We start from the raw sequence: 45,042 nt of genomic DNA, 5'->3' as shown, positions 1-45,042 counted from the left end.
CTGGCAGTAGGTCATGCGAGATCTGTCCGTGCCCGTCGCGAATGGCAGAGGCCAACGCAGCATCGAAGCCAAAGTTCAAGTCACCGATGAATTGTCCGACTTCCAGCAAACTTCGCAGCGCCGCAAGATTGCTACCCAGATGCGGCGTGCCCTGAAAGTACACCCGGTGAGCGTCGCCGCCATCGACTTCAACGTAGTGGCGAAGCACGAGTCCTCCGGCACTATGGCAAACGAAATCAACATGTGCCGAGGCCGCTCCGACACGGCGCATTTCTCGTGCAAGATACTTGGCGCTGCGGGCAAGGCTCTCGTCCGCCGGGTACTGGAAGCCAAGAATACGGAGTTTCGCATCCGCATCCACTTCGGCCACTTGTTCCATCAGTGGTTCATAAACGCCGAGATTCGATTCCATTCCATGGATGCACACGAGGACCCGTTCGTCCGCCTGAATGCTATTCTCTTCGGCGGACTGTAACTCCCTGCTTTCCCGATCAAACTCGAACAGCCCATATTCATCGCCGTAGATCAATCCATCGAGTTCCAGTCGGACGCGTCGCAGACGATGGGTTATCGTCGGCTGCGAAGCCAGTGTGAACGACTCGCCAGATGTCGCTTCTTGGAACTCCGGTTCAACCGGCGGGTCTCCCTCGCGTTCCGGAGGATCGAGCAACAGAGACTTGTTCTGAGCGACGGCGGCGCGGCGGAGCACGTCGAGTCCGTTTTCGACATCAAAGCCTGCATTGCGGCACAAGTGAATGGCAAACAAATCGTCCAGAAAATCGTCTTCGCGTGAGTACGAGGCCTCGAGGATGGCGCCGACGCCACGGATGGATCGAACGATGTCTTCTGCTTTGGCGTTTCGTTCAGGGGCGGCGTCAAGGTCTCGTTTCAGGTGCTCGCGCAACCACTCCCTTTGAAACGATCGTTTTGCATGGCCCAAGCAAAGGTGGCCCAACTCGTGCGCCAGTACAAAGGCGATGCGATCACGACCCGCTGGATCATCGGCCGGGGACGTTTGTAGAAAAGACTGTGAAACGTAGATGCGGCCGGCACCTGCGGAAAACGAATCCATCTTGCCCTGATCGACGATCGTGATCGTAACCTCATAATCCGGAGAACACATTCGAGGCGGCAGCGCGTCGACCAAGGCGGCCAAGATGTCGGCGACCTGGGCTGGTCCATCGGCGGTTTGGTTTTTCGCAAGTACTTCAGCGTGAATCTTCGCTGCACGCTCGATTTCCTCGGCGACCGGCAACGGCGTTCGCGCGACCAACCATTGAACCGCACTCCCGGATGATTCGACCGAAGGAATGTTCTGCTTTTCCGGCGGTCCCCACAATGCATTGTCGTCGATGCATTGTCGCTGTGATGCGGTAAACGTGAGTGGATCCGTGGTCTCCGCCGCCGAAACAAACGGGCCGCCGAGCAATAAAATCCCGATCAGCCGTAGCCATTCGCCGCAATCGCGAGCAGCGGTTCGCACATAACCATGATTCATCGTCAGGCCTCTTTGGTGCAACGCCCGCGAAAAAACGTCAACGTGGACATCCGAAAGAACATCCTACCGGATTCGCTCGCGTGCCGTGACCACTGGAACAGTTCCATGGCCGGCACCTAATTGAAACTGTCCCCCAGGTTGGACGAACCGACCTCACGAAGCCGACTATCTTGGGAGCATCCGTGGCGACACTGATGCAGGTTGGCCGCTCCAACGCACACTTCTCAAAAAAGTGATTCGAAATAGTGGAAGAGTGCTTCGCCGCGAATTGGATGCCGAGCGGGTGAGGGAGTTAAGGGACGGTCTCACGCCCCTGAAACCAAACGCCGCGCCCCAGTATCCGATCGTTAGCTGAGAATCCCAGGCTTCGATTCATCACGGATCGGAATCAGGATTACCGGTAAGCACACGATCCGCTTGCTCACTCAGCATCGCGCGTTCTCGCCTCTGACGATCGAACACCATCCAAAACCAGGTCGCGCATGTGCACAACATCAAAAGAATCAATCCCCAAAGAGGAAGATCGTCATGAAGAGTGAAGGATGCAATTATGAAACCCAGTAATGCTCCCTCAGGAAGGGTGCTTCGCTTTGGTATTTCAGCTTTCTCCAGCTGCGCACTGGCCTCATCAATCATGCGTTCGTTTTTCTTTCACACGCCGAGTTTGTCAGGGGCTAGATCAAAGAGACCATTGTTGCAGATTGGTGCGCGCAAAAAAGCCCCGAAGTTCTGCTTCACCGCTTATGGTGAAAAGACCTCAGCAGTTGGCGGCTTGGCTGCACATATCCCAAGAATCGAGACTAGTTTTTCGGCATCTGTGCGTTGAACGAATTCGCTCAACTCGCGCCGGTCGATGCAACCTCGGCACGCAAGGAGACGAATTGCCAAGAGTACTAATGGCCTTTTCCGCTCCCTTGGCATCTGCGGACGCCGCCCAGCGATGTGACGCCAACCCTGTCCCAGGTTTACTGATTACGAGAACCTAGTCGACGCTGACTCGCAAGAGATCTCGGCTCAGATGCGTACCGGGGCCGTGCTTGGAATCCCGTTTTTCACGTTGTTTGAGTGTCGGCTGAGTATTTTGACCAAACGGGTTGAAGACAGCTAGAATCGAACGGCGCAGGATGAGTGCCGAATTAGAGATCGATCTTGGCTCTCAACCCAAACATCAGCAGTGTATCGGCACGCTCGCGCGACGGTTCGACGACTTGCAGGTCAGCCGTGACGTGGCACCAGGGGGTCACGCCGACGTTATAAAACATCTCGACACCTTGCTCGTCTTGAAGTGGCAGCAGAATCGGAGCGATCTGTTTCAGTGGTTCGCTGACGCCAGTATAGAAGTAGCCGATTCCGAAGGTGTCCTGCGGACGATTACCGATTGGATTGGAACCACCCACGCCAATGTTCGCAGCCCAATTGAATGGGTTGGGATTATCGTCTGCGATCCCGACGTTTCCGAAGACACCCCAGGAACGTGTTGGATCATCGGGCGAAACATAGAGAGCTTGGTCGAATGCGTAGGCCAGCAACCACGAACCCGTCTTGTCAGGGTTTGCTAAAACCACTCCCTGGCCTGGGTCAAAATAGGGATTGGGGTCGAGGCTATTGTAGGTCCCGCTACTGTACAAACCATAAACCATCTGATGCCCAGGCTTGTTCATGAGCTTAGTCGGCAGGGTCGCCGAAGCGAACAGCGACACTCCATTATCGAAGAACGTATCAAAGCCACTCACGGTCGGCGTATTGTTCGCGTCGTAGACGAACGCCGAAAACACAGCTTCCTGGTTTTCATCGAGTACGACCATTCCGGCACCGAACGATGAGTAGGGAAACGCCGTGACGAGAACTGGATTGAAACACAGGGCAAGATTTTGAAACCCGTCTAGGCCGTTTGCTCCTCCGGTGAACGGCTGAACAAAACCATCGAGTGTGTTGATTTTTCCGGCTTGCACCAAAACGGATTCACTCAGTGCCTGCGTCAAAGTGACGTTCGTGAGCGCCGTGACGTCGCGATTTCCGTCGGGTAGTATTTGCGCCGTGCTGACTGGCAGAAGCGTTCCAGAAAACTGGTTGATCGAGCTGCCAAACACTGACTCACCGTGCAGGTTGATCGTCAGACCATCCCATAAGCCAACCTTCTTTCCGTTGATGTTCAGAAACATGTCGACCCGGCCGCGATAGCCGGAAGTCTCGTCGAGCCCGCCGGATGTGATGTCTGAGTAAAAGTTGGTGTTGGAGATATTCCAGGTGTAGCCTTTTTCCTCAAAGCACGACCCCAGGCGACACCAGTCGTCGGACAAAGTGGAGCGTTCCCAACACGAGCTACCACAGTCGGGCGAGTCGAACATTGAATCGCAGGAGTCGTCGCATTGCGCCGCAGCTTGCTGGGGAAAGCATGCGGACAGACAGACTTGCGCGCCGATGAAAAGCCCGAGCGTCAACAGAAGTGGCTTTTTTTGATGGAGAGCTACCACGGTTTCGCTTCCTTGCGATCAAAGTCGAATTCGACGTGACTGGTAGTGGCTGTGGCTTCCAGCCGCAGATTACTTTGGCAAGATGTACTGGCACGCTCTTCCAAACACAAATACCAGGTTGCGCGCACTTGCTCGCAACCCGCCTTTCAGTCGGTATCGTCACAATGGATCCGACGATGCAAACTGATGGACGATCAGCAATCTGTAAGCGATCTGCGGACGCGGTTATTCCGACTAGGCAACCTTGTCGGGCGGGAAACGCGAAACCTCTTCATCGAAGGTGCCTTGAACCAGCGGGAAATAACTGTCGTAGTGCAAGCTGCCAGTCTGTGCTACGACTTCACGCATTGCTATTTGTTTTGCTTTGCCGGCACGTATGGGTCAAGCGTTCCCGGCTTGATCGGTGGTTCTGCGGCCAGCGACGCCTGATGCTCTGTCAGAATCGGCCCACACCCCCAACGTTGCCACAAAGAACCTCCCGTTGCTTTGGTTACGGGATATTCCTCTTTAGGATCACTATAGAGGTCGTAAAAGTGAGGCAGAGGGAACACGTTCAGCTTCCCGCTACCGAGCCCTCCTTCAAACTCCATGAACATCATCTTAAAGTTATGCCACTTCACGCCGTGAATATCGTTGCCGACATAGACGACAAAGCCGTCTCGACCGGATTCCTCTTGTTTCCCCAAGAAGAAATCCGTCATGTCCTTACTGTCGATGATACGATCTGTCGGCACCTTACCACCGGCAATGTTTGCCACTGTAGCGAACAGATCAAACTGGTGAACGATCTCGTTGGAGACCTTGCCTGCCGGAACTTTGCCGGGCCAGCGGACAATAAATGGCACCCGTAAGGACCCTTCCTTACCCGTGAAATAGGAACCACTCCATGGGCCGCTCCATCCCTGGTAACCGGGGATACACTCGCCGCCGTTATCCGAGGTAAAAATGAAAATAGTATTGTCGGCAATACCCAACCCATCCACCTTATCCAGTAATTCACCGGTATAGGCATCGATCTGCATTAGCACATCGCCCCACTGGCCATTGCCACTCTTGCCTTCAAATTCTTTACTCGGCAAAATCGGCATATGCGTCTGGGTGTAGGGCAGATACAGGAAGAACGGTTTGTCGGCTTTGGCCTGGCGTGTCATGAAGTCCTTGGCATGGTCGGTGATTTCCCGGTCAATCTCTCGCCTTGCCGGCAGGTCGTAGACCTTCACCACCTTTGCCGGTGAGCCTTTTCTGGCCGAATAAATGTGCTCTTCCTTGATCATCGGATTTTTGCCGGTCTCCTCCGCCAGTTTCCGATACTTCTGGAACATCTCTTGCGCCGGCCAAAGGCTCTCGTCGGTCGAATTGGGGATGCCATACCACTCATCGAAACCCTGATTGGTGGGATAGCGTCCTTCCGCCTGGCCGAGATGCCACTTGCCGAACATAGCGGTGGTATAACCCACATCGCCCAGCATCTCCGGCATGGTGTATTCCCACTGGGTCAAACCATAATCGGCGGTTTCGAGCGGCACAGAACCGTTCCCCGTGCGTACGGCATAGCGGCCTGTCATTAGCGCTGCGCGACTGGGCGTGCACTGCGCCTCGACATTGTAATTCAACAGCCGCGTGCCTTCAGTGGCCAGCTTGTCGATGCGCGGCGTGGCGCCACCCCGGAGAATACCCCCGCCGTAGCAACCCAGTTCGCCGTAGCCGAAGTTGTCCATGTTGATCAGAACAATGTTGGGCTTGGCATTGCCTTCCTGGGCCACCGCATTCTGCGTTACAGTCAGACCTGCTGCCAGCAGGCAGGAGCAGGCGAGTATCATTGTCTTTATTTTGGTTTTCATTTTGGTTTTTCCTTTTTGCCAGAATTCAGGTGTCGGTGGTTGTTGAACACCCACACCTGATAGGGTATTTGACTACTTCGGCGATTGCGAACAAGTCCAGCGAAATTATGAACGCGACTTCGATGGAACTTGCATTCCGCACTCCATCACGGTGGCTGGATTCCACCCGCATCGTTTTTTGGTTATTTACGAACGCGGCTGAAAACACAGTCACATCAAAATACTACTTACTACTCCGAACTCGATTGATCGGCATCTTGCTTGATGCGATACAGGGTCGCTTGAACGGAACGATCGTTGGCGTAATGAACCATCATTGACGCTTCGTCTTTGGTCAGATTCACCAAGCCGGCTTCATAGACCGGAGCTTTGGCATCGCCCGCCATCCATGCAGCGCGTTGCGTCTTCTTGTCGAGCTTGATGACAAACGAACACGCCTCATCGAACGTTACTTCTTGAACAGTATTTGTGGTCACGATGATTTCACAACTTCCTTGCAACTTTCCAGAACGCGCTGGATCGCATCGAAATCACAGGTTTCACTTCTGGCGATGAAGACCAGTCGTGTCTGGGGTGGACTGTCGCCCCAGGGCCTGTCGACCGACAGGACGGCGCGGCGGCCGACGAGTTGCAGAAGCAGGCGACTGTTCGGTTTGTCCGCGGCGTAGACGAAACCCTTGGCGCGAAACAGTGTGCTCGGCAGGTGATTCAGCAGCTGCTGTAACAGTCCCAGATTCATTGGCTCGCTAGACTCGTAAGACCACGTCTCGAACTGTAGATCATGATGATGATGCGCGGACGAAGTATGGTCGCCGGGAGAAGACTCGTGTGAGTGCTCGACTCCGAGCAACACCTCCATCGGAATCCGGCCGAAAGTCGCGTCGAAGATTTGCACCGTTGGTTTGACTTCGCGAATCCAGTCTTTGACGTTCGATAAAGTATCCGAGTCGACCAGATCCGTCTTGTTTAGCACGATCAGATCACCGCCGGAGACTTGCGTTCGGGCCAGTTTCGCTTCCGCGTCCGGTAGTCCGAGGACATGTACGGCATCGACGACGGTGATCACTCCGTCAACGAGCACGGAGTTGCGAATCTCCGTTTGCAGGAACGCTTCGTAAACTCCCGCCGGGTCGGCCACTCCGCTCGATTCAATCAGGATATGTTCGGGAGGATCATCTCGCTCGGCCAATTGCAAGACGGCCTGAATCAGGTCGGTGCGAATGCTGCAGCAGACGCAGCCATTGGCCAGCGTCATCATCCCTTCCTCGACTTGATTGATCAGTTCCGCGTCCACGTTGATCGAGCCAAAGTCGTTAACCAGCACACCGATCCGACGGCCATGTTCAGCGGACAGAATGTGGTTGAGCAGCGTAGTCTTGCCCGCGCCAAGAAAGCCGGCCACGATCGTGACCGGGATTGGGGAAAGCTCCGTGTCAATCAATGTCATATTCGTTTTCTTCAGAAGCCGAACGTGTAAAAGTTGCTCATCGTATCTTCCATGTGATTGGTTCCGGCAACCGGAGCCACATCTCGCAAATACCACTTATCGTCAATCTCCAGGCATATCCGCTGCGAGCAGGCGGGTCAGACGGAGGACCGGCGATTGCGATTCGTCCCCGATCCCGATGCAAGCATCGAAGGCGGAATGCAGTTTGTCTGGGTCGATGCCGGCCCGGCCCCCGATGAGGACGATTTCGGATCGGGGCATCGCCGTTCCCCAGAAGCCGGATTCCTCCAGGTGATAGCGCCTGCCCACCATCTGCAGCACGTAGCGATACCGGGGCAATTCCTCGATCTGGACGACGCCCTTGCAGCGGTAAACCGTTTCGGGCAATTGCTCCAATGTCGAACGCAGCTTGGGCAGCGACAGGGCGCGGTCACTCGTCCAGTTCCATGTGCCGAACACATGGTCATGGGAATGCGCCTCGTCGTGCGCAGTCGCCTCACGCTTGCGGGCGTCTTCACGACGCTCCGGAGGAGGCGCATCACTGCCGCCGACAAAGACCAGCTCCAGCGGCAGCTGCCCCTGCACGACTTCGATGATCCGTGATCCCGGCGTCACCATCTGCACCAGGTTCTTTACGTGATTGAGCTCGTCCGGGCTGACGAGATCCACCTTGTTCAGCACGACAATGTCGGCTGCCCCCAGCTGCGACCGGGCCAGGTGTGCCATGTCGCCCTTCAGTCTCGGCAGTTGCTCCGCATCGACCACCAACAGGATGCTGTTCACGGCGAAAACCAGCGCAAGCTGCGTTTCCAGAAAGGTGTTCAGAACGGGCACGGGGTCCGACACGCCGCTCATCTCGACGAACAGGTGCTCGGGCCGCTCGGGCCGCTGCAGCAGCCCCAGGCAGGCCCCGATCAGGTCATCGCGGATGGTGCAGCAGACGCAGCCGTTGGCGAGGTTGACCGTATCGCCCTCGACCCCAACGATGAGCTTGGCGTCGATGTTGATCGCGCCGAAATCATTCACCAGCACCGCAGCCCGAATACCGTGCTCCCCGCTCAGGATGTGATTCAGCAACGTCGTCTTGCCGGCGCCGAGGAAGCCACCGATCAGGGTGACCGGGATCTTCGATCGGTGCGGGCCATCCGCTGCCACGGTGCCTTGCTGATTCATGGTCTCTCCCATCATGCGATCTTGCCGGTGCCGTGAATCGGCTTGCCGGGGAAGACGTCGTCCACCGTCTCGGAATTTCGCACCATCACGGTGCCGTTGACGAGCACGTACGGGATACCGCTCGACGGAAGCCCGCCATCCTGCATCGTGGCGTTGTCCTGGACCGTCTCGGGATCGAAGATCGTGATGTCCGCGTCCTTGCCTTCCTGGATGCGGCCCTTGTCCGCCATCTGCGGGACACCGTTGTCCTCGAGATACTTCGCGATCATGTAGGTCATCTTCGAGACGGCGAGCGAAAGCGGGATGTCGAGCTTCCTCTCCCGTGTCCAGGAGAGAATTCGCGCATGCGTGCCGGCGCCCCGCGGGTGGCCATTGACCGAATCGAATGGCGTGTCCCAGTCGAGGGCAATCTCGCCCGTCTTGCGATCGGTATAGGCGAAGGCATCGCTGCCGACGACAGAGGAGGGATGTGCCAGCCCTTTGACGACGTCTTCTTCCTGGGCGTTGTAGAACATGGCCGGCGTCAAGGGCGCCGTCTTCATGATTTCGTCGTAGCGCTCCTTGGTGAGTGGCTCGAGGTCGGAGATCACGATGATGTCCTTGTAGTCACGGCCCATGTTGGGACCGTAGTTATCCGGGACCAGATAGTCCGCGCCGACGATGCTCGCGCCATAGTCATAGGGGTAGATCTCGCCGATCACCTGGATCCCCTTTTCGCGGGCAGCGTCGAAAAGCTCCAGCGCGGGGATCGTGTCTCGCAATGCCTGCGCCGACGCGTGCTGGAAAACGATGCCTCCACCGTAGACCTCCTGCGGCGCCATCATCTCGAAGAAGGCGAGCAGGCCGCTCGTGGGCGGCATCTGGCTGGAGAAGCGGGCGTGGACAAAGGACGACTGGCCGTACTTGCCCGCCATCTTCTGGACGATCATGGCTTCCTGCTGGGAGCAGCCGTCCACCATGTAGCCGGCGGCGTGGCCGACACCGACCGATCCCTGCTGCAGCCCTTCCTCCATCATGCGCTCGAACTGCACGATCTGTTCGCTGGTCGCGTGCTCCTTGGACCACTTCATCGTCGTCTTCGTTTTGTCGGGATGGAGCACATCCAGAATGAAATAGCCGTGGTACTGCTCATCGAGGTCCGGGTTGAAGATGGTCTCGCGAATCGGGATCGAACCGACGGAGGCCCCGTAGTTGGTCCGCGACTTGCCTGCCATGGCCTCGTACCAGGGTTTGACCGGATAGATGCCGAACTCGAGCTCCATGGGTGTCGTCACCCCGTCGCGCAGCGCCAGCTTCTGGCCGAACGCATAGCCGGTGTTGTGAAAGTGCATGTCGATGAACCCGGGGCAGACCACGTGCCCTTTGGCGTCGATGGTCTCCTTGCCCTGGATCGGATCCTGGGTGACCGCGGCGATCTTCTCGCCGTTGATGCCGACGTTGCGCACCGCATCGAGTCCGGTCTCCGGATCGATGACTCGGCCGTTGGTGATTATGATGTCGTATTGTTCGCTATGTTGTTTCATAGTCGCCATTCTTTCGTTTTTAGTTTGTTTCCGTTTAGCGACGTGAATTTCCGTGGTCTGTGTTCGTCCCTACCCGTGACCTGAGGTGGACCCAATGTTTTGGACAGATCTGGGAATCAACTAAGCTCTGAAGTAATCAATCAACAACCGTCTAAGCTAAGATCCAGAACTAATAACATGACCATGCTTCAGAAGCCAAAGGTGTAAAAGTCGCTCATCTTATCTTCCATGTGATTGGTTCCGGGAACGGGCGCCACATCTCGCAAATACCACCTAACGTGAATCTCCGGTTTCGAGAGATCGGCCTTGATATTGGTCAGGGTCCTTTCGCCCGCCTGAGCACAAGCCTTGACGCTATCAACGAAAGAACAGTGAACTGTGTTAATCAGGTTCTCGGCATCATCCAGTGTGAACGGCGGGGTCATCTTGCTATATGCTTCCCGGAGCATGATCTGGCGAACGAAGGTGTTGTGCTCTTCGGTCATGTCCACGTCGGGGAAGGTGTCCGGGGTCGGATAGGTGTGGACCGGATGATTGGTGCTGAAAAGCGGTTCGCCAGCCACGCGATCAGCAAAGACATAGGCCCCGGTTTTCTGGTCGATCTCAAAGACTGTGGCAGCACCTGTGGCATCCACAATTGGAATGTGCAGGTTCATCAAGGTCTGCATGACTCTGTTTTTGAGAATCGCTTCTTTGGCTTCTTCCACCGTGGCGCAGGTGGTGAGCAGCAGTTGATGGAGTTGCGTCACAACAAGGCCCGACACATCTCCGCCGCCCGGAGGACTCCCGTCGGCGCCGACTCCTGCGGGATCGTGCATGCAGCTCAACCAGAGCCCCTTTTCGTTGATTCCGTCCACGTACCCCATCAACAATTCATTGGTTGACGCGATGATCGAGCGGTAGCCCTCTTCCGGCTGAAACTCGACCACGACCGGTCGCTCGCACGCGCCAAACGCGCCTTCTGGCACTTTTTTTCCCAGAGTCGTAGTCCACTCGACCGCCGGATGGAAATCAAGGTTGCGGCCCACAAGAACAGCTCCGCCCTCCGACTTCTCTGGGGGTAAGACCAATCCCGAGCACGTGTTCCCTCCCAAGTCGAGGCCGGAACGCATGCAGTCGTACCAGTCGAAACTCAGGTTGGTACCGTCAAACTCGACGGAATCTTCCGGGTGACCAAAGGCCTTTAAGACGCCCTTTTGCAATTCGGCCACGTGCGGCCAGTTCTGGGCCCAGTACTCCTGTCGCGCTTTGCCGTAGAGAGGACTGTAGTAAGGAAGCAACTTCACGCCGTATTCGTTCTTGCCGATTGTGGCGAGATCGAATCCGATCTCTTTCCAACTTCCCTTCACCACGATGTGGTGGGGCTTGCAGTAATCTCCATCTTTGAAGTTGTAGACAGGTTCATTTTTTAGAATAGCCATTGTTTTCTCACTTGGTTTGAATAGAAGAATCGTTGTGGTTGATTAAATGGAAGCCAAAGTCACGGCATGCCCAATCGCTTATTCCCGGATCGGGGCACGCACCGCGCGGCCTGGCATCGCCTTCGCATCCAGCACTTCGTCACGAATGAGGAAGGTGCCGTTGACGATCACATGCTGCATGCCTTTGGAGAGCTGAAGCGGGTCCTTGAACGTGGCCGTATCGGTCACGGTCTCCGGATCGAAGACAATGATGTCCGCATCCATGCCTTCCTGCAGACGCCCCTTTTTCTTCATGCCGGGTACGCAATCGTCAAGGATCAGGGCGCTGTTGAGCGACGCCTGGCGGATGGCATCCATCCAACTCATGACACCCCGTTCACGCACCCACTTGCGAAGGAAACGGCAGTAGTTTCCAGCAGCGCGCGGATGGCTGTTCAAGCCTTCAGGTAGTGGCCATTGGCTGCCTTCGTAGAAGGAGCCCGAGGCGTCGGTCCAGGGAATCGAGTCGGTGCAGATGCCGGCACCCGGAAACATAACCGACATGTCCAGCATCGCTTCATCCTGTGGGTTGTCGTCTTCACGCAGGAAGTGAACAATCACTGCGTCCCCGGGATTCGTCTCACGTGCATCGACGAACTCTTCTTTGCTGGAGAAGTCGTGCATGTTCTTCACCAGAGTGAGGTCTGACCAGGAGATCCCCATCCTTTCCTCGACATCCTTCGGATCGAACTCTGCTGCGGCAATCGCGGAACAGCCAGCGCCATAGACATAGGCCTCGGTGGTCACCTTGAGTCCGGCCGCCTGTGCGCGCTTCAGGATCGCAACGTTCTGTTTAGCGTCATGCAGACTCACACTATTGAGGTGGCAGACATGAGTATGGGCGCCGGTCGCGGCGGCCAGCCCCATCAGCTCGACGAGTGACGCCGTGCCGCTTTTGGGCTCGACCATCGAGACGTTCTGGAGGTGGGTATATGTCGGTCGTCCGTACCTGGCGGCCAATCTCCACAAACCAAGCAACTCCTTGGTCGCCGCGCCCGGGCAGTAGGCGTGAAGCACGCCGATGCCGATGCCACCTTCCTTCAGGCCCTGTTCGGTGAGTTCCAGAATCTGCTCGAGCTCTTTTTCGCTGGGAATGTTTTCGGTCCATTCCTTCAAGCCAAAAGATCCAAACGTCCAGGCAATGTTGGGTACCATCTTTCCCTTTTCAGGGTTCATGCTGGCCAGGCGCGCCCACGCCCATCCTGCCGATGCCCCGTAATTTATAGGACGTCCTTCCTTGGCACAGTTGTCATAGAATTCCCCGATCGGAAGAATGCCAGCTTCCAATTCAAGCGCCGTGGTCACCCCATCGGAGCCCTGAACCCGATTGCTGGCGATGTTCTGGGCGTGGGCATGCAGGTCGATAAACCCAGGCGAGACAATCAGCCCGGAGACATCGACAACCTCTTTACCCTGCAGCGGTTGGTCGGAAATGGCCGCGATCGTGTCGCCGACGATGCCGACGTTAAAGATCCCATCGCGATAGGTTTCCGGGTCGATCACCCGTCCGCCGGTGAGGACGACATCGAACTGTTTGGTTTCGGTTGTCATGGTTTCCTACATTTGTCGTTTTGACGTGAAAGACGATCGGAAGATACGTGGCTGTGGCTTCCAGCCGCAGCGTACGTTTTCTAATGAGGCTGGAAGCACCATCCACGATTACTTCACGAGTTCCAGTTCGCCTGGTCGCCAGGTTTTGTTGATCCAGGGCTGCAGCGGGCCGTACATTCTCAGTCCGATCCACCAGCTCTTTCCGGGTATGGTTTGCAGCCAGTTGCCTTCCTGTCCCTGCGGCGCTTTCGGCGCGAAGTAAATGTCGTACGAACCGTCGGCGTTTTTCTTGATGCCTTTGTCTTGGCTGCCAAGCGTTGGGAACTGCTGGTCGGTCTGAAGTTGCGAACGCGTTTGCGTGTCGTACATGGTGACCGCCCAAAAATCTTTGGCGGGCGGATTCGGCGGCAGATGCAACTTGTAGGTCTTTGAACCGTCGAGCACCTGCTTATTTGAATCGAGCATGTTCAGTCCATAATCCGACCCTTTGCCGGCAACCGTCACGGCCATCGCCGGAGACACACAGATGTAGCCGAAGTGGAAGAGCACCCGCGGATCAAGTCGATAGGCACCGTTGCGAGTGAAGGTCGTATCCTTGTCGGCATAGGCCATGACCCACGTGCTGTCTTTGCCATACAGCAGATTGCCTGGATCGCGTGGGAAGTAACTGATGGCACGAGCGCCGGCGTTGCCGATAGCGGCTGCGTCGGTGAGAATCTTCTTCATCCGCGCATCGGGATTAAACGGCTTTCCCTTTTCAATACCGATAGCGGCCATCATGCCTTTCGCTTCCGGCCCGAGGTAACTTTCGGGTTCGGTTTGGATCAAGGCATGCAGCTTTTCAAAGAAGCTATAGTCGTTCGGCAGGATCGTGTTCATGTTCCTGCCGGAGACGTTGATGAACTCCATCGCCGGAGGATTGCTTTTCTTAGCGAACGGATACACCTTCAAATTTTGGCGAATGTTGGCTGATGCGGCGGGAATCGCCTTCCCCAGCGGCTGGTTTTTGTCCAGATAGCCACGCATGAAAACCCACACGCCGCTGGTCTTTGACGGCACGACGAAGTAGCCATCGGGCACGTCGCCCTTGTAGCCCGGGGGCAGCACGAGAAACTTGCCACCTTTACCTTTGTCGGGACCGGCCACGCCCAGGTCGGTCATGTAGTGAAATTCCATGTCGTCGAGGATGCCCAGCATGTTCGGCGGAAGATCAATGACGGATGGGCCATCCTTCTGCAGATCGAGAAAACCGACTGCATACATGGTGGAAGTATTCCCGGTCAGCAGTAATGACTCGGAATCCATCAGCGAATCCCAGATGCAGATTTTGTTACACGTGTCTGCACCAACGCTCGCCTGACCTTCACGAAGTGTCGTTACGGACATGGCCGGAATAGAGTTGAGAAATACCTGGACGGCTCGCGACCGATCGAGATAGTCGTAGACCGTCTCCACCGTTTTCGGCCTTGGCACTCCGTCGAAATACTCAAGCGTGCCGAGCGACGTTTCGACCTTGTCCGGAGCCGTGATCGACTTCGGAATATCGGTCGTCATTTTCAGCTTCGGCGACTGCGCCCAGCAATTGATTCCTGCCAGCGTTACGGACACCGCGACAATCGCGCGTACAACTATTCGTTTGTTTTTCATTGATGGTTCTCTGCCGTTAGTTTGTAGAAAGGTAGGCCAGGACCTGTCCCGGCGATGCGTGTGCCAGGACAGGTCCCGGAGCTACGATGAATTAGTCAACCAACTCCGGATCACCCGGTCGCCAGGTCTTGTCGAACCACGGTTGCTCCGGGCCGTAGAGGCGGATTAGCATGTTCCAACCTTTACCGGGAACGGATTGAATCCAATTGTTCTCTTGTCCCTCCGGTGCTTCGGGACCGAAGTAGATGTCGAAGGAACCATCGGTGTTTTGCTTCAGGCCTTTCTTGTTGCTGTCGAGGCCCGGAAACCGCTGGTCGGTCTGGAGCTCGGAGCGAGTCTGATTGTCGTAGAGCGTGAACGACCAGAAATCCTTGGCTGGCACGTTGGGCGGCAGATGCACTTTGTAGGTCTTGCTGCCGTCGAGAGCATTGCCATCCGCGTCCATGTAGGCCACGCCATATTGCGAGCCTTTGCCCACCATCTTCATGGTCATCGCCGGGGTGATGCCCGTCGCGTAGAAGTGGAAATAGCTGCGGGCGTCCAGCACGCGAGCACCGTTGTCCAGGAATTCATAACTCCCGCCCGGAAATGGAGTGCTCCAGACACCTTCGCCCGGGTAGAAGTAAAACATTTCATCTCGGGGACGCGCCGTCAGCGTACGAACCGTCACGGCACCCACATCAGCGGCCTCTTTGAGAATTTTTTGCATCCTGGCATCAGGTTTGAAAGGCTGTCCCTTCTTGATTCCGATCGAAGCCAGTTGACCCAGTATCTCTGGATCTTGCCCTTCGCTCGGCTCGGCCTGAACGACGTCGTTGATCTCTTCGAAGATCTGATAGTCAGTCCGATGGATCGTATTGAACTTCTTGCCCGAGACATTGATGAAGTTCATCTTCGGTGGACTGTCTTTCTGTGAGAGTGGATACATGCGGAAGATCCTTTTGGTTGTCTCCACAGCCGGCTTGGGATCGCCGTCCACCTGAAAACCTCGCCAGATGACCCAGTTGCCGTAGGTGTCAGACTGGGCGACGTGATAGCCGTCGGGCACATCGCCCTTGAAGCCGGGCGGCAGGATCAGAAACTTGCCACCCTTGCCTTTGTCCGGTCCAGCGTTGCCAAAATCAGCGACATAGTGAAACCAATGGCTATCAATGATGCCAAGGACATTCGGAGGAGTTTCGATCACGTATGGCTCGTCCTTCATTTCGAGCCAAGCGACCATGTAGACAGACGTCGTGTTTGGCGTCAGAAAGAGTGTCGTGGAATCCATGAGCTCTTCGAACAGCAGCGCGGTCGTATTGGGCGGACCAAATTCAAGGATGCCCTTTCGCATGCCGCCCATCGAGGCAATTTGAATACTGTTCAAATAGGCCTGCACACCGCGCTGAAAATCAAGGTTGTCATAGACTCTTTGAGCCGTCTCTTTGTCGGGCACTCCATCGAACAGTCGCAAAGTGCCCAGGCGCGTTTCCAATTTGTCCGAAGTCGCAATCCCCGGCGGCGTTTCTGTGGTCATTTTCATTTTGGGTACCTGTGCAATTCCGGCAGAAGTCATCGTTAATCCAAAGACGAATCCAAGTGTTAATACGAAGGTTGTTCTGAGTTTCATGAGATGGCCTTTCCATATGTCCAGGAGATTTATTTATTCTTCGATTTTGGCACTCGCCGCTTCGATCGATTTTCGGAGTCGGATGCTGCCAGCGCCTCGTCACCATAGAGCGTGGATATCCAGATTCGGAGGATCGCTTTCTGAACCAATTCCTGGTTCCCGCGCGGACGGCGTCCAAAATGGTGAATCAGCAGATAAGCGTCCATTCGGTTGAGCGCAATGGCTATCGGGCGAGCCTCAAATTGCTTGATCAAGCCGGCGGCTTGATGTTGTTCGATCCGATCCGTGACAGCGACGTCGAAATCATGCAGAAAACCCGTCCAGGCTTTTTCCAACCGGCCATCCATGGGAGCAGCGTCAGAAACGGCACGCAAAATCGGCCCTTGCCGATAACAAACTCCTACCAGCCCAGCCATCGTTTCCTCGAGCAGCGGAATAGGGTCGCCCTCTCCCTCGAGCCAGGCCGTGGCAGCCGCAAAGATGTCGTCTTCAATTCCCCGCAGCAGTGCCTCCATCAATTCATTAAGGTCAGCAAAATACTGATAGAACGCCGACCGACTGGTGCCGGCGAGGGACATTAACTCACCAACCGTCAACTCACGGAAGGGATGCGTCCACAGGAAATCCAATGCACTATCAAGAATCGCTTGCCGAGTTCTTTCGGACTTGCGCAACGCCGAACTCTGGCTGGGATCGTTCCTGCGACGAATCTGAGATTGTTTCGAAGCTGACATAACGTCAGATTGTACTGACGTAACGTCACAATCGTAAGGAGGCGTCGAATCCTCGAGACTCGATGGATTCGGCGGTCGAGCACGTAGAGAGCTCACGGCATCGAGGGCCCACGAGCAAACTCGTAGCGTGCGAGGTGAGGCACAACAATTTTGGTTGCCGGTCGATGCAAAACGAAGTTCATCGTCGCCAGTGGCTTGCAGCGAGCCTGGCGACGGGATTTGAACTCGCTAACCTTCTACTCCACAACGAGTTGCAGTAAGCCGTCTCGCCGCCGGGCGGAAGTCACCGGGCTGTTTGAGCTGAACCACGAGCGTGACTCGCGCGCGTGGGCAGCGCGCGTGCTGCTGGTACGGTGCCCTCTAACCGCATTGGGCGGACAGGTATGCGGTTTCAATTGGCGGATACTAACGGCGAATACGTTGCCCTAAAGCAACTCGACTCCGTCACTTTTAACTGCGTTCGGTTGGACCAACTTCGTGCTCGGAGCTGATCCGCTCCGGCGCGTCGGTGCCCAGACCGATGCAGATTAGCAGCTTTGGCGCAGTTTTCCCCGATTTTGGTCATGGATTTTACGAAGACTGCAGCGAAGAGATTTTGCGAAGTGCGAGCGGGCGATGCAACCGAACGCAGTTGGGCGACCGAATGCAGAGACTGCTAAAGGCCCGTTCCGCACCCTTGGCTTCTTTTTCCTCACACGCGGTGACGCTGCGTTCGTCCCGTTGTGTAAGTCCTCATAGCTTGTCCGATTCAGAGTCATAAACGATCTTTCCGCCGATGATCGTTTACACTGGCTTGACGTCGCGAATCTCATCGACAGCAACGGTCATGTAGTCGCGATCGAGAACGACCAAGTCGGCCCACTTGCCGACCTCGAGACTTCCCAGGTCATTTTCTTTGAACATCAGAAAAGCGTTGCTTCGAGTGTGGGCGGCGAGTGCAGCCTGACGAGAGACCGGTGTGCGGATCGATATCTTGCTTGGAAAGACTTTACCACTCGTTACCCACTACAGGCTGTGAAACGGGTTGATCGTGGAAACAACAGTCGAATCAGAGCCGAGCCCCCACACGATGCCACTTTCCTCCATCCACGAAACAGGCGGCGAGTCACGATCGTCCACCGAAGGTTTCGCGGTCTTGTTGTGGATGGCCAGCGTCATTCCGAGTTTCTTCGCCCGTTCGATACTTTGGCGCGAGATCAGGTCGCAGTGGGCGATCGTCCAACGCAGATCTTTCATCGGATGAACTTTGTTAATTCGTTCGGCGATGTCCAGCATTCGCGCAGCAGTCGAATCTCGCTGCGCATGTTCGTGAATGTGCCATCCTCTCTCAGCCGCGGTGATTGCGAGCTTATCGAACTGGGCCCATACATCGTCGCCGTCGAAACTTTGTCGCATGCTGCTGTCATGCAAGGGGTTGTAGGTGTGTTCGTCTGGTGTGGCGTTTTCGATGACTTGCACATCGTAGACTGGGAGCGGCATTCTGGTAGCGTTCACGTGGCACGCAAGGCGAACAATTGATGTGGGTTGGTCATTGGTGATTTGTGTACGGTAGGCATGATGGCGCGGCGGCGGTTCGTCGCCACCATTCTCGCCCCAAGGCTCCCCAGACGTCGAGTTCCGAAAGCACGGAGGCTCTCGTTCCGAACGCTGCGCGATCGGTTCCCCCCTTTCGGCGAATGTTTACGTTCAAACGGGGGCGGGCTGGTGCTTTCACAGATCGAATTTGCTAGACTCAGACACAACCCGGAGGGTGACGACAATGACAAGTCTTGCTGAGAAAGCCGATTGCGCACTTGAACGACTCAAATCCTCTCGACGTGACACAGGACAACCAAGGGAATCCCCTCTCGCCCGATGAGGCTGCACCTGCCGAACACCCCCAGCGCATCGGTCGCTACCGCATCGAGAAAGTGCTGGGCAAAGGGGGCTTTGGTCTTGTCTATCTGGCCCACGATGAGCAACTGGATCGACTGGTCGCCATCAAGGTGCCGCACTCCAAGCTGATCTCGAAGCCCGAAGATGGCGAGGCGTATCTGACTGAGGCTCGCACGGTCGCCAATCTCGATCATCCCGGCATTGTGCCAGTGCATGATGTTGGCAGCACGGAAGACTGCCCCTGCTATGTCGTCTCCAAGTACATCGAGGGCACCGACCTCTCGGCAAAGCTCAAGAAGATTCGGCTGAAATACCGGGATGCCGCCGAACTCGTCGCTACCGTTGCAGAGGCTTTGCATTACGCTCACAAGCAGGGACTTGTCCATCGGGATGTGAAGCCGGGCAACATTTTGATCGGCAAAGACGGTCAGCCTTACGTCGTCGATTTTGGCTTGGCACTGCGAGAAGAGAACATCGGCAAGGGGCCGAGGTATGCAGGCACTCCATCCTACATGAGTCCCGAACAGGCCCGTGGCGAAGGGCACCGGGTCGATGGTCGGTCGGACATTTTCAGTTTGGGCGTCGTGTTCTACGAGTTGCTCGCCGGTCGTCAGCCGTTTCGTGGCGATACACAGGCCGAGTTGTTGGAACAAGTCACCAGCTACGAAGCCAAACCGCTGCGGCAGTACGACGAGAAGCTGCCGAAGGAACTGGAACGTATCTGTCATAAGGCGATGGCGAAGCGGGCCAGCGAGCGGTATTCGTCGGCGCACGACTTGGCCGAAGACCTGCGATTGTTCTTATCGGAACAGACCGTGATCCAGAGTGGCACGTCGCCGGGTGTTGTGACATCGGTTGCTTCCTCGACTCAAGGTTCAACGCAAGCTTCCACATCGCTTGGTTCAATTGCCGTATCGTCCACCTCGATGAGTCTGGGTTCCTCCGATAGCCAACCGATCAAGATCGTCCCGAAGGGCTTGCGGTCCTTTGAAGCCCACGATGCCGACTTCTTTCTGGAACTGCTGCCGGGGCCGAGAGATCGTGACGGACTGCCCGACAGCCTGCGGTTCTGGAAGACTCGCATTGAAGAAACCGATCCCGATAACACGTTTTCAGTCGGCTTGATCTACGGACCCTCGGGTTGCGGTAAGTCGTCGCTGGTCAAAGCGGGACTCTTGCCTCGGCTTTCCGAGGAAGTGATCCCGGTTTACATCGAGGCCACACCGGAAGAAACGGAAAGCCGTTTGCTGCATGGTCTGCGGAAACGCTGTCCCGCACTCGAAGACAAATTGAGCCTCAAAGACACACTGGCAGCACTCAGGCGAGGCCAAGGCATTCCAGTCGGCAAGAAAGTGTTGATCGTTCTTGACCAGTTCGAGCAATGGTTGCACGCCAAGAAGGAAGAGGAGAACACCGATATGGTGCAAGCTCTGCGGCAATGCGATGGGGGCCGAGTGCAGTGCATCGTGATGGTGCGGGATGACTTCTGGCTGGCGGTGAGTCGGTTCTTGAGAGAACTGGAAATCCGACTCATTGAGGGACAGAACAGTGCGATGACCGATCTTTTCGATTTGGACCATGCACGAAAGGTCTTGGCAGCATTTGGGAGGGCATTCGGCAAACTCCCCGAAGTCATCAAAGAGACATCGAAAGACCAAAAGGACTTCCTTAAACAGTCAGTGGCGGGTCTTGCCGAGGAAGGCAAAGTCATCTGCGTGCGCTTGGCGCTGTTTGCCGAGATGATGAAAGGCAAGGCGTGGACCGCCGCCGCATTGAAAGAAGTCGGCGGGACAAAGGGTGTCGGTGTCACCTTCTTGGAAGAGACCTTCAGTGCTTCCACGTCACCGCCCGAACACCGCTACCACCAGAAAGCGGCCCGTTCTGTTCTGAGAGACCTGCTGCCTGATTCCGGCACGGACATCAAGGGATATATGCGGTCCCATGCGGGACTATTGGAAGCCTCTGGCTATGGCAATCGTCCCAAGGACTTCGATGATCTGATCCGCATTCTGGATAGTGAAATCCGACTCATCACGCCGACCGACCCCGAAGGCAAGGATGTGGACGATGACTCCGTGACACAGACCCAAGCAGGGCAGAAGTATTTCCAACTGACGCACGACTATCTGGTGCATTCTCTGCGAGATTGGCTGACTCGCAAGCAGAAAGAAACTCGCAAGGGTCGGGCGGAACTGAAGCTGTTCGATACCTCGGTGACTTGGAACGCCATGCCGGAAAACCGCTTTCTGCCGTCGTGGTGGGAACACCTCACGATCCGGCTGCTGACCGACAAGAAGAAGTGGACCGAACCGCAGCGGAAGATGATGGGCAAGGCGGGGCGAGTGCATGGCGTGCGTTCCGCTCTGGTTCTTGTTGCGTTGGCGGCTGTTTCTCTCGGCGGGATCACGATTCGCAGCAGCATCGAGAAGAACCGGCAGGAACTTGTTGCCCAGAAGCAGGAAGAACAAAACGACGCAGAAGCAACACGCCTTGTCGAAGGTCTGCTGCAAGCCGACACTTCGCAGGTGAAAACGATCATCGGGAATCTGAGCGACTACCGAGAGTATGCCAACGACGATCTGAGCAAGGCGTTTACCGAGTCGCCCGACTATTCCAACGCCAAGATCCATGCGGCCTTGGCGATGCTGCCCGATAACAAGTCGGTGCTGCCATTTCTCAAAGAGAGGCTGTTGATTGTTTCGCCTGCTCAGTTTGCGGCTGTCCGTGATCTGCTGGCAGATCAAAGGGCTGACTTGATTGCCGATTACTGGCAGATCGCCAAGGACAGCGGCCAAGCCCCCGCCCGGCGTTTTCAGGTGGCTTGTGCCTTGGCGAGTTACGATCCCGACAACGAGCATTGGCAGGACAAGCAGTTCTCCCAGTTTGTGGCCGGTTATCTGGTGAGTGTACTGCCTTCGGAATTGCTGCCGTGGCGAAACGCCCTGCGTCCCGTCAAGGATGATCTCACCGCACCATTGGCGGCGATCTACCGTGATGCCAACAAGGGCGAACAGGTTCGTGGCTTTGCCACCGATACGCTGGCCGATTACCTGAGCGACGATGCCGAAGTGCTGTTTGATCTCTTGGCCGATGCCAACGAAAGCCAATTTGGACCCATGTTTGGCAAGCTCACGACGCACCGGGAAAGGGCGATCACACTCGGCAACGCCGAAGTCAGCAAAACTCTGCTGCCACCGACAATGGATTGGACCGTCCGCTTTTATGAACGGGATATAACAGAGCCGCCGCAGCCTCCCGCCGACTGGGAGGTGGTGCTGGAATCTCCAGTGCTGGATGAATTGCGGACGGCCCAACTCGACTTGCGAGAGCGTAAGGAATCGCCCACGCCACCAACCGACAAGGTTCCGAGCGAATTTTTTGCCACCGTCGCTACCACGGAGATGACGCTGGATGATGCCGAGTATTCGCTCAGCATCACTTTTGACGATGGGGTGCGAGTCTGGTTGGATGACAAACAGGTATTCGAGAACTGGGCAGTCAACGGTGCGACAACCAAGACGGTCACGATCCAAGGCCAGTCGGGGCAACACACGCTCAAAGTCGAGCATTTCCAGATGGGCGGGGGATATGCGTTGGCAGTGGGCATCCAGCTTCCCGAAGATGCCAAGGAAACTTTGGCGATGCGGCAAGCCAACGCCGCTGTGATGCTGCTACGGATGGATGCCGCCGAAAATGTGTGGCCGCTGCTCAAGCACAGTCCCGATCCACGGGTTCGCAGTTACATCATTCACTGGCTGAGTCCACGGGGCGGCGATCCCCCGACGATCATTGCTCGCTACGACAACGAAACCGATGTCACGATCAAGCGGGCGTTGCTGCTCTGTCTCGGCGAGTTCGAGTTGCCGGATTCCGAACAGCAGCCATTGATCGAAACGCTGCTGACCGTTTACCGAAGCGACCCCGATGCCGGTCTACACGCCGCCGCCGAATGGCTGCTGCGGAAGTGGAGGCAAGCTGACGAGATTGCCGCCATCGACAAGGAGTTGCAGCAGAACGAGGAACAACTCACAGCCGCCAAGGACAATAAGCGGAAGTGGTATCTCAACACGCAGGGCCAGACCTTCGTGATCCTCGATGCGGATGAGTTCCAGATGGGATCACCGGAATCGGAGGCGGGACACTTTCCGAGTGAGATCTTGCATCGACGCAAGATCGGCAGGCGGATTGCGATTTCTGCCAAGGAAGTGACGAGAGAGCAGTGGCGAGTGTTCGCCAAGTCACAGGTGGAAAACGTCTGGCCTGCGGATCTGGAGGGACTGAAATCCGCCATCCGCACGGACGATTCCCCGATGATGGCGATGACGTGGTATGAAGCGGCTTGGTACTGCAACTGGCTCAGTGAGCAAGAGGGGATTCCCATGGAGCAGTGGTGTTACGAGCCGAACGACAAAGGAGAATACGGCCCCGGCATGAAAGCCAAGGAAAAGTTCTGGGAATTGACCGGGTATCGATTGCCGACCGAAGCGGAGTGGGAGTTTGCCTGTCGAGCAGGGGCCAGCACCAGTTGTTATTACGGCGTCACAGAGACGCTGCTTACCAACTACGCTTGGTATCTGGCCAATGGAGACAGCCACAGTTGGCCGGTAGCGAGCTTGAAACCGAACGACTTCGGTTTGTTCGACATGCAGGGCAACGCTTTCGAGTGGGTGTACGATGCTAACGGCAGTTATCCGCAGCCTTCTGAAGAGGTGGCCATCGATGCACCGAGCGTAGAAGGCGTCGAGGATGCTATTAGCCGTTTGTTGCGTGGCGGCTCGTTCACCATTCGCTCGTCGGTCGTCCGTTCCGCCAATCGTGCCTTCAACCAGCCGACGTACCGGAACGACTATGGTTTCCGTCCGTCGAGAACTTACCACTTATTTCCTTAACTCCTTTACCCTTCAAGTTCGGGCTCCGCCGTGGCAACCGAACGGGTTGTTGTGTCCTCGCCTGTGAAGCTGACAGTGCAGGAAGAATGCCACCACGAAGGGGCTACACCTTTTCATGACATTCATTGATGGTTCCACGAAAGCTGGTCAATGACGCTAATGAGTTTCGTCCGGATCATGCGACGACACAGGAGGAAACGTCGCCCGGGCATCGTACACAAACAACGCTCGTATTTTGTCGCAGAACTGTCCGCCCAGCAAACAGAGTCCAGCGATCAAGGCTACGTCGCCTACAATCGCCACCGTCAATCGATAGCGAAGCAAACTCGGTGCGGACTCGTACAGATACGGTAAAAGCCAACCGATCAGAATCGGAATCAGAAACACGACCAAGCCAGCATAGTATCGTCCCCGAGACACCTCGCGGGGCAGAACCGTGCGGCGGAACAGCTTCCAGATCCGCGCTTTCAGCTCATTGAAACCCGCCTTGCCGAGGACAACGACGGTCAAAACGATCGCTAGTTCCGGCACGCCCAGCAGCAACACGCCCGACAAAACTGACTTCCACGTCGCTGGCAGAGAAGAGTTTGTAACAAGAGAAATCGCCAAGGGTGCCAATTGTCCGGTCACAAAGATCGCGGCTCCTGCGCGCAACCGATTGCCCGGCACCACTTCGTCTGCCTTGACTGGGTCTTCAACCATCTTCGTCACCTCCCGATGAAATTGGGTCGTTGCGGCCGTGCATTCCCCATCTGCGTCAGTCCCCGCGTTTCTTAACTGGTAGTTGCCCTTCGATCCGTCGAGTGTTTCGTCATCTGCATCGGTTTAAACGGCGGGATAGTACGCCTCGGCTGGTGTGTTCACATACATCGACTGCCATCCGGCGGCAGCGCGATATAAGTAGTCCGTACTGGTCAGTGCTTTTTGCGTCTGGGCTTCAGCTACCGATGTCAGCTTTCGGCGGGTTTCCTCCGCGACAATCAACGGAAGCTTGCGGCTACTTGCCACCAGACGACCGAGTGGCCTCCATGTTTTTGATGATCTTGTCGACGCTGAAACTCCCTGGTTCATTCTCGATGGCAGATTTTGGGAAACGCCATGCCCGGTGGAATCCCGGGCGCGGCGCAAGGATTCGGAAACGCAACCTAGTTGTTGGACGGCTTGGCCTGAATCCGGTCCATGATCTCGCTGAGATTCCACGACTCTGGCTTCTGGCGGGGCGGAAACTCCTTAAAGGTCTCGAAGAACGCCGCAGCGACCACACCGGCCGGCTTCATATTGCCCATCTTCACCGCCCACCAGTGATTGTACTGGTTTGAATCCGTATTAGCGCGCTCGAATGGATCTCGCCGGAGGTTGAACAATAGGGGGGCGCGAAGGGTGATCAAAGGCTCTCTCCAGACCGTCGTTGTTCTTGCTCGCTGCTCCATGTAGACGAGTTTCCAATCGTCATAGCGAATGGCGGCGACCTCGCCGCCGTCTGTCGGGTAGATGAACAAACGGCGCGGACTGCCCTTCTCTTTGCCGGTGATATGCGGGAGGACGTTGTAGCCGTCGATGCGCACTTTGTAGGTCGTGTCGCCGATCTTGTGGCCTTTGAGGAGTTTCTCGTTAATGTCAGGGGCGCCTGCTGCGGCCAGCAAGGTCGGCAACCAGTCCTGGTGAGCGACAATGCCGTTGGAAACGGAACCCGCCGGGATCTTGCCGGGCCAACGCACTTCGCAGGGAACTCGATAGGCACCCTCCCAGTTGGTGTTTTTCTCGCTGCGGAACGGAGTATTCCCACCGTCGGGCCACTCGCTGTAGTGAGGGCCATTGTCCGTCGAGTTGATGACGATGGTGTTGTCAGCGATCCCCAATTTGTCGAGCTGGTCCAAAAGGGAGCCGACCATGTTGTCTAGCTCGACCATGCCATCGGAATAGAAGTTCCCGTTGGGACCAGAGATGCCTTTGTGCTCGGGGCGGATGTGCGTGTAGAAGTGCATCCGCGACGGGTTGAACCAGACAAAGAATGGCTTTTCGTCTTCATGGGCCTTGTTGATGAACTTCTGTGTCGCGGCGAGAAACTCGTCGTCCACCGTTTCCATGCGCTTCGATGTCAGCGGCCCGGTGTCTTCGATCGTTTGCTTGCCCACGCGTCCCCAACGGGGCTGCTCGGTCGGATCGTCCTTGTCGGTGGCGTAGCTGTGAAGCACGCCACGCGGGCCGAACTTCTCCTTGAAGCCTGGATATTTCGGGTAATCCGGATCCTCGGGCTCCTCTTCCGAGTTCAAGTGGTAGAGGTTGCCGAAAAACTCATCGAAGCCGTGAGCGGTCGGCAGAAACTCGTTGCGGTCGCCCAGGTGGTTCTTGCCGAACTGTCCTGAAACGTAGCCGAGCGGCTTGAGCAAATCGGCGATCGTCGGATCTTCCTTCTGAAGTCCCACGCGTGCGCCCGGCAAACCCACCTTGGTCAAACCGGTGCGCATCGGGTTCTGTCCCGTGATGAACGCCGCCCGACCTGCGGTGCAGCTTTGCTGTGCGTAGTAGTCAGTGAAGGAAACTCCCTCCTTGGCGATACGGTCGATATTGGGCGTCTTATAGCCCATCATTCCGCGGTTGATATAGCTGAGGTTCCAGGTCCCGATATCATCCCCCATGATCACCAGAATGTTCGGATTTTTCTGCTGGGCTGATGCTTCATCAGGTGTACCAACCATCAGGCTGACGGTCATGGTGACCGCCACGATGGCGAGCAAGCCGCGATGTTTTTTAGTCGTCATAAGTTTTGCCTCTTTCATTTTGAGCAACGAAGTAAATACAGTTGTGATGTCGAGGTCCCTCTCTTCGTTCTGTTCGGCGGTCTTGCGGTCGCTTTGGTTGTCATCGTGATTTCTTGGTGCGGCGAGCATGGGAGCAAGATGCAGCTTGACGTCCCAACCAGATCTTCGCTTCATCAAGTTGAGCGTGGTCGATGGATTGAACTTTGAACTTATTTGTATTGTCTTGCCACAGCGCGATTGCTTCGCAGCCATCGTACTGATGGATTTCGAACAGCACGCAGACCCTGCCGTGCTGCCGGACCTGACGGTCAACCGCGACGCCAATGACGCTGCCAGTCATCGATTCGATATTTCCGGCCACCTTGACGTGTAATACTTGACCGGAGGAGACGATTTCGACAACCGCCTTGCAGCCGACATTGCTTACTTCGGAAAGTGCGTTGTGCTCGTTCGGTATGAAACCGACCATGTCTTATCTCGCTCGTTGGGCTTCGCGAATTGTTTCCAGCAGTTGCGACGGCGGAGCTCCCTTATAGGCAAAGCCTGCAACGCCAGAGTCGAACGCAGCAGCACGGGCCTCTTCGTGAACGCTCAGCGCGATGATCAGGGGAGGCGCATCAAATAACTCCAGTAGTGCTTGCAGGGTATCGATCCGTTTTCCCAGTACGTCCCAATCGAGTACCACCAAGTCAGGCCGCTCGGTCTTGACGGTCAACAGCAAATCCGTGATGTCAGCGACTTCGCCGGCGAGCTCAAAATCAGGCTGCGCGGCGATCAACATGCCGATCGCGGCCCGTGTCGTGCTTTCTTCCGAGGCGATCACAATTCGCATCACTGTCCGTTTCCCACCTGCCGAATCGCGTCAACGTGAACCAACCATCTCGGCGGATCTTGTTTTAGGGCGCGTCAGTGCGTAATCAATCCGACATTTGACCTATTCTGACATGGTACAGATGTACTACGAGTCGGCTTCGGGACGAAGTAACAAAGGCGGCTAAAGCCTGAACACCAGCGTTTTGTTGGTGCACAGCCTTTGGGCGTCTCAAGTACTGATGTCACCGGACCAAGCCACGCGCCACTGCGATCGCGGCAACTTCGGCGCGGTTGGCAGCGTCCAACTTATTGATCAGCTGACTGACGTGATGACGCACCGTGAACGGACTGCGGTGCAGTTGCTTGGCGATCGCTTTGTTGCTCATGCCTTTGACCAATAGCGCGAGCACTTCGCGTTCCCGATCCGTTAGCTCGACCGCCAAGTCAACCGGATCGACCAACAGATCGTTTGCGGCCTCCTCGCAAATCGTCGTTTGGCCGGCGCAGGCCGAACGAATCGCGGCTGCCAACTCTTCCTTGCTCGCATCCTTCAATACATAGCCGATCGCGCCGGCTCGCATCGCGCGACGGACAAGATCGGGATCATGAAAACTGGTCAGAATCAACACGTTGACTTCGGGACATGCCCGCTTGATTGCTGCGGTGGTTTCGATTCCGTCCAAGCCGGGCATCTTCATGTCCACCAGTAGCACATCGGGATTGACTTCCTGGCACAAGCGGATGGCATCTTCGCCGCCAGGTGCTTCGCCAACCCAATCGAGATCGTCGAACGCCAGCATCAAAAAACGGATCCCGCCACGCAGGATCTCGTTGTCGTCGACGGAGGCAACGCGAATCGTATCGGAATCAGTTGTCATCATCGCCACCGATTCTTGAATGACGGTTCCAACGCAATGTGATGGTCGTTCCCCGCTTTGATTCCGAATGCACGTTCAACTCACCTGCAATGGCTGCGACCCGTTCACGCATGATTGCCAAGCCCATCCCGGCTGCATCTGTGGCGACCTCGAATCCACTTCCATCGTCGCGTATCGTCAGCGTTGCATTCGGGGCGTCACAGACCAAGCTTAGCCAAACCTTCGTCGCGTGAGCATGCCGGGAGATGTTATTGAGCGACTCTTGGGCAACCCGATAGAAGGCGATCTGAACTTCCTCGGGAAAGTGCATCTTGCCATCGATTTCCAGTTGAATCGGAATTCGCGTTCTTTCGGTCATGGAATCGGCCAACTGCCGAAGTAGGGTTTCCAGGTCCTTTTCCAGCAACGTTGCAGGATGGAGCTCCAGCAGCAGCGTCCGCATCTCCGCCAGCGCGCCTCTGGTCAAATGCTTTAGTTCTTCCAGCCCGCGCATCGCCTCATCGGGTTTGCGTCGCCACACTTCTGGTAGGGCGTCGGCGATGGCTGCGGTTGAGAACAATGTCTGAGTGACGCTATCGTGTAGCTCTCCCGCGATGCGGTTGCGCTCGTCGGCCACAGCAGTGCGCAGGTCAGATTCCCTCTGCGCAAGTTTGGACGAAAGCTCTGACGTCCGCATGACTTCGCCCGCCAGGTCATAGCTGGTAAAACCGACGAGAGCTAAGAATCCATAGGTCGAAAGATAGGGAGAATCAAGACGACCTGTGTCGACAAAGAATGCGTGTGTTCCGAAGCAAAGCATGAAGACCATAACCGCTGCCGCAAAAATGATTGCGCGTCGGCGCTCCTCGCGCTGCCAAAGGTGGTAGCAACCGTCCGCGACCAAACCGATGATCACTACAAACGCCAGTTCGGAGGCTAGCCGCCATGGGTTGTCTTCGCCAATTGCAAGCCAAAGACGTTCTCCCCAGGGCAGCGTGATTTCACGCAAACCGGTGAGCTCAGTGTACAGAAAGCTTGCCGGCGAGAAGACGTTAAGCACCATCGCGATCAAACAGGCAGCCACAATCGTCGCTGCGACGTACCTTCCTATTCGTCCGATCGACGTGTAGGAAACGATGAAACAAACGGTGGCGACAGCCCAGCATCCCGATGTTGCCACGTACCATCGCAAAGCGGAAGACATCGCGTCGATTGAATCGGCGCGATACATGACGGCTTCGGCGATCGCATTCGCGCCCGCAGCGGCGGATGTAACCGCAAAGAGCAAGTGGACGATCTCGCGATGCGCTCGTAACCAAACGAGCCAGTGAATCACAGCAATCGTCAGAAACACGGCACATGCCATGTACTGGGCAATTTCCAAAAAGTTCATTGTCGTGACCTCGCACTGCGGCGCAATATTCCAATTTCACACCCCATGAAGCCATAACCCTCAGGAACAGAATCAATCCATCGAGGTGATGCAGCTTAGTCGGTTTGCTGTCATCACGCGAACCTATTCCGATTGGGCAAGCACTAGCGAACCAGCCGGTATTTTCGCAGGAACCGATTGCACTTCCCCGATAAACGTCCCTGGATGCCTAGTGAATTTCAACCAGATTTGTTGACTAGATCAGGGTAATTGAGATGTGGCAGATCCACAAGCGGAAACTGAATGACCCAAGATTGGGCTGGAATGCATGTTGATCGAACAAAATTGAAAGGTCATCTTGCTCTACCGTTCTTGTTGATCGTCAACTCGATGATCCTCTGGCATCCATGCCAAGGTCAAACGCTTGTGGATCCGTCGACGGACCATGACTTGGTCCAGTGCGTGACACCGTGCGATGATTGGCTGATGCTGGATAGTGGCAACGCTGACGCACAACAAGTCCGTGGTTGTCAGGACCAGGCGTATCGACCGATCGCGTCGTCAGCGGCACTCGATTCACTCGCCTGGAAAAAGGGACCTTGGCAGATCACACCCTATGGTTATCTGACTGGTGAAGTGATTGCCGCGAGTTCAGCCATCAGCGCACGTCCGTTTATTCTATTCGTCAACAATGACATCGGCACCGACGAGAAGCAATTCACGGTGCATGGCCAAACGACTGCACTGGGCGTCGACATTAAGGGCCCGAAGGTCGGGGCGTTGCAATCCGGTGGCAATGTTCTGATCAACTTTCTCGGCGACCGCCCTATACTCAACCAGTCAACGCCATTTCTGCTACGTGCCTACGGTCAACTCGTCAACGAGGATTGGCGTTTCGGCTTTGGCGTGGCGCCCGACATCTTCGGTGCCCGAACTCCGACAACCGTCAATTTTGGCGGTAACTTGCAAGCCGGAAATATTGCCGCTTTTCGTGGGCAGTTGCGTGTCGACCGGTTTATCCAAGTCGCAGATAACGTTCGCTGGACGACGATGGGAGCGATCTCACAGCAGGTGGTCACTGACTTTACGAACGATCCGGGCGCGATTGGCACCGACAATGGTTGGCCAAACATCGAAGGCCGCCTGCTGCTTGGGCTGGGAGAATTCAAAGCGGGAGAGTCGCCGTTTGAAATTGGCGTCGCAGGCGTGATTGGCGAGACTCGCGCGATCGGACTCAATGATCGCAACGTCAGCAACACTTGGGGAGTTTCTATCGACGGCCTAATCGATTTGGGTCGATGGGGTGCCAGTTTCGAGGCATTCACCGGTGAAGCGATCGGCACCTACAACGCTGCCATTGGACAAAGTCTTAATCCAGAGAATGGTGAGCCGATCGCTACCGTCGGTGGTTTTGCCGAAGTTTGGTGCAAGCCGGCTGATCGTTTGTTTTGGCACATTGGTTACGGAACAGACGACCCGAACAACCAGGATCTCGGTCGAATCCTGGACAGTACGGGCGCACCCATTGCCGGGCAAAAGTCACGCAATACGGTGGTTTGGACGAATTGGATGTGGAACGTGACAGACTCCTTCCAGCTGGATTTCGAGGTGAGTTATCGTGAAACGGACTACATCGCGCCGAGCGTGTCGAATGATGCGATGATCTACCATTTCAGAACGCGCCTCACATTCTGAACTTTCAAACATTTTCTAGGCAAGCTGTACACAGCGACCCGATCTCTCCAAACAAACCGTTGTTAGATCGAAATGCGCAAGGAATGCGAGTCAAATCAATGTGGTACCAAGCTTGTCATGCCACCCTGTTTCTGTTCTCCGTATTCATTCTGTCTGGGACAAGTCGTGCGCAGGATTCTCTACCCGTCAGTTTATCGCTGGCGGGATTTCATGGCGATGACCTTTCCATGACTTCATGCTGTGCCAGCGACCCGTGCGACGGGATGTCATGCGATGCAATGGCATGTGACGGAATGTCATGCTGTGCCAGCGACCCGTGCGACGGGATGTCATGCGATGCAATGGCATGTGACGGAATGTCATGCAGTGATGCATCGCACCAATGCTTTGGCGGAAAGAGTTGCGGCTCTCGATTCAAACTGACCGAGTTCAACATCTACCCGACGTTTTCGTACCTTGACGACAAAGCGGCGTCCTACAACGAATTCGAGTTCGCCTCGATCACAGATCTCGGCTGGCTGGAGATGGAAAACCGGACGGTGATGAACGTTACCGACCTTCCATCAACGATCAAACTTGGTCCCACCAACTTCGCTGATGGCGGTACGACCGCCAACGTCCGCTCCTCGGGATTCGGCGATGTCCTGTCTGGCTTCTTCTTTTCTCCTCGCGGGTCTCACGAAAAGAATACGCACTTGGGTTTGGGAACGGTGATTACCTTTCCGACGGCGAGTGACGACCTTCTTGGCAGCAACCAATACACGGCCGGGCCTGGAGCTCACTTCAGCACCGAGAAAGGCCGGCTGACCGCCGGATTTTTCCTCTGGCAATCCTGGGGATTTGGTGGTGATTCGTCCGCCAAACGAGTCAATCAGCTCTTTGGCAAGCCGTTCATCCTTTATGAATTGAATAAGAAATGGGATGCCGTCTTCATCCCACTCGGCATGAGCCATTCATGGGACGCAAAGAAGGGAGATGACTGGACTGTGCCGCTCGGGGGTGGACTGCGACGCGAATTCGATTGCGGGAATCGAAAGTTGGCTCTGACCACTCAGATGTTCGATTACGTTTCCAGGAAGTCCAAGGATCCCGAATACGAACTCAGGTTCACCATCGAGTATCTTCTCGATTAGGGATGTCCAAACAGGCCGGAGGCAACCCACTCCATCGATGCATCTTCGCCGCGATCAGAGTTCTTTGATCGCCATTCTGCTGCGTGAAAGAGTATTCTGCTCGTTAGTTACTCGCGTCCGCATTGTGGACGGAGGACTCGTCCCGAGCTAGCATTTGGGAACCTGGAAGAGTACAGGCGTCTCACTCGGATGCTTCGCTGGGCAGCGCCGCTTTGCTCGTGAAACAGTTCGCTTTTGGACAAAGCGGCATTTGGTGAACACGCGATCAAGTTAGCAGTGATTGGCCTTGTTCAGCGAAGGAGAAAGTGATACCAGCAAGGGGGGAAGTGGTACCAGAAAAAAGGTTCCTGCAGAAAAACCCCTCGGTATGCTCCGTTCGAAGTCCCTGATCCTAATCGTTGCCCTATGCGGCGCACTTACATGCCAAGCTCTCGCGCTTGGAGATCCGTTCCGTGCTGGATCTTGGGACGCGACGGAGACGACGTGCCTGACCTGCGGAATCTCGGACTGTGTTTGCGATGGACTCCATGAAAATCGGGATTGTGTTTCGTGTGACTGTTCGGCGCGGCACGACCTGTCCTTTGGACCGTTGACGATCCACCGGAATCGACGATCTCATTCCGCGAAATGCCGATTTGGGCTTGGCTGCATTGACGAGGAGTTCATCGCGCCGCGTCTGTGGACGCTCTGGAACGTTCGCCGTCCATGGACCACTGAGAACGTTTGCGAGAATGACGAGCGACTTCTTGATGACTGTTTCTATCAACCCGCGTGGCGGGTTTCAGGCGATATCTACAGTGACTATCGGAACTTCCATTCTGGCAGAGGGCTTGCGTTATTGGGTCTCGGAATTGGGATGCATGCGATTCTCGCCAATACGAGTCTTGACCAGCGATTTCGTGATTCATTCCAAGATCATGCTGTTAGTGATCCCAATGCTTTCGAAATCGGGCGGCACCTTGGGGATGTTTGGGTAACGGTCCCGCTGGTGGTTGCCGCCTGGAGCCTAGGCGAATGCCTCGAACAAGAACCGGATGAGGGGAGGCGGCGCGTGGGACGAAAGTTGAATGCTTGGGGAGCCCAAACCGGACGCGCGCTTTTTGCTGGGGCGACGGCGACGGGAACACTCCAAGTTCTTATTGGCGCCTCGCGTCCTAACGAATTCCGGGGTTCAAAATGGAGACCCTTTGACGATTCCAACGGCGTCAGCGGCCACGCGTTTGTCGGCGCGGTTCCCTTCTTGGTTGCCGCAAAGCATACCGACAATCGACTGTTGAAAACTGCTTTAGTGATCGGATCTGGGATTACCGGCTACTCACGAATCTACGACGACAAACACTATCTCTCGCAGGCACTCTTGGGTTGGTGGATTGCGCATTTGGCAGTCGAAGCCACGGATTTGACGAATCGATCATCCGTGCAATACCGCTTGGTACCCATCGGACATAAGGGATACGCAGGCATTGGAATCGAATTTCGACGGTGACTGATGTCTCAGCCCAGGGCGGCGATCGGGGCCAACCGTTGCGGTTGTGATCAAAGATGACTCGTTACTCTTTCGCGAGCGGGAAACGGAGTCGGTGATTGACATTCAGCACGTTCACATTGGCTTTCGTATTGAACAGTAGCCCACAGGCGCGGTGTTGGTTGTCGACCCGATCAAAGTCGTTCAACACGAAGTCCTCACTTCCAAGCAATGTGACGAAGGACTGCAACTGGTGATGCCGGACTTGTCAGATGAAGTCAGTCAAGAGGGTGAGTACTCGTTGGAGTCTACCCAGATTCGGTTGCCGCTTGACTCGCGAAAGTGGACCATCGACTCCGACGCGACCCAGATCGAGGATATCGTCACACTGCATCAGGTGACGACGGGACCCAAAAACGAAGTCACTCAGCGTCTGGCGATGGTGGCGGCGGAGTTGATGGAACTGGGGCGAGTCGAGCGTTAAGCGAGGAGAGGGGCAATCCAGATGGTTAGTCATTCGAGTTTCTGCTTGTGGAAAGGCCCTCTCCGGCCGTTCAAACGTCCGGCTCTCCCGGAGGGAGAGTGAAACGAAGCTCCGTTCTTTCTGTATGAATTGTCGGAGAAATGGAACCTCGTCTACATACCGCTTGGTTTGAGCCATTCATGGCACGCCGCCAAAGGCGACGACTGGACCGTGCCGCTCGTGGGTGGCCTGCGACGCATCTTTGATCGCCGCGGTCACAGATTGGGACTACAAATGCAGATGTTCGATTACGTCGCCAGGAAGTCCAAGGACCCCGAATATGAACTCCGATTCACCATCGAGTTTCTTTTCGATTAGCGGACTCGTCACTGCCAGTCTTCGATGCAGAGATCCCCTGAAATCAACTGCGCGCCAATACGTTGGTCGGACATCCACGCGAAATCAATCGCTGAAGTGTATGCGGAGACTAACGGCGAACACGTTGCCCTAAAGGAACTCCGCCCTCGCACCCTCAACTGCAGGAGGTTGGACCAACCTCGGCATTTTGGGTGATCCCAGAACTGCAGGAGGTGCGTGACACCGAAGCGATTTTCGGCCTGCTGCTTGAGGCACCCGGTGGCCGACTCTGTGGCGTTGATCCTGATCGGAATCACGACGGCGTCGTCTGGGGCGTCAGCATGACCGAAACTGCCGATGTGTTGTCATCGGCAGCAAGTGTTGAGGAAATGGTGTCGTAGTGGGCACCGAGACGCACGATCTCGCTCGCACGCTTGGTTCCCGGTTGCTCGACGAGCAGGTTCGTGGCTTCGTCGCCAATCAACGTGCCCGCACCGATCAGACCTGCAAGCCGATCGACATGAAGGTGTACGACGCGAGCGGTCGCGTTGCCCCAAATTGGATCGCTACGAAAACCGTCGATCCCTCGCATCGTAGAACTCACGATCCTATGTGTACCGCATATCGGCCCACTGACCTTCGAGATAGCCGATGGTCGCTTCGATCGTCCTGGGCTTCATCCGAAGGACCTCCGGCAAGCGGTCACCACGATCATCCAGTGCGGCGGTGACGCCGACACGACAGCGGCAATCGTGGGCGGGATCGTCGGTGCTGGTGTCGGAAAATCCGGGATCCCGTCCAATTGTGGCGTACCGTGTTTGGAGGAGAATAGAAGTCGCTGGCCGTCTACGCACGTCCTTTTTCACCGGGATGCAAGAATGGTCACGTCTGCACGCTTCTGCTGAGGAATAGCGAATGAATGAGATTGTCGTCAAAGGTTCGGACATCATTATCCTGGCGATCTTGGTTCTCGCGGTTGGCAATGGGATCACGCAGAAGATTTCGTTGCTTCGCAAGTTCAGCATTCCAATTGCCGTGACGACTGCAGCAAGCACCGCTACCAGGGGCCTGAGGTCGAGTGCCGTGTCTTGCGAAGCAATTTCGGTTTCGATGACTTGAATGTCACCGGTCAGGTGGAACCCGGGATTGATCTCGGCGTTGTAGTAGAATGAGTGAGTGGGTTGGTTGGTTGGCTTGAAGCCTGTCCGAAATCCTGTTTTCGATTTCAACGACGAGCAAATCTCCGTCTCGCAAGGCGTGTGAAGCTGAACGATTCGTCGCTGCAGCACAACGTAGCGGACGCGGGATTTTGGCCGTCCGACAATCCCATGGAGGTTTCGGACTGGCTCTCGACCGGACGACGGCGACCCTGCAATCTTGTTCTTGGACCCGCGCTGGGAGTTCAGGTCCGCAGGACCACCGCGCCGGCAGTCAAGCCAGCGCCCGCAGCTGTTAGCACCACCGTTTGACCTTCACGTAGCTTTCCTGACTCCTGCCACAGCGAACAAGCGAGCGGGATCGTCGCTGCGGAACTGTTGCCATATTGTTTCACAACGTTGACGACGCGTTGAGGGGAGACTCGCAATTGCCGTGTTACTTCGTCAATCACCCGCCCGCTCGCCTGGTGAGGGATCCACCAGTCGACTTGGTCGCTAGATAACTGAGCGGCTGCCAGCACGTGTTCGGCACAACCTACCATGCGTTCGACCGCATAACGATAAACGGCTCGTCCATCGCGGATCTCCATCAGGTGTTGCTGCTGCTTGAAAGACGTGGCGTCAAAGGGTTGCCGCGAACCGCCCGCAGGGATTAACAATTTGTTCCAGCCTTCCCCGGATGATTCAAGATGACTGGCCAAGATCCCCGTGGGCAGTGAGGTTTCTTCGGGTTCCGTCGGTGTCTTGGTCGCTTCCGCTGCAGCGGCTGGAAAGGGGGTCAGAATGACGGAACCGGCGGCATCTGCGAATAGCGCGACCGTTGCAGGATCGCGGCGGTTGACCCGCTTGCTGAGGACGTTCGCGGCGATCAACAGCACCGGTCCGTTAAGTGAACGTGCCAGTCCCTCCGCAACGACCAATCCATAAACAAAGCCGGAACAGGCAACCGCCATATCGAAGGCAGGAATGGCACCACATCCAAGCTCAGCCGCCACACGCGGAGCGGTGGGGGGTAACAGATGATCGGGTGTGCTGGTTGCCAGGACCAAGGCCCGAATTTCGCCGGGTGCTTGATCGGCCTGTCGCAGTGAGTGTTGAGCCGAGGCGATCGCCAGATCCGAAGTGGCTTGATCCGGCATGACGACGCGACGCTGATCGATTCCCGTACGCTTTGCGATCCACCCCGCTGGCAACTCCAGATCGCGTTCGACGGCGTCATTCGTCTGCGCCTGTGGCGGTACCGCATGACCGAAGCCGCACACTCGAATCCTTTGCAGGGGAGGGCGGTTGCTTAATTCGGCCATTGCGATCGGAGCTCCTGTAACGTGGTGATAGGCGATTCAAGCCCCGTCCCGGGCTCCAAGTCCGATAAGCACTCGCTATGGCAAGTCAGCCGGCGAGGGGAGAGGGCCCCGTTCATGGGCCTGGCTCGCGAGCCTGCTTTGCAAGAGCCTGCTTTGCAAGAGCCTGCAGGTCGGTTTTCTCGGTCGCCAAGAGCGGCATCTCGTCGATGAAGTAGATATGGCGCGGATGGGAGTACGCGGGTCCGCGCGCTATGTAGTAATCGATGAGTTCCTTCTCGCCGAGGTTCGACCCGACGTTGCGCACGACGAAGGCCACCGGAACCTGGCCCTTCACCTCGTGGGGGACAGGAACGACACAGACGTCCCGCACTTCCGGATGAGTGGCGAGGATGTTCTCGACTTCGGCCGGGAAGACGTTCTCGCCTCCCACGTTCATCTGGTCGTCGACGCGCCCCCTGAAAGTGAACCAGCCGTCGGGGTCGCACGACACCATATCCCCGGTATAGACCCAGCCGTCCCGGAAGCGCTCCGCCTGGGCGTCCGGCCGATTGTAATAGCCGAGGGCGTTGCACTCGCTCCGCACGACAAGTTCCCCCGCCTCTCCCTGTGGCAACATGTTCCCGTCGGAGTCGATGACCTTGCACTCGAAGCCCGGAAGAGCGGGACCGATCGTGCCCAGCTTGTTTCGGCCGCGTGGGTTGAGGGTGATGATGGGCCCAGACTCCGTCAGCCCGTACCCTTCGATCACATCGACACCAGGCATGGTCTGGACCAGTTCGTCGAGAAGCGCGCGTGTCATGGGAGCAGATCCCACTGCGATGAACTCGAGGCTGGAGGCATCCACGTGCGTTCTTTGCCGCGCGGCCGCCAGAATCAGCTTGTAGGTGGCCGGTACACCGGTGGTGTACGTGCAGCCGTGCGTCTCAATCGCATCGATCACGCGCTCCGCGTCGAACTCCTTGAGAATGACCACCGAGCCGCCCTGGCTCAGGCACGGGAGGAGCCCCGCGGCAGTGGCGTTCATGTGGAAGAGCGGCGTCGACAACAATACCCGTGAGTTCTCGTCGATCCGGTTGGACGCCGCTTGGAGCTGAACGTTACGCAGTAGGCCTCGGTGCGAGAGCAGAACCCCCTTGGGCCGTCCGGTCGAGCCCGAGGTGTACGCCTGGATGCAGACGTCGCTGCCGGCCGACCCATGATCGCAGCGTTCGGGCGACGACGAGGCCAGCCAGTCGTCATAGCCTCGAAGCGGACCCCGGTCGGCATCGAAGACGATACCGACCTGGGCAACCCCGTCGGCCAGGCAGGCGAGGACGGAATCGGCCGTCCCGGCGCTGCCGAAGACGATGCGACTCCCACAGTCTCGAGCCAGGTCGATGTGCTGCGGCGGCTTGAACTTGAAGTTGACCGGGACCGCTACGGCGCCGGCCCTGACGATACCGAGCAGGACTTCGGGGAAGCGGATGTCGTTCTCGAAGATGACGAGGACGCGCTCGGACCGCTCGACTCCGAGCGAGATCAGCCCATTGGCGACCCGATTGATGCGCTGCTCGAGCTCTGCATACGTCATCGACCGCTCGCCCTGGATGAGGGCGACTCGCTGTGAGTCTAGGGATAGGCCGGTGTCGCACAGCCGCGCGAGGCTGGACGCATCGTCATCGAACATATTCGTCATCTCCATTTCACTCGCCAAAAACCACGCCAAGGCCTTCTGCGCCAAGTCGAGGCTACACAATCAGTGATAATAACATCAAACTAATGTGATGACACAAAAGACGCCAGTCGAGATTCTTCGCCTCTGCCGAAAACGGCTTTCAGTCTACGACAGGCTTTGACGCACGATGGGTGATGAGGATGAAACAATGGCATTGAGCAAGGGGCGAAAATCGAAGCTCGAGAAAGCCGGATTCAAGGTGGGTACCGTACAGGAATTTCTCGGGCTGTCGGACGCGTAGATGATGATCATCGACATGCGGATTGCACTGGGGAAGAGAATCTGTGGGTAGGAGATTCAAGCCCCGCCCTGGGCTCCAAGTCCGATAAGCATCTTCAGGGGAAGGCTCGAAGTTCAGAAATCAATATGCAAAAAGCGCAACCGGCCTTCGGTGCGCTGACAGGACTCCATCGAGACCCGTAGGCTGATGTCTCAGGGTGAGCCACTCTGTCCTGTGCAGAATTAGTTGGAGACAACCGGTGCCGAAGGAAGATTGTGATCCATCAAGAAACCGAACTCCAAACTTTTGCAGAAAAACAGTTGCTTTAGCAAGATGATCTACTTTCAAAAAAGAGAACAACGATGACAAACAAAATCGTAAAAAAAGAAGAGTTAGTCAATTTCATTGGAACCAAAGTTGAACCAACCGAATGGTATGAAGTTACGCAGGAACGCATCAACGAATTCGCCCACTGCACAGGCGATAACTACTTCATGCATGTTGATCCCGAAAAAGCGAAAAAAACTGACATGGGTGGAACCATTGCTCACGGCTTACTGACGCTGGGGTTGACGCCTTACATTATGGATCACTTTCCAGTGCCTGAGCACATGCCACATGGGTTCAACTATGGGTATGACAAGATTCGTTTCCTGGCCCCGGTACACACTGGTAAGCGGGTGCGCATCCACGGAGAGGTTAAGGATGCTATTTGGAAGGATGAACACAACTGCAAGTTCATCACTGCTTTGACCGTTGAAATTGAAGGTGAGGAAAAGCCAGCGCTATACTGCGAATGGATACTTTACTACGAAACCCAAGCCTAAGGTTACCGCTGAATCTGCTCGCTCACCCGGTATTACAGAAGACGTAGGCATGAAGTCAGCGATAGTTTTGAGCCGTCTTGGCGATAGCCACGGTTCCGACGCAACCGGGGCTATCGCCCAAACGGCCCATTTTCCATCGTTTTTACAAACTGCTTCAGACGGCTGAAGTGTTTAACAGAAGACATTAATCCCAACTCTCAATCTAAGGACGCATACACATGCCTGATACTTCAAACCTTCCGTTAGACGGAATTCGCGTTATAGATTTCACACAGGCTGAGCAGGGCCCCATTGGTACTCTACAGCTCGCTGATTTTGGTGCCGATGTGATCAAGATCGAGCGCCCAGGCGTAGGTGATCTGAGTCGGCATACCGTTGGCGGGACCTCTATAGAGGCAACGAACAATCCAACGTTTGTAGCCATGAATCGCAACAAGCGTTCGATGGAACTTGATACGAAAAGCGAAGCAGGAAAGAAGGTTATTTATGAACTCGTCAAAGTGTCGGATGTGGTCGTAAACAATTTTCGCCCTGGCGTGATGGATAAGCTCGGCTTCAGCTATGAGAAGCTTAAAGAGATCAATCCACGCATTGTTTTTGCGTCCGCAACAGGCTACGGTCCTGTCGGACCATATGCCGAAAGACCCGGGCAGGATATGGTGGCCCAAGCCATGTCAGGTGTCATGGCTGTAACCGCGGACCCTTCAATTCCACCATCGATTTATCCAACAGCTATCTGTGATTATACCGGAGGTATGCATCTCTGTCAGGGCATTATGGCCGCGTTGATTGGGCGTGAAAAAACCGGCCTTGGTCGAAAAGTGGATGTGTGTCTTTATGATTCGATGATTCATACGCAATGTCAGGAAGCGGCCTACTGGGATAAGTACAAACAAGTGCTGAACTGGGCAGCAATGCCACTCGCTGGTCACTACGATGCTACGGATGGACCAATTGTGGTGATTGGTGCGTTTATGCCCAACCCGTTACAGGCTATGTGCGTTGCATTGGAAATAGATGATCTTACCATACCTTACCCAGATATGGCTTCTCAAATCAAAAACAAAAAGATTATCCAGGATACACTCCGCAATGAAATTGCCAAATACACAAAGGAAGAAGCTTTGGCACGTTTTGAAGGGCAGGATGTACTTTGTTCCCCGGTCCGGAAATTGAGTGAAGCACTGGAGGATCCGCAAACAAAGATTAACAATATGCTAATGGATATTGATCACCCGATTCTTGGCAAAATGACTATCGTTGGTTGCCCTGTTCATATCAGTGACGCTCCTGTGACTATGAGAGTAATGTCGCCACAGCTCGGTGAGCACACCGAAGAGATCCTTGGCGAACTTGGTTTGGCCGCAGATGGCAGTAAGAGCGCCGAATGAGTGCGCTGTTTGACATAAGTCACGGCGTAGCACTCGGGTCACGATTGATCGTCCAGCGAGGATGATTGCAATTGATACCTCCAGCCGCAGACGCGGCTGGAGGAAATCTGAGATCAGATTAAGCCAGCAGAAAAACAAAAATACGACAAACAATTAGACAGCAATTAAGAAAGACGGAAAGACATGAGCACTAGCTACAAAACGATTAATACATTTGAAAAAGATAATATTTTCTATCTAGAAATAAACAGGCCTGACAAGCTGAATGCACTAAATAAAACGGTGTTGGATGAAATGTTGGATGCGATAAAGAGTATCGATGTTTCAAAGTATAAAGGCGCTATTCTAACAAGTGTTGGAGAGAAAGCTTTTATGGCAGGTGCAGATATATCTGCGATGTCTGAAATGACTCCGGAAGAAACACAAGTCTTTGCTGAAACAGGACAGGCCGTCACCTTGGCCATGGAAGACTTGGCCCTGCCTCTGATTGCCTGTGTTCAAGGCTTTGCGCTCGGCGGTGGATGTGAAATGGCAATGTCATGCGATTTCATTTATGCTTCGAAGCAAGCAGTTTTTGGACAGCCTGAGGTGAAATGGGGTGTGTTACCTGCTTTTGGTGGAACCCAAAGACTTCCAAAATACATTGGTCGAAACCGGGCAAAAGAGCTGATCTATTCGGGCACTTTTATCGACGTTGATAAAGCCTATGAGTGGGGATTGGTGAATAAAGTCACAGATGATAAAGCAAGCTGCCTGGAAGCAGCAGTTGAGTGTTTAAAGGTTATAGGAAGAAATGGTCCACTTGCCGTCGCAAGTGCAAAGCAGGTCATGAATGCTGGAAATGACATGTCAAATAAAGATGGCATCCACCAGGAAGCATCAGTCTTTGGAGTAGTTGCTAGTTCTAATGATAAGGCGGAAGGAACCAAAGCGTTTGTAGAGAAAAGACACCCAGTGTTCACAAGAAGCTAAAACGATCGGCGTGTAGCTCACATACGACTTATATCTACTAGAGGAAGAAAAAGATGAGTGACCAAAAAGTACGCGTGGAGATCGATGGCGGCGTGGCAACCGTGTTCCTGGTTAATCCGCCGATGAACGTGATGACACTGGACATGAGACGAGAGTTGGACGAGGCCTTGACCAGCCTGGAGGCTGACCCAGCGATAGGGGCGATTGTACTCACAGGCGACGGTGACCGCGCTTTCGGCACCGGCTCCGACATCAAGGAATTTCCCGGACTCTTGGCGGATGGTGCCGTCGTGTCTCGCAAGCTCGCTCCTGAGAACGAAACATTCACCAAATTCGCCAATTTCCCGAAACCCACAGTCGCGGCCATTGAAGGCTATGCGCTGGGCGGCGGCATGGAACTCGCAGCCGGCGCCGACATCATCGTAGTCGCCGAAAATTCAAAATTTGGCGTACCCGAAATAAACCTTGGCGCCATACCCGGCAGTGGAGGCTCAGTGCGCATAACACGGCGTATCGGTTTTGGCCGCGCCAGTGAGTTGTTTTTACTGGGCGATATGATCGATGCGCAACAAGCGCTCGCGTGGGGCTACGCCAATCACATTAAGCCTAAGGGCGAGGTGCTCGCACACGCGCAAGAAATTGCTGCAAGGCTTGCAAACGCTCCTAAGCAGGCCATTTGTGCCGCCAAGCAGGCGTTGCGGTATGGCATCTACTTGCCCGAGGAGCAGGCAATCGCGAAGCTGCTTGACGTGCTCGATGTGCTACAGCGTACACAGGACCTCCGCGAGGGAGCCGACGCCTTCATGAATAAGCGCAAAGCGAATTTTCAAGACCCGCTGGACGCCTCAAAATTTGTTGGCTGCATTTTTCCAAAATAAGCTCGCCAGTCCGTCTGGTTGACGAATATGGACATCGCAAGTATCGCTATCCTGTTGCTCGCTACCATTGGGCCGACTCGTGCTGCGATCGTTTTCGTGGGGATGACGAAGTCCGCCGATGCTAAGCTGAAGCGACAGATCGCCCTCAGAACGGTGCTCGTTTCCGCCATCGTCTGCTGTATCTTTGTCGTGCTGGGATCAGTCATTCTCGGCGCGTTGAAGATTTCGATTCCTGCACTGTTGATCGCCGGTGGACTCATCCTGTTCGCATTCGCACTGCCGATGGTGATTGGCGAAGATAAGCAAAAAGAAACGGACAGCCCATCGCAACCGCCCTCGATCGAAATTGCCACCTATCCGCTGGCCGTGCCGTTGATGGCGTCTCCCCAAGGCCTGGTCGCCATCGTGTCTATTGAAGCGACGCTGCCAGGGATCAGTGGAACGGCGCTGCTGCTCGGTCTGGTGCTCGCTATCATGCTGATTAACGTCCTGTTCCTGCTGGCGGCTGAGAAGATTCTCGGCAAAGTGCCTCCCGCCGCGTTGAAGGTGACGTTGCGGATCATTGGCCTGCTATTGTGTTCGCTGGCCGTTCAGCTCGTCATCATCGGCCTGCAGAAGCTTGGAGTCATCGCCGAACAGCTCACCTAAAATCCCAAATCTCAGCGACAATGGCGGCAGCCGTGACAATGCCGACCACATCGCTTGGCGGCTTTCTCTTTCGAATAACCAAACTCAGCACCGGGCAACAGGAAAGTGCAATTTAGCTTGAGGCCGTATTGTGCTGCTGAAGCTTGAGAAGTGAATCCACTCGGTGTGTATTGGGGTTGAATAAAGATATTGATCGGTTGCTTGCCGAACTTAAAAACTTTGCCAACACGAAAGCTGAGTGGAATGTTGTAGTTCCCGTCCTGGTCGTCCAACTTCATCAGCAGGTCACCCGTGCCAATCTAGGAATCATTGGGTAATAGACGTGTCACACCTGGATTAAACAAGATATTGTAGGCGTCGCTTTCCAGGGAAAAAGGCGCTTCGAACAACGCCGCAAACACCCAATTCTTTTTGGACGAATCCACCACTGCGAAAGTAGGCCCCAATTGCCATTCGCCCAATCCGGTTTGGCGATTGCTGGAGGTCGGAAAATTGATGACAGGGCCGGCACCCCAGATCAGCCCCTTCTTTTTCGTTTCGTGAACGTAGACATCGATCAACGTCAAATCGCCAATCCCTCCAATCTCTCCGATAGGACCATCCGGGTCTGGATTGGGTTCGAGAATTGGCAGCGTGGGGCGAACCACGTGGTATTCGAAAAAGGATCCCGGTTTTCGATTGACCGAAAACACAGGTTGGACAATAAACTGGTTGGAATAGCCGGATGCCTCATAGGACTCGGGGACAAACACATTTTGAAATTGAATCTGGGACAACGGCGCGCCGGGATTAACGGCATCTCCCGCGCCACCACCTTCTTCGGTAGCCGCGCTGCCTCCCGGTCCGGCACTGGATGCCGCGCCAGCCTGTGGTTCTTGCCAAGGATCCCAGTTTGGACTGGGATAGGGATTGGACGGTTCACTGCTCGCAGAAAGGCTGTTTTGAGTATCAAACTCAATCCAACCGGGCGGCATCTGGCCGTACGTGACAGACGACATGCACAACATGGCAAGTGCAAATGTAGTACAAAGCTTCATTTCCCGGCCCGTGTTATTAATGTTTGCAATTTGCAATTACTCGTTAATTATCGACTTAGCATCGCGTGAACACCAAGTGACGACTTTGGTAGTGGACGAGGCAACGAGTCCCGTGCTGGAGGACTCGTTGCCTCGTCCACTTCTATGAAATGTTTGCTGCTGTCAAGTGACTGTTGTGTTGGGGTGGTTGTTGATTGAGTTTGCGTTTAAACGATCCGGTTCCCCATTCTTCTATCCGAGCTCTGATGGCCCAAGT

36 protein-coding genes and 2 pseudogenes are annotated in these 45,042 nt (G+C 55.5%); 12 read left to right on the top strand and 26 right to left on the bottom strand.

What is annotated here, in order from left to right; genetic code table 11:
• From Poly41_RS32295 to Poly41_RS35315, 14 genes and pseudogenes are all read right to left on the bottom strand, one after another.
• The coding region (locus tag Poly41_RS32295) for a M48 family metalloprotease (RefSeq protein ID WP_146531503.1) at positions 1-1,498 on the bottom strand (1,498 nt) is incomplete at its 3' end.
• Positions 1,499-1,873: 375 nt separating this feature from the next.
• The gene (locus Poly41_RS32290; protein WP_146531502.1) at positions 1,874-2,134 is read right to left on the bottom strand and encodes a hypothetical protein; all 261 of its coding nucleotides are present in this window, start codon (positions 2,132-2,134) and stop codon (positions 1,874-1,876) included.
• Positions 2,135-2,634: 500 nt separating this feature from the next.
• Complete coding sequence (locus tag Poly41_RS32285; protein WP_231616124.1) at positions 2,635-3,798, bottom strand: carbohydrate porin; 1,164 nt, start codon at positions 3,796-3,798, stop codon at positions 2,635-2,637.
• A gap of 524 nt (positions 3,799-4,322) precedes the next feature.
• The gene (locus Poly41_RS32280) at positions 4,323-5,813 is read right to left on the bottom strand and encodes an arylsulfatase (RefSeq protein ID WP_146531501.1); all 1,491 of its coding nucleotides are present in this window, start codon (positions 5,811-5,813) and stop codon (positions 4,323-4,325) included.
• A 230-nt stretch (positions 5,814-6,043) separates the two neighbouring features.
• On the bottom strand, positions 6,044-6,289 hold the full coding sequence (locus Poly41_RS32275) for a hypothetical protein (protein ID WP_146531500.1): 246 nt from the start codon (positions 6,287-6,289) through the stop codon (positions 6,044-6,046).
• Complete coding sequence (locus Poly41_RS32270) at positions 6,286-7,260, bottom strand: CobW family GTP-binding protein (RefSeq protein ID WP_146531499.1); 975 nt, start codon at positions 7,258-7,260, stop codon at positions 6,286-6,288. The genes Poly41_RS32275 and Poly41_RS32270 overlap by 4 nt, the downstream gene beginning before the upstream one ends.
• 102 nt (positions 7,261-7,362) lie before the next feature.
• Positions 7,363-8,433, bottom strand: coding sequence for a CobW family GTP-binding protein (locus tag Poly41_RS32265; protein WP_197231940.1), 1,071 nt, complete (start codon positions 8,431-8,433; stop codon positions 7,363-7,365).
• Positions 8,434-8,444: 11 nt separating this feature from the next.
• Positions 8,445-10,004: an amidohydrolase family protein gene (locus Poly41_RS32260; protein WP_261344934.1), complete on the bottom strand. Its 1,560-nt coding sequence runs from the start codon at positions 10,002-10,004 to the stop codon at positions 8,445-8,447.
• Positions 10,005-10,144: 140 nt separating this feature from the next.
• Positions 10,145-11,377 (bottom strand): carcinine hydrolase/isopenicillin-N N-acyltransferase family protein, encoded by a 1,233-nt coding sequence (locus tag Poly41_RS32255; RefSeq protein ID WP_146531496.1) that lies wholly within the window; start codon positions 11,375-11,377, stop codon positions 10,145-10,147.
• Positions 11,378-11,455: 78 nt separating this feature from the next.
• Positions 11,456-12,967: an amidohydrolase family protein gene (locus Poly41_RS32250; RefSeq protein WP_146531495.1), complete on the bottom strand. Its 1,512-nt coding sequence runs from the start codon at positions 12,965-12,967 to the stop codon at positions 11,456-11,458.
• A 108-nt stretch (positions 12,968-13,075) separates the two neighbouring features.
• On the bottom strand, positions 13,076-14,614 hold the full coding sequence (locus Poly41_RS32245) for a DUF1254 domain-containing protein (protein WP_146531494.1): 1,539 nt from the start codon (positions 14,612-14,614) through the stop codon (positions 13,076-13,078).
• A 91-nt stretch (positions 14,615-14,705) separates the two neighbouring features.
• The gene (locus Poly41_RS32240; RefSeq protein ID WP_146531493.1) at positions 14,706-16,223 is read right to left on the bottom strand and encodes a DUF1254 domain-containing protein; all 1,518 of its coding nucleotides are present in this window, start codon (positions 16,221-16,223) and stop codon (positions 14,706-14,708) included.
• Positions 16,224-16,252: 29 nt separating this feature from the next.
• Positions 16,253-16,957: a TetR/AcrR family transcriptional regulator gene (locus Poly41_RS32235; RefSeq protein WP_146531492.1), complete on the bottom strand. Its 705-nt coding sequence runs from the start codon at positions 16,955-16,957 to the stop codon at positions 16,253-16,255.
• 783 nt (positions 16,958-17,740) lie between these two features.
• Positions 17,741-18,352 (bottom strand): annotated as a pseudogene (locus Poly41_RS35315) (amidohydrolase family protein).
• A gap of 398 nt (positions 18,353-18,750) precedes the next feature.
• Here Poly41_RS35315 and Poly41_RS32220 point away from each other — a divergent pair.
• Entirely contained in the window at positions 18,751-23,721 is a 4,971-nt protein-coding gene (locus tag Poly41_RS32220) for a protein kinase domain-containing protein (protein ID WP_197231938.1), read from the top strand.
• A gap of 156 nt (positions 23,722-23,877) precedes the next feature.
• Here Poly41_RS32220 and Poly41_RS32215 read toward each other — a convergent pair whose 3' ends face one another.
• From Poly41_RS32215 to Poly41_RS32185, 7 genes are all read right to left on the bottom strand, one after another.
• The gene (locus Poly41_RS32215) at positions 23,878-24,423 is read right to left on the bottom strand and encodes a hypothetical protein (protein WP_146531488.1); all 546 of its coding nucleotides are present in this window, start codon (positions 24,421-24,423) and stop codon (positions 23,878-23,880) included.
• Positions 24,424-24,546: 123 nt separating this feature from the next.
• Entirely contained in the window at positions 24,547-24,729 is a 183-nt protein-coding gene (locus tag Poly41_RS32210; RefSeq protein WP_146531487.1) for a hypothetical protein, read from the bottom strand.
• A 137-nt stretch (positions 24,730-24,866) separates the two neighbouring features.
• A complete protein-coding gene (locus tag Poly41_RS32205; protein WP_390621516.1) occupies positions 24,867-26,435 on the bottom strand; it encodes an arylsulfatase in 1,569 nt (522 codons plus the stop codon).
• Positions 26,436-26,583: 148 nt separating this feature from the next.
• Positions 26,584-26,952 carry a hypothetical protein gene (locus Poly41_RS32200; protein WP_146531486.1) on the bottom strand — a complete coding sequence of 123 codons (369 nt, stop codon included), beginning with the start codon at positions 26,950-26,952 and terminating at the stop codon, positions 26,584-26,586.
• Between the two features lie 3 nt (positions 26,953-26,955).
• The gene (locus Poly41_RS32195) at positions 26,956-27,315 is read right to left on the bottom strand and encodes a response regulator (protein ID WP_197231937.1); all 360 of its coding nucleotides are present in this window, start codon (positions 27,313-27,315) and stop codon (positions 26,956-26,958) included.
• 223 nt (positions 27,316-27,538) lie between these two features.
• Complete coding sequence (locus Poly41_RS32190; protein WP_146531484.1) at positions 27,539-28,177, bottom strand: response regulator; 639 nt, start codon at positions 28,175-28,177, stop codon at positions 27,539-27,541.
• Positions 28,164-29,546 (bottom strand): sensor histidine kinase, encoded by a 1,383-nt coding sequence (locus tag Poly41_RS32185; protein WP_146531483.1) that lies wholly within the window; start codon positions 29,544-29,546, stop codon positions 28,164-28,166. Before Poly41_RS32185 ends, Poly41_RS32190 begins: the two co-directional genes overlap by 14 nt.
• 282 nt (positions 29,547-29,828) lie before the next feature.
• On the opposite strand from Poly41_RS32185, the gene Poly41_RS32180 reads away from it, so the two are divergent.
• The 4 genes from Poly41_RS32180 (at position 29,829) to Poly41_RS32165 (ending at position 34,302) form a co-directional block, all read left to right on the top strand.
• Positions 29,829-31,220, top strand: a complete 1,392-nt coding sequence (locus Poly41_RS32180) for a hypothetical protein (protein ID WP_146531482.1) — start codon at positions 29,829-29,831, stop codon at positions 31,218-31,220.
• Positions 31,221-31,303: 83 nt separating this feature from the next.
• Positions 31,304-32,353, top strand: a complete 1,050-nt coding sequence (locus Poly41_RS32175) for a transporter (protein ID WP_146531481.1) — start codon at positions 31,304-31,306, stop codon at positions 32,351-32,353.
• A gap of 589 nt (positions 32,354-32,942) precedes the next feature.
• On the top strand, positions 32,943-33,839 hold the full coding sequence (locus Poly41_RS32170; protein WP_197231935.1) for a phosphatase PAP2 family protein: 897 nt from the start codon (positions 32,943-32,945) through the stop codon (positions 33,837-33,839).
• A 154-nt stretch (positions 33,840-33,993) separates the two neighbouring features.
• Positions 33,994-34,302: a hypothetical protein gene (locus Poly41_RS32165; RefSeq protein ID WP_146531479.1), complete on the top strand. Its 309-nt coding sequence runs from the start codon at positions 33,994-33,996 to the stop codon at positions 34,300-34,302.
• A 649-nt stretch (positions 34,303-34,951) separates the two neighbouring features.
• Here Poly41_RS32165 and Poly41_RS32160 read toward each other — a convergent pair.
• Positions 34,952-35,242 carry a M28 family peptidase gene (locus Poly41_RS32160; RefSeq protein ID WP_390621515.1) on the bottom strand — a complete coding sequence of 97 codons (291 nt, stop codon included), beginning with the start codon at positions 35,240-35,242 and terminating at the stop codon, positions 34,952-34,954.
• A 76-nt stretch (positions 35,243-35,318) separates the two neighbouring features.
• On the opposite strand from Poly41_RS32160, the pseudogene Poly41_RS35310 reads away from it, so the two are divergent.
• Together Poly41_RS35310 and Poly41_RS35305 are read left to right on the top strand one after the other, a co-directional pair.
• Positions 35,319-35,438: pseudogene (locus tag Poly41_RS35310) on the top strand (ADP-ribosylglycohydrolase family protein); the annotation flags it as partial.
• A 115-nt stretch (positions 35,439-35,553) separates the two neighbouring features.
• Positions 35,554-35,757: a hypothetical protein gene (locus Poly41_RS35305; RefSeq protein WP_231616123.1), complete on the top strand. Its 204-nt coding sequence runs from the start codon at positions 35,554-35,556 to the stop codon at positions 35,755-35,757.
• A 283-nt stretch (positions 35,758-36,040) separates the two neighbouring features.
• Here the strand turns inward: Poly41_RS35305 and Poly41_RS32150 are convergent, their stop codons facing one another.
• Both Poly41_RS32150 and Poly41_RS32145 read right to left on the bottom strand, forming a co-directional pair.
• Entirely contained in the window at positions 36,041-37,099 is a 1,059-nt protein-coding gene (locus Poly41_RS32150) for a beta-ketoacyl-ACP synthase 3 (RefSeq protein ID WP_146531478.1), read from the bottom strand.
• A 112-nt stretch (positions 37,100-37,211) separates the two neighbouring features.
• The gene (locus tag Poly41_RS32145) at positions 37,212-38,765 is read right to left on the bottom strand and encodes a class I adenylate-forming enzyme family protein (RefSeq protein WP_197231933.1); all 1,554 of its coding nucleotides are present in this window, start codon (positions 38,763-38,765) and stop codon (positions 37,212-37,214) included.
• 630 nt (positions 38,766-39,395) lie between these two features.
• Here Poly41_RS32145 and Poly41_RS32140 point away from each other — a divergent pair.
• From Poly41_RS32140 to Poly41_RS32120, 5 genes are all read left to right on the top strand, one after another.
• Positions 39,396-39,860, top strand: a complete 465-nt coding sequence (locus Poly41_RS32140; protein ID WP_146531476.1) for a MaoC family dehydratase — start codon at positions 39,396-39,398, stop codon at positions 39,858-39,860.
• A 218-nt stretch (positions 39,861-40,078) separates the two neighbouring features.
• Positions 40,079-41,251 carry a CaiB/BaiF CoA transferase family protein gene (locus Poly41_RS32135; protein ID WP_146531475.1) on the top strand — a complete coding sequence of 391 codons (1,173 nt, stop codon included), beginning with the start codon at positions 40,079-40,081 and terminating at the stop codon, positions 41,249-41,251.
• Between the two features lie 183 nt (positions 41,252-41,434).
• On the top strand, positions 41,435-42,223 hold the full coding sequence (locus Poly41_RS32130) for an enoyl-CoA hydratase/isomerase family protein (protein ID WP_146531474.1): 789 nt from the start codon (positions 41,435-41,437) through the stop codon (positions 42,221-42,223).
• Between the two features lie 53 nt (positions 42,224-42,276).
• A complete protein-coding gene (locus Poly41_RS32125; protein ID WP_146531473.1) occupies positions 42,277-43,101 on the top strand; it encodes an enoyl-CoA hydratase/isomerase family protein in 825 nt (274 codons plus the stop codon).
• A gap of 27 nt (positions 43,102-43,128) precedes the next feature.
• Positions 43,129-43,749, top strand: a complete 621-nt coding sequence (locus Poly41_RS32120) for a MarC family protein (RefSeq protein ID WP_146531472.1) — start codon at positions 43,129-43,131, stop codon at positions 43,747-43,749.
• A gap of 11 nt (positions 43,750-43,760) precedes the next feature.
• Here Poly41_RS32120 and Poly41_RS32115 read toward each other — a convergent pair whose 3' ends face one another.
• Together Poly41_RS32115 and Poly41_RS32110 are read right to left on the bottom strand one after the other, a co-directional pair.
• Complete coding sequence (locus Poly41_RS32115; protein WP_146531471.1) at positions 43,761-44,027, bottom strand: hypothetical protein; 267 nt, start codon at positions 44,025-44,027, stop codon at positions 43,761-43,763.
• A gap of 21 nt (positions 44,028-44,048) precedes the next feature.
• On the bottom strand, positions 44,049-44,786 hold the full coding sequence (locus Poly41_RS32110) for a hypothetical protein (protein ID WP_146531470.1): 738 nt from the start codon (positions 44,784-44,786) through the stop codon (positions 44,049-44,051).
• Positions 44,787-45,042: the final 256 nt, after the last annotated feature.

Source organism: Novipirellula artificiosorum (assembly GCF_007860135.1).
GTDB lineage: Bacteria > Planctomycetota > Planctomycetia > Pirellulales > Pirellulaceae > Novipirellula_A > Novipirellula_A artificiosorum.
The sequence above is the reverse complement of the archived record's forward strand: the minus strand, read 5'-3'. Positions and strand labels throughout refer to the sequence as shown.

What these genes read in the sequence shown, in the direction of transcription:
- Poly41_RS32290 (WP_146531502.1), bottom strand. Translation starts at nt 2,134, where the DNA reads ATGATTGATGAGGCCAGTGCGCAGCTGGAGAAAGCTGAAATACCAAAG.
- Poly41_RS32280 (WP_146531501.1), bottom strand. Translation starts at nt 5,813, where the DNA reads ATGAAAACCAAAATAAAGACAATGATACTCGCCTGCTCCTGCCTGCTG.
- Poly41_RS32270 (WP_146531499.1), bottom strand. Translation starts at nt 7,260, where the DNA reads ATGACATTGATTGACACGGAGCTTTCCCCAATCCCGGTCACGATCGTG.
- Poly41_RS32265 (WP_197231940.1), bottom strand. Translation starts at nt 8,433, where the DNA reads ATGAATCAGCAAGGCACCGTGGCAGCGGATGGCCCGCACCGATCGAAG.
- Poly41_RS32255 (WP_146531496.1), bottom strand. Translation starts at nt 11,377, where the DNA reads ATGGCTATTCTAAAAAATGAACCTGTCTACAACTTCAAAGATGGAGAT.
- Poly41_RS32250 (WP_146531495.1), bottom strand. Translation starts at nt 12,967, where the DNA reads ATGACAACCGAAACCAAACAGTTCGATGTCGTCCTCACCGGCGGACGG.
- Poly41_RS32245 (WP_146531494.1), bottom strand. Translation starts at nt 14,614, where the DNA reads ATGAAAAACAAACGAATAGTTGTACGCGCGATTGTCGCGGTGTCCGTA.
- Poly41_RS32240 (WP_146531493.1), bottom strand. Translation starts at nt 16,223, where the DNA reads ATGAAACTCAGAACAACCTTCGTATTAACACTTGGATTCGTCTTTGGA.
- Poly41_RS32235 (WP_146531492.1), bottom strand. Translation starts at nt 16,957, where the DNA reads ATGTCAGCTTCGAAACAATCTCAGATTCGTCGCAGGAACGATCCCAGC.
- Poly41_RS32215 (WP_146531488.1), bottom strand. Translation starts at nt 24,423, where the DNA reads ATGGTTGAAGACCCAGTCAAGGCAGACGAAGTGGTGCCGGGCAATCGG.
- Poly41_RS32205 (WP_390621516.1), bottom strand. Translation starts at nt 26,435, where the DNA reads ATGACCGTCAGCCTGATGGTTGGTACACCTGATGAAGCATCAGCCCAG.
- Poly41_RS32200 (WP_146531486.1), bottom strand. Translation starts at nt 26,952, where the DNA reads ATGGTCGGTTTCATACCGAACGAGCACAACGCACTTTCCGAAGTAAGC.
- Poly41_RS32195 (WP_197231937.1), bottom strand. Translation starts at nt 27,315, where the DNA reads ATGCGAATTGTGATCGCCTCGGAAGAAAGCACGACACGGGCCGCGATC.
- Poly41_RS32190 (WP_146531484.1), bottom strand. Translation starts at nt 28,177, where the DNA reads ATGATGACAACTGATTCCGATACGATTCGCGTTGCCTCCGTCGACGAC.
- Poly41_RS32185 (WP_146531483.1), bottom strand. Translation starts at nt 29,546, where the DNA reads ATGAACTTTTTGGAAATTGCCCAGTACATGGCATGTGCCGTGTTTCTG.
- Poly41_RS32180 (WP_146531482.1), top strand. Translation starts at nt 29,829, where the DNA reads ATGACCCAAGATTGGGCTGGAATGCATGTTGATCGAACAAAATTGAAA.
- Poly41_RS32175 (WP_146531481.1), top strand. Translation starts at nt 31,304, where the DNA reads ATGCGAGTCAAATCAATGTGGTACCAAGCTTGTCATGCCACCCTGTTT.
- Poly41_RS35305 (WP_231616123.1), top strand. Translation starts at nt 35,554, where the DNA reads ATGAATGAGATTGTCGTCAAAGGTTCGGACATCATTATCCTGGCGATC.
- Poly41_RS32150 (WP_146531478.1), bottom strand. Translation starts at nt 37,099, where the DNA reads ATGGCCGAATTAAGCAACCGCCCTCCCCTGCAAAGGATTCGAGTGTGC.
- Poly41_RS32145 (WP_197231933.1), bottom strand. Translation starts at nt 38,765, where the DNA reads ATGTTCGATGACGATGCGTCCAGCCTCGCGCGGCTGTGCGACACCGGC.
- Poly41_RS32140 (WP_146531476.1), top strand. Translation starts at nt 39,396, where the DNA reads ATGACAAACAAAATCGTAAAAAAAGAAGAGTTAGTCAATTTCATTGGA.
- Poly41_RS32135 (WP_146531475.1), top strand. Translation starts at nt 40,079, where the DNA reads ATGCCTGATACTTCAAACCTTCCGTTAGACGGAATTCGCGTTATAGAT.
- Poly41_RS32130 (WP_146531474.1), top strand. Translation starts at nt 41,435, where the DNA reads ATGAGCACTAGCTACAAAACGATTAATACATTTGAAAAAGATAATATT.
- Poly41_RS32125 (WP_146531473.1), top strand. Translation starts at nt 42,277, where the DNA reads ATGAGTGACCAAAAAGTACGCGTGGAGATCGATGGCGGCGTGGCAACC.
- Poly41_RS32120 (WP_146531472.1), top strand. Translation starts at nt 43,129, where the DNA reads ATGGACATCGCAAGTATCGCTATCCTGTTGCTCGCTACCATTGGGCCG.
- Poly41_RS32115 (WP_146531471.1), bottom strand. Translation starts at nt 44,027, where the DNA reads ATGAAGTTGGACGACCAGGACGGGAACTACAACATTCCACTCAGCTTT.
- Poly41_RS32110 (WP_146531470.1), bottom strand. Translation starts at nt 44,786, where the DNA reads ATGAAGCTTTGTACTACATTTGCACTTGCCATGTTGTGCATGTCGTCT.